This window comes from Massilia sp. METH4 (assembly GCF_037094685.1).
Lineage (GTDB): Bacteria > Pseudomonadota > Gammaproteobacteria > Burkholderiales > Burkholderiaceae_D > Rugamonas.
The window spans coordinates 2,619,308-2,676,978 of the sequence record NZ_CP146614.1 but is presented as its reverse complement, the minus strand read 5'-3'; the positions used below and the strand labels follow the sequence as shown (position 1 = coordinate 2,676,978).

Genomic DNA, 57,671 nt, shown 5'->3' with positions numbered 1-57,671 from the left:
ATGGCGAACAGCCATACCCTTGGGACCGGCTACAGCCCCAGGATGTGATGAGCCGACATCGAGGTGCCAAACTCCCCCGTCGATATGAACTCTTGGGAGGAATCAGCCTGTTATCCCCAGAGTACCTTTTATCCGTTGAGCGATGGCCCTTCCATACAGAACCACCGGATCACTATGTCCTACTTTCGTACCTGCTCGACTTGTCGGTCTCGCAGTTAAGCACGCTTATGCCATTGCACTATTAGCACGATGTCCGACCGTACCTAGCGTACCTTCGAACTCCTCCGTTACACTTTAGGAGGAGACCGCCCCAGTCAAACTGCCTACCATGCACTGTCCCCGATCCGGATAACGGACCAAGGTTAGAACCTCAAACAAACCAGGGTGGTATTTCAAGGTTGGCTCCACGAGAACTGGCGTCCCCGCTTCAAAGCCTCCCACCTATCCTACACAGATTGGTTCAAAGTCCAATGCAAAGCTACAGTAAAGGTTCATGGGGTCTTTCCGTCTAGCCGCGGGTAGATTGCATCATCACAAACACTTCAACTTCGCTGAGCCTCGGGAGGAGACAGTGTGGCCATCGTTACGCCATTCGTGCAGGTCGGAACTTACCCGACAAGGAATTTCGCTACCTTAGGACCGTTATAGTTACGGCCGCCGTTTACTGGGACTTCAATCAAGAGCTTGCACCCCATCATTTAATCTTCCAGCACCGGGCAGGCGTCACACCCTATACGTCCACTTTCGTGTTTGCAGAGTGCTGTGTTTTTATTAAACAGTCGCAGCCACCATTTTATTGCAACCCTTTCACCCTTCTGCAGTAAAGCAGTCAAGCTACCGGGGCGTACCTTTTCCCGAAGTTACGGTACCAATTTGCCGAGTTCCTTCTCCCGAGTTCTCTCAAGCGCCTTAGAATACTCATCTCGCCCACCTGTGTCGGTTTGCGGTACGGTCTCGTATGACTGAAGCTTAGAGGCTTTTCTTGGAACCACTTCCGATTGCTTCAGGGTCAATGACCCTTCGTCCCAGTCCCTTGAATTACGTGCCCGGATTTGCCTAAGCACCTTCTATGAACCAGAAACTGACTATTCCAACAGTCAGACAACCTTCCGCGATCCGTCCCCCCATCGCATCATACGACGGTGCAGGAATATTAACCTGCTTCCCATCAGCTACGCATCTCTGCCTCGCCTTAGGGGCCGACTCACCCTGCTCCGATGAACGTTGAACAGGAAACCTTGGGCTTACGGCGTGCGGGCTTTTCACCCGCATTATCGCTACTCATGTCAGCATTCGCACTTCTGATACCTCCAGCAGCCTTTACAAGCCACCTTCGCAGGCTTACAGAACGCTCTCCTACCATATCCTTACGGATATCCGCAGCTTCGGTGACTGGCTTAGCCCCGTTACATCTTCCGCGCAGGACGACTCGATCAGTGAGCTATTACGCTTTCTTTAAATGATGGCTGCTTCTAAGCCAACATCCTGACTGTTTTAGCCTTCCCACTTCGTTTTCCACTTAGCCAATCTTTGGGACCTTAGCTGGCGGTCTGGGTTGTTTCCCTCTTGACGCCGGACGTTAGCACCCGACGTCTGTCTCCCAAGCTCGCACTCACCGGTATTCGGAGTTTGCAATGGTTTGGTAAGTCGCGATGACCCCCTAGCCATAACAGTGCTCTACCCCCGGTGGTGATACTTGAGGCACTACCTAAATAGTTTTCGGAGAGAACCAGCTATTTCCAAGTTTGTTTAGCCTTTCACCCCTATCCACAGCTCATCCCCTAATTTTTCAACATTAGTGGGTTCGGTCCTCCAGTGCGTGTTACCGCACCTTCAACCTGGCCATGGATAGATCACTTGGTTTCGGGTCTACACCCAGCAACTGACGCCCTGTTCGGACTCGATTTCTCTACGGCTCCCCTATATGGTTAACCTCGCTACTGAATGTAAGTCGCTGACCCATTATACAAAAGGTACGCCGTCACGGAACAAGTCCGCTCCGACTGTTTGTATGCACACGGTTTCAGGATCTATTTCACTCCCCTCCCGGGGTTCTTTTCGCCTTTCCCTCACGGTACTGGTTCACTATCGGTCGATTACGAGTATTTAGCCTTGGAGGATGGTCCCCCCATATTCAGACAGGATTTCTCGTGTCCCGCCCTACTTGTCGTACGCTTAGTACCACCGGCCTGATTTCGTGTACGGGGCTATCACCCACTATGGCGCCTATTTCCAGAGGCTTCCACTATCAGTCCGACTATCACGTACAGGCTCTTCCCATTTCGCTCGCCACTACTTTGGGAATCTCGGTTGATTTCTTTTCCTGCAGCTACTTAGATGTTTCAGTTCGCCGCGTTCGCCTCACACACCTATGTATTCAGTGAGTGATACCCTGAAAGGGTGGGTTTCCCCATTCGGAAATCTTCGGATCAAAGCTCGTTTGTCAGCTCCCCGAAGCTTATCGCAGACTACTACGTCCTTCATCGCCTGTAATCGCCAAGGCATCCGCCATGTGCACTTAGTCACTTGTCCCTATAACCTTGACGGCTATAGCTTCAAATGCATTTACTACTGTGTTTGATGAGTTTTGTATGCGTTCTTTCGAACACTACCCTAAGTGTGAATCTTTCGATCCACGCTTAATAAAACTTTACTTCATCCAGATTGTTAAAGAACGAAACAGCTTAGATCTCTAAAAGATCAAACCTAAACATCTTGTGCTTACGTTTGATATCTTACGCAGATGCGTTGGTGGAGGATGACGGGATCGAACCGACGACCCCCTGCTTGCAAAGCAGGTGCTCTCCCAGCTGAGCTAATCCCCCAGGGATTTCTGTGCAATACGTGGTGGGTCTGGTTGGGCTCGAACCAACGACCCCCGCGTTATCAACACGGTGCTCTAACCAGCTGAGCTACAGACCCGCATGATCTTGCGGTGCTACTGTTTCTTCTTCATTCGACAGTCGATAAGTGTGAGCGTTTGATGCACGACCTTACGGTCAGTGCCTACTCTAGAAAGGAGGTGATCCAGCCGCACCTTCCGATACGGCTACCTTGTTACGACTTCACCCCAGTCACGAATCCTACCGTGGTAAGCGCCCTCCTTGCGGTTAAGCTACCTACTTCTGGTAAAACCCGCTCCCATGGTGTGACGGGCGGTGTGTACAAGACCCGGGAACGTATTCACCGCGACATGCTGATCCGCGATTACTAGCGATTCCAACTTCATGTAGTCGAGTTGCAGACTACAATCCGGACTACGATACACTTTCTGGGATTAGCTCCCCCTCGCGGGTTGGCGGCCCTCTGTATGTACCATTGTATGACGTGTGAAGCCCTACCCATAAGGGCCATGAGGACTTGACGTCATCCCCACCTTCCTCCGGTTTGTCACCGGCAGTCTCATTAGAGTGCCCTTTCGTAGCAACTAATGACAAGGGTTGCGCTCGTTGCGGGACTTAACCCAACATCTCACGACACGAGCTGACGACAGCCATGCAGCACCTGTGTTCAGGTTCCCTTTCGGGCACCCTCCAATCTCTCAGAGGTTCCTGACATGTCAAGGGTAGGTAAGGTTTTTCGCGTTGCATCGAATTAATCCACATCATCCACCGCTTGTGCGGGTCCCCGTCAATTCCTTTGAGTTTTAATCTTGCGACCGTACTCCCCAGGCGGTCTACTTCACGCGTTAGCTGCGTTACTAAGTCAATTAAGACCCAACAACTAGTAGACATCGTTTAGGGCGTGGACTACCAGGGTATCTAATCCTGTTTGCTCCCCACGCTTTCGTGCATGAGCGTCAATCTTAGCCCAGGGGGCTGCCTTCGCCATCGGTGTTCCTCCACATCTCTACGCATTTCACTGCTACACGTGGAATTCTACCCCCCTCTGCCAGATTCCAGCCTTGCAGTCTCCAACGCCATTCCCAGGTTAAGCCCGGGGATTTCACGTCAGACTTACAAAACCGCCTGCGCACGCTTTACGCCCAGTAATTCCGATTAACGCTTGCACCCTACGTATTACCGCGGCTGCTGGCACGTAGTTAGCCGGTGCTTATTCTTCAGGTACCGTCATGAGGTACGGATATTAGCCGTACCCTTTTCTTCCCTGACAAAAGAGCTTTACAACCCGAAGGCCTTCTTCACTCACGCGGCATTGCTGGATCAGGGTTGCCCCCATTGTCCAAAATTCCCCACTGCTGCCTCCCGTAGGAGTCTGGACCGTGTCTCAGTTCCAGTGTGGCTGGTCGTCCTCTCAGACCAGCTACTGATCGTCGCCTTGGTGAGCCTTTACCTCACCAACTAGCTAATCAGATATCGGCCGCTCCAGGAGCACAAGGCCTTGCGGTCCCCTGCTTTCATCCTTGGATCGTATGCGGTATTAGCGTAACTTTCGCTACGTTATCCCCCACTCTTGGGCACGTTCCGATATATTACTCACCCGTTCGCCACTCGCCGCCAGGCCGAAGCCCGCGATGCCGTTCGACTTGCATGTGTAAAGCATGCCGCCAGCGTTCAATCTGAGCCAGGATCAAACTCTTCAGTTTAATCTCTGTTGTCTCGGCATTGCTGCCGAGGGTCACTTACTCAAGAATACTGACGAATCATCCGAAGATGATTACGTTTATTACTTGTGTAAGCGTTTGATGCTATATATTTTGAGCTACGGGACCGAAGTCCCGGGCACATCATCAAACGCCCACACTTATCGACTGTTGATTGTTAAAGAATTCTGCCCTTGAAGGCGTGCTGCCGAACTGCTTGAGCTCGTCGACAAATCGTTGTGTTTGTCAGCAGCAGAGAGATGAGATTATGCGGTGTTTCGTGCAGCTCGTCAACCCCTCGGTTTGTATCGCAATGTTGCTCAAGCGATTCAAACATCCTGTCGCATCGTTTCGTTTTCACGGCTGCGTTGCGGCAGGGACAGAATTATAGCCAGCCCCAAACCGCCTTGCAAGCCCCTTTGAGTTCATGAGGTAAATGGCAAGCACGAGCGCACAGGCAATCCACGCGGACCACAGCGTATGCGTCAGGAAATGCGCACCACGCAATTGCTGAATCCAACCGACAGCTAGCCCGAATATCAACATTGATAACCCAACGGCAATTCCCTTGGCGCGGCTATGCGGCCACCAGAATGCTGCAATCGATATGAGCCAGAGTGCGCTCGACGCATGCCCGCCCGGCATGCAGTGGCCCGCCGCGACGCCGGAAGGCATCCATTCGAGCAGGCGGACGTAAGGTTCGCTGCCGCCATACCGCTGCAAATCCCAAGGGCAATGCGAGGTACTGAATTGCTTGAGCAGGCTGATTACCAACGGCACCGCCACGGCCGATATGGCGACCACGCGCATCCCTACCCGCGTGGCATCGCTCCAACCCGGCCTCGGCCGCACGGCGTCCCACAGCGCCAGTGCAACGGCACTACCGCCCAATGCGGAAAGGAGCGACTTCAGTATCACGTGATTGAAGCGCTCGGCCAGCCAGGCATGCTGCATCGGGAAGTGGTGCGCCGCGTGGTCGAATACGGCATCGGCCAGTGCGAGGTCGATATCGGTGAAGTGACCGATCCACAGGATCAGCAGGCCGGACAGCAACAGGGCTGCACCCGCCGCACGCGCCGGACGCGAAAGCAAGGAGCGCCGCATGTCAATTCCGGCGCGTGCAGGGGTGAATGGCGTCGAGCTTCGGGTTATACACCGCCGTGCTCACGTTCAGCAGCCCCAGCACCGTGTGGAACACGTTATCGTGCGAGAACTGCTGCGTGGCACGCGCAGCGAGGCAACTATTGTCGATCTTGAACCGTTCCCGGAAACCGTCGGAGACCCACAGCATCATGGGCACGCGGCGCTGCTCGGCCGGCGAAATGATATAAGGCGCCCCATGCAGGTACATATTGTGTTCCCCCAGCGATTCGCCGTGATCGGAGAAATACAGCATCGCCGTGTCGACACCGTCTTCCGCCGCGGCGGCGCGCAGCAGGTCGATCGTCCTGCTCAGCACGAAATCCGTGTACAGGATCGTGTTGTCGTAGGCTGCGGCGATCGATTCGCGCGAACAATCTTCCAGCTCGTTCGTGCGGCACACTGGACCGAACTTGCCGAACCCGGCCGGATAGCGCTTGAAATATTCCGGGCCATGGCTGCCCTTCTGGTGCAGCACGATCACCAGGTCCTTGGGTGAAGCGCGAATCATCTCGCGCAAGCCGCCGAGCAGCCGCTCGTCGTAGCACTCTTCGGCGTTGCATAGCGGATCGCCCGGCTTCGGCTGCGAGACGTCTTCATAACGCACGCGGTCGCAGGTCCCCTTGCAACCCGAGTTATTGTCGCGCCACAGCACGTCGAAACCGGCATGCTTCAGCACGTCCAGCAAGCCTTCCTGGCTGGCTGCCTTGTCGGCAGAGTAGCCATCCCTGCCGAGATTGGAGAAAACGCAGGCAACGGACACGGCCGTCGCCGTGCCGCAGGAGCTGACGCTGGCGAAATTGACTAACCCTGCCTGTGCGGCCAGCAAGGGATTGGTGGTGCGGGTGTAGCCGTTGAGCGAAAAACTCATGGCGCGCGCCGTTTCGCCGACGACGATGATCGTCACGGTGCGCTTGCCGGGCTGCGCCGCCCATTGGGACCCGCGGCCCGCATCCGTGCCGAGCGGCGCGATCACGGCCGGCGTGGCCCACTTGCGCTTCAGGTAGCCGTGCGTCGCCTGGAACATATTGGTGGGCGTCAGCAGGAACCGCAGTTCGCGGTGCTCCCGCACGGCCGGCGCCAGCGTCTTGAAGAGCAACATCAGCAGCCCGGCGATCGCCAGCAGCGACAGCGCGACGGTGCCCAGCTTGGCGAGCAGGTCGCGCCGCACAGGCGGGAAGCGCAGCGGCAGCCGCCACACGAGCAGCGACGGCACGATACCCAGCAGCGTCACCGTTTGCAGCATCTGCCAGCTCAACAGTTCGTGCGCTTCCCGTGTATCGGTCTCGACCACGTTCTGCACCATCGCGGCGTCGATCACCACGCCGTACTGGTTCATGAAGTACGAGGCCGCCGAAGCGCCCAGGAACAGCACGATCAGCACCGGCTTGATGACAAAACGGAAATTGACCAGCGTGAGGATTGCGTTGAACAACAGCACCAGCGCGACGAACGCTCCCAGGTACACGGGCAGGTTACCGAGCCGGATGCCGCCCGTCGCGGAAACGAACGTCTTCCAGAAACTGCTGTTATAGGCCAGCACCAGGAAGGTGGAAGCGCCCAGTGTGAGCATGGGCGCGCCAATACGCGGCAGTGTAGCGATCTTCACCGTTGAGACTCCTGAATCGAAGCGTCAACGATACCGATGCGCAAGTAAACGTCGCGTCAAGCACCGGTTAAGCAGGGGTTAAGCGGGGTGCGGTTGCCGGAAAATGAATTTCTATGCAACTGCCTGCGGCGACTTCCCTCAGCACCAGCGATGCGCCGAGGTGGGCGGTAATGCGCTGCACGATGCCCAGCCCCAGCCCGGTGCCGGACGAACCGCGCGCATCGCCGGGGATCGGCTCGTCGCGCAGGCGCGCACGCGCCGCCGGGGGCAAGCCCGGGCCGGTATCCTCGACGATCACGCTGCGCCCTTCCAGCCGCACCTCGACGTGGCCCTGCTGCGTGTACTGGCAGGCATTGCGCACCAGGTTGCCGACGGCAGCCAAGACCAGCTCGCGCACGCCATGCACGGTGAAATCCTCGCCGCCGCCGTAGCGCAGCTCGACGGGACGCCCTGCCACCAGCACCTGGCAACGTGCCACCTCTTCGCGCGCCAGCGCCTCCGCCGACATCGGGGTCCATTCCAGCCGCTCAGGCGAGCGCGCCAGGCGCAGCAGCATCGACGTGACATCGCTTGCGTCGCGCGCGGCCCGATAGATCCGTTCGGCCGGCGCATGCAGCGCGGGATCCTGCGCCGTGCGCGCCAGCAGCACCTCGGCGGCGCCGGCGATCACGGTCAGCGGGGTGCGCAATTCGTGGCTGACGTCTCCGGTGAAGAACCGTTCGCGGTCCAGGAACTGCCTGAGTTCCTGGGTATGGCCGGCGATGGTGCGCGACAGCAGGCCCAGTTCATCCTCCCTTTGCTGCAAGGGCAAGGTGGGTTCGCGTGCCTCCACGGCCCGCGCCAGCTCGACGATCGGATTGACGATGCGGTTGCCGAGGAAGCGCCCCAGCACCACCGCGAAGGCCATGAAGCCGCCGAAGGCCACCGCGAACATCGAGTACACCACCAGCTCGATCCGCTCGTAGGCGCTGTCGTGGTCCACCACGGCAAACTCGCCTTCCGCGTTGCGGCCCTTCAGCACGTGCAGGTCGACACCGTCGACCGTGACTTCATGCACGCCTTCCTCGAGCGCACGCAAGGAGCGCGGTATCCCGTCGCCCATGTGGTAACTGAGCCCTGCCGGCATTTCCACGGGCAGGCCACCTGCATGGCGCGGACCGGCCCAGGCGGCCACTTCCTCCAGTCGCACGTCGACCAGCCGCACCTCGATGCCCTCGACGGCCAGCGCGGCGATGACGGCGAAAAAGACCGACGACACGGTGGCGAACGTAAGATACGCCACCGTGATGCGCCGCCGCAGCGACTCCTTTCCGTTCATTGCCCGGCGTCCGCCGCGTCCACCAGCTTGTAGCCGATCTTCGAGATCGTGCGCAGCATCTGGTGCGGGAAAGGCTTGTCCAGCGCCTGGCGCAGCGCGTGGATGTGCACGCGCAACGCATCGGTATCGGGCGGGTTGTCGCCCCACACCTCGTGTTCGATCTGTTCGCGCGTCACCACTTTCGGCGCCTCCCGCATCAACAGGCGCAGGATCGTGTAACCCGTCTTCGTCAGCGCCAGCGGCCGGCCGGCGCGCTTGGCCTCGAAGGTCTCGGTATCGAACGTCAGGTCGCCGAACGCCAGCACGGCATTGGCGGCATGGGCGCCCTTGGCGCGGCGCACCAGCGCCTTCAGGCGCACTTCCAGCTCGACCAGGGAAAACGGCTTGACCAGGTAATCGTCGGCACCGCTGTCGAAGCCGGCCACCTTGTCTTCCAGCGTGTCGCGCGCCGTCAGCATCAGCACCGGCATGTCCTTGCGCAGCTCGCCGCGCAGCTTGTGGCACAGTTCCAGGCCGTTCATGCCGGGCAGCATGACGTCCAGCACGACGGCGTCGTATTCGTTCTGGGCGGCCAGCGCCAGCCCGCCATAGCCATTGGCCGCCGAATCGAGCACATGGCCTTTCGGCTCGAGAAAGCCGTACAGGTTGGCGACGATGTCGGGATTGTCTTCGATGATGAGGATGCGCATTGCGACATTATAATTCCGGCTTTCGCTACCGTTCCCGTTCCATGAACCTGCCCACCATCGCCGCCACGGCCGACGCCGAGCTGGCCGCGCGCCTCGCGCACGCCATCGACAACAAGACCAAGCCGCCTGGCAGCCTGGGCATGCTGGAAACGCTGGCGCGCCAGGTCGGCCTGATCCAGCGCACCACGGCGCCGGCGATCGACGCGCCGGCCATCCTCGTCTTCGCCGGCGACCACGGCGTGGTCGCCGAAGGCATCTCGGCCTTCCCGCAGGACGTGACGTGGCAGATGGTCGAGAATTTCCTTTCCGGCGGTGCGGCGATCAATGTGTTCGCCGCGCAGAACGGCTGCGCTCTGCAGGTGATCGATGCCGGCGTGGCGCACGACTTCGGCGCCCGCGCCGGCCTCACGGACCGCAAGATCGCCCACGGCACGCGCAACTTCGCAGTCGAGCCGGCGATGACGGCGGAACAATGCACGCAAGCGCTGGCCCACGGCATGGTGCTGGCCGAAGCGCTGCCGGGCAATGTGCTTGGCTTCGGTGAAATGGGCATCGGCAATACCACGGCCGCCGCCGCCCTGATGCACAAGCTGACGGGCATCCCGGCCGCCGCGTGCGTGGGCGCCGGGACCGGCCTGCCGCCGGCGGGCGTGCTGCACAAGGGCCGCGTGATCGAGGCCGCGGCGGCGCGGCACGTTGGCACGACCGAGCCGCTCGACGTGCTGGCCACCTTCGGCGGCTTCGAGATCGCCATGATGGCGGGCGCCATGCTGAAGGCGGCCGAGCGCCGCATGGTGCTGCTGATCGACGGCTTCATCGTCACCAGCGCCCTGCTCGTGGCGGCACGGTTGCAGCCGGCGATCCTCGACTATTGCGTGTTCGCGCACTGCTCCAATGAAAACGGCCACCGGCAGATGCTCGAGGCGCTGGGCGCCAAACCGCTGCTGCAGCTCGACCTGCGGCTCGGCGAAGGCACGGGCAGCGCGCTGGCGTTGCCGCTGCTGCACGCGGCCGTCAATTTCCTGAACCGCATGGCCACCTTCGACTCGGCCCAGGTCAGCGGGAAGAGCTGAACGATGCTGCAGGTGCGGCTGTTCTTCATCGCGCTGCAATTCTTCACGCGCCTGCCGATCCCCCGCTGGGTGGGTTTCGAACCGCACTGGCTGCACCACGCCTCGCGCTACTTCCCGCTCGTCGGCCTCGTTGTCGGCGCCGCCGCGGCGGCCGTCTACTGGGCGGCGGTGCAGGTCTTGCCATCGGCCGTTGCCGTGCTGCTATCCACCGCCGCCGGCATCTATCTCACCGGCGCCTTCCATGAAGATGGGTTTGCCGACACCTGCGATGGCCTGGGCGGCGGCATGACCCGCGAGCGGGCACTGGAAATCATGAAGGATTCACGCATCGGCGCCTACGGTGCGATCGGGATCATCATGCTGCTCGCCGTGAAATGCGCGGCGCTGGCCCACCTGCCGCCGCTCGGCGCAGTCGCCGCGCTGTGCGTCGCACATCCGCTCTCGCGCCTGATGGCGGCAAGCCTGATCTGGAAGATGGACTATGCCCGCTCCGAGGGCAAGGCCAAGCCGATGGCGCAGCAGATGACCGGCGGCGAATTCGCCATCGCCCTGGCCTGTTGCGTGCCGGCCGTGCTGGCGGCCATGCTCCTGGGCTGGCTGGAGTGGCGGAGCATCGCGCTCGGCATTGCGGCGATGGCGCTCGTCACGCTATGGTTTGGCCGCAAGCTGCGGCAACGGCTGGGTGGCTATACGGGCGATGGCCTGGGCGCGGTCCAGCAATTGACGGAAGCGGCGTTTTACCTGTGCGTGCTGGCGCGGTGGAGCTGATCCTCGTCCGCCATCCGCGACCGCTCGCGGCGGACGGCATTTGCTACGGCCGCGCCGACCTCGCGCCCGATCCGGCCGAGCTGGCCCGCGTGCATGCCATGCTGGCCGCGGCGGGATTGCCCGGCGGTGCGCCACTGTTCTCAAGTCCCTTGCGCCGTTGCGCCGACCTGGCCCGGCTCCTGTCGCCCGATGTGCTCCTCGACCCGAACCTGGCCGAGATGGATTTCGGTAATTGGGAAGAACGCAGCTGGCAAGACATCCCGCGCGCGGAAGTCGATGCCTGGGCGGCCGACCTGCTGCACTACCGCCCCGGTGGCGGGGAATCGGTGCTGGCCGTGGCGCGCCGCGTTGCAGCGGCAATGGGCGCGATCCGGCGGCACGGCAGCGAACGCGCCGTCGTCATCTGCCACGCCGGCACCATGCGCCTGGCGGCCACGCTGGCCGGTGGCGCGCCGCTGGAACAGGCGGCGTTGGCCGCCGCGGCCAGCCCGCACCGCATCGCCTACGGAGAAATGCTGCGGCTGACAGCGACTTGATAGCGGCTCGATACCCGCTCGATACCCGCTTGATACTTTATAATTGCACGGTTTTGGTGCCCGCGCCCGAGTCCTCGAGCGCAGTTAAACGGGAAATACGAAGCCGTATCCACGGCCAACGTATGCTGCCCCCGCAACGGTAAGCAGGCAGCCGCGCGAACGCGAATATGTTCACTGCGCGGCAGCAGTCCGCAACAGCCACTGTGCGAATTCGCATGGGAAGGCCGGACCGTGATGCCCGCCAGCCCGGATACCGGCCAGAACAGGTGGAGCCGCGCCGGGCGTGCGCTCTGTTCAATCCGGCCTGCGGGGACGTTGGCCGGTTGCCCACTTTTACCAAGATTTGCCATGACCTCTCCTGTAGCATCCCAGGCGGCGCTCGCCTCGCTGGCGCTGGCCATTGCCGCGCCGGCGGCCCACGCCCAGGCCACCGCCATCGATTCCATCATCGTCACCGCCACCCGCACGCCCACCCTGGCCAGCGAGGTGATCAGCGATACCGTCACCATCTCGGCCGAGGAAATCGCCAACTCCGGCGCCGGTTCCCTCACCGAACTGTTGCAGCGCCAGCGCGGCCTCGAAGTGTCGCGCACCGGCGGCCCTGGCACCCAGTCGAATGTCTTCATCCGCGGCGCCAACGGCAACCAGAGCGTGGTGCTGGTAGATGGCATCCGCATCGCCTCCGCCTCGACCGGCTCGGCCAGCTGGAACGGCATTCCACTGTCGGCCATCGACCGTATCGAGATCGTGTACGGCCCCTTGTCCACGCTGTACGGCGCGGACGCGATCGGCGGCGTGATCCAGCTGTTCACGAAAAAAGGCAGCGGGGCGCCATCGATCGCCGCCTCCATCGGCGGCGGTACGCACGACACCTATGCCGCAGATGCGGCCGTATCCGGCGGCACCGACCGGCTGAGCTACGCCTTCTCCGTCGGCAAGGAGCGCTCCGACGGCTTCTCGTCGACCCGTCGCCCCAGCGCGAACTTCGACCCGGACGACGACGGCTACGACCGCAAGAGCGCGGCGGGCCAGGTGGCGTACAAGCTGTCGCCGGGTCATGAAGTGGGCGCGATGTTCTTCTACACCGATACCGTGTCGGATTACGACAGCAAGGACTTCGCTTCCTACAGTACGCAAACGGTTAGCAATGTCGGGGTGTATGCCCGCAACCAGCTCCTGCCGTTCTGGACGATGCTGGTGCAGGCTTCGCAGTCGCGCGACAAGTCCGGTTCGGTCTACGGCGTGGGCGCGTTCGGCTCCAGCCAGATCGACACCACAACCAGCACCTTCACGTGGCAGAACGATTTGCGCATCGGCGGCGACAACCTGCAGCTGCTGTACGAGCACCGCAAGGAAGACGTGGATGGCTCCACCGCCGCCCTGAACCGCGCGCGCCACACCAACTCGGTCGCAGCCAACTACAGCCTGAAACGCGGCGCCCACCTGGCCAACGTGGGCGTACGCCGCGATGACAACTCGGAATACGGCGCGAAGACCACCGGTTCGGTCGGCTACGGCTACCGCATCACCAGTGCCTTGACTGCCGAGGCAAGCTACGCCACCAGCTTCCGCGCCCCGTCGTTCAACGAGCTGTATTACCCCGGCTACGGCAACAAGAACAACAAGCCGGAAGAAGGCCGCAATGCCGAAGTGGGCCTGCGCTACGACGACGGCACCACGCAGCTGGCCGCCGTGTATTACCACAACAAGCTGGACAACCTGCTGCTCAATACGAGCCCGTGCCCATACCCGAACGACGGAGAGAAGTACGAGTGGGGCTGCGCCTACAACATCAACAAGGCGCTGCTGGAAGGCCTGTCGCTGACGGCCGAGCGCCAGATGGGCAAGCTGCTGCTGACGGCGAACGCCGACTTCGCGGATCCGAAGGACGAGACCACCGGCAAGCGCCTGCAGCGCCGCGCCAAGCGTCACGCGAACATCGCCGCCGAGTACGACATGGGCGCGCTTCGCGGCGGCGTGGAATGGCAACTGTCCTCCAGCCGCTACGACGATGCCGCCAACCGCAATCGCCTGGCCGGCTACGGCGTGGTGAACCTGTTCGCCACCTACCGCTTCAACCAGGACTGGTCGGCGCTGGTGCGCTGGAATAACGTGGGCGACAAGGACTACGAACTGGCCCGCTTCTACCAGACGGGCGGCTCGAACGTGTTCGCCGCCCTTCGATATGGTTTCAAATAAGGGCTTCAGGTAACGCCGGCATCAAGTAGTGCTAAGCTGCCGGGCGCGCCGACGCGCCCGGCGTTTCACCAACAGGCAGAACATGCATCCACTTTCCGCCCACCTGCGCTACCGCACCGGCGTAATCACCGCCGGCCTGCTGCTGGCATCGATCGCCAGCCTGCTGTTCGCGGGCGCTACGGGCTCCGTATCCATTCCGCTCGCCGACCTGCCCGGCGCGCTGCAAGAATTGCTGGACGGCCGCACCGGGTCGCTGGCCGCCACCCTGCTCGACCTGCGCGCGAGCCGCGCGCTCACCGCTTTCGTGACCGGCGCCACGCTGTCGCTGGCTGGCGTGATGATGCAGACGCTGCTGCGCAATCCGCTCGCCGATCCCTATGTGCTGGGGATTTCGGCCGGTTCCGCCGTCGGCGCGCTGGCCGCGCTGATGCTGATGTGCGCCGCCTGGATGGTCGACCTGTCCGCCTTCGCCGGCGCCGTCGCCGTGTCCATGCTGCTGTATTTCCTGGCCCGGCGCGACCTGCGCTGCGGCAGCGCCGCCGAGGGCGGCACCGCCCTGCTGCTGTTGACGGGCACCATCCTTTCCGCCGCCTGCGTGGCGCTGATCACGCTGATGCTGTCGATCGCGCCCGAAAGCCGCCTGCGCACCATGGTGTTCTGGCTCATCGGCGACCTGGCCGGCGCGCCGCTGCGCTGGCTGCCGTGGGTCGTGCTGGCCGGTGGCCTGGTGTTCGCCTTGCGTGCGGCACGTTCGATGAATGTGCTGGCCCTGCATGCGGAAGCGGCGAGTACGCTCGGCATCCGCGTGGGCGCGCTGCGCAAGGGGCTGTTTTTCTGTTCCGGCCTGCTGACGGCCAGCGCCGTCACCACCGCGGGCAGCATCGGTTTCGTGGGCTTGATCGTGCCGCATGCGTGCCGCTTCGCATTCGGCCCCGACCACCGCGTGCTGATCCCGGCCGCCACCCTGGCTGGCGGCGCCTATCTCGTGCTGGCCGATACGCTGGCGCGCACCGTGATCGCGCCGCAGCAACTGCCGGTCGGCGTGGTCACCGCGCTGATCGGCACGCCCGTCTTCCTTTACCAACTGCACCGCTTGCGCAAATGATGCTCGTCACCGAACAGCTGCACCTCACGGCCGGCGCCCGCGTCCTCGTGGACAAGCTGGACTGGCAGGTCGCCGATGGCGAATGCTGGAGCATCATCGGCCGCAATGGCGCCGGCAAGAGCACGCTGATGCGCACGCTGGCCGGGCTGCGCGACCCGGACGGCGGCCAGGTACTGCTGAAGGGCCGCCCGCTCGGCGCCTGGCCGCTCGAAGCGCTGGCGCGCGAGCGCGCCTTCCTCGCGCAGTCCCGCAGCGACGCATTTTCCTACACCGCGCTGGAAACCGTGCTCTCCGCCCGCCATCCCTACCACGACAAGCGCTATTGGGAAGACAGCGACGATCACGCCATCGCGCTGAGCATGCTGGCGGCGATGGAAGTCGAGGATCTGGCGGCACGCGACGTGCGCACACTGTCCGGCGGAGAGCGCCAGCGAGTGGCCATCGCCGCCCTGCTGGCGCAGGACACGCCGCTGCTGCTGCTCGACGAGCCGGCCAATGCGCTCGACCTGGCGCACCAGGTGGGCGTGATGGGCCTGCTCGCGAAGCTGTGCCGCGAGCAAAACAAGACTATCGTGATGATCGGCCACGACCTGAACCTGGCCCACAGTATCTCGACCCATGCTCTCCTGCTGATGGGCGACGGCCGCTGGCTGGCCGGCGCCAAGGGCGACGTGATGCAAGCCGACATCCTTTCCGATTACCTGCACCACCCGATCGAAACGGTGCGCCACGGCGCCCGCACGATCTTCATTCCCAACGAGGCAAACGCATGAGCACTCCCGACGATACCGCGGCACTGAACGAGCGCCACCGCGCGCGCATGGAACGCAAGAAGGCGATCATCGACGCGAAGATCGCCGCCGCCGACAAGGAAATCGGCATCATCGTCGTCAACACGGGCAACGGCAAGGGCAAGAGCTCGAGCGGCTTCGGCATGGCGATCCGTGCGCTGGGCCATGGTATGAAGGTCGGCGTGGTGCAGTTCATCAAGGGCGCCATGTCGACCGGCGAGGAAAAATTCCTGCGCCGCTTCCCCGACGAAGTGAGCTTCCACGCGATGGGCGAAGGTTATACGTGGGAGACCCAGGACCGCGAGCGCGACATCGCCAAGGCCCGCGAAGCGTGGGAACAGGCCAAGCGCTTCCTCGCCGATCCGGCGATCGGCATGGTGGTGCTCGATGAGCTGAACATCGCGCTGAAGTACCGCTACCTGGACGTGCATGCCGTGATCGCCGACCTGCTTGAGCGCCCGCCCATGCAGCACGTGGTCATCACCGGCCGCGGTGCCCCGCCAGAGCTGGTCGAGATCGCCGATACCGTCACGGAAATGAACGTGGTCAAGCACGCATTCAAGGCCGGCATCGCGGCGCAAGCCGGCACGGAGTGGTGATGGGCGCCCGCGCGGTATTGATCGCGGCCGTCGCCTCCGGCCAGGGCAAGACCACGGTCACGGCGGCGCTGGCACGCAAGCTGGCGCGCGCCGGGCGCCGGGTGCGCGTGTTCAAGTGCGGGCCGGACTTCATCGACCCGATGGTGCTGGGCCGCGCCAGCGGCGCGCCGGTGGAATCGCTGGACCTGTGGATGGTGGGGCGCGAGCGTTGCCACCGGCTGCTGGCCCAGGCGGCGCGGGAGGCGGACGATATCCTGATCGAGGGCGTGATGGGGCTGTACGACGGCACGCCCTCGGCGGCCGACCTGGCTCGCGAATTCGGCGTGCCCGTGCTGGCCGTGATCGATGCGGGCGCGATGGCGCAGACCGCCGGCGCGCTGGTGCACGGCTTGCGCGACTACGGCCCGGTGACGATGGCCGGCGTGATCGCCAACCGCGTCGGCAGCCCTGGGCATGCCGCGATGGTGAAGGCTTCGCTGCGCGACATTCCCTTGTTCGGCACGCTGCCGAAGCAAACCCGTTCGCTGCCGGAGCGGCACCTCGGCCTGGTGTTGCCGGACGAAGTCGACGAGGTGGACGCGATCCTCGACGAACTGGCCGGCCAGCTCGTATTCGACGAAGCGGCGTGGAACGCCCTGCCCCCCGTCCCGTTCGAAGAGCCGGTGCCCGAGGCGCCGATGCCGGCCGCGCTGGCCGGCAAGACGGTCGCCATCGCCCGCGATGCCGCGTTCGTCTTCGTCTACGCGGCAAACCTGGACACGCTGCGCAAGCTCGGCGCCGACATCGCCTGGTTCTCGCCGCTGGCGGACGAGCCGGTACCGCGTCAGGCCGATGCCGTCTACCTGCCGGGCGGCTATCCCGAATTGCATGCGCCACGCCTGGCCGAAGCCCAGGCGTGGCGCGCGTCGATCCGCGCCGCGCATGCGACCGGCGTGCCGATCCTGGCCGAATGCGGCGGCATGATGGCGCTGGCGGACACTCTCGACGATGGCGCCGGCCAGTGGCCGATGGCCGGGCTGCTGCCGGGGAACGTCATCGTGCAGCAGCGGCTGGCGGGCCTGGGGCCGCAGGCGATGCCGACGCAGCACGGCACGATGCGCGGGCACACCTTCCATTACTCCCGGCTGGAGACGGCGGCGCCGGTATCGGACTACACGAGCAAGAACCCGTCCGGCGCCCAGGGCGAGGCCGTGTACCGGATCGGATCGCTGACCGCCTCGTACTTCCACGGCTACTTCCCGTCGAATCCTGAAGCGGTGGCGGCCATGCTGTCGAGGAACGCGCCGTGAGCCGCACGCTGGTACTGGGTGGCGCAAGGTCCGGCAAGAGTGCGCATGCCGAGCGGCTGGCCGCGCAGTCGGGCAAGGAAGTGGTCTACGTGGCCACTGCCGGTGCCGGCGATGCCGAAATGGCCAGGCGCATCGCCTTGCACCGCGCAGCGCGGCCGGGCCATTGGCTGACGGTCGAGGAACGGCTCGCGCTGGCGGCAACCCTGGCGCGCTGGCGCGCGCCGCACCGGCTGGTGCTGGTCGATTGCCTGACGCTGTGGCTCACGAACCTGCTGTTCGCGGACGGCACCGAGTACCCCGACGTGGGCGAGATCGCCCTGCCGGCGCGCTTTCACGAAGAGCGTGCCGCATTGCTGGAACAACTGGCCCGCGACGATGGCGATGTGGTCTTCGTATCGAACGAAGTGGGCATGGGCATCGTGCCGTTCGGCGCCGTCACGCGCGCGTTCGCGGACGAAGCGGGCCGCCTGAACCAGGCGGTGGCCGCGGCGTGCGACCGGGTCGTCTTCGTTGCCGCCGGCCTGCCGCTCGTGCTCAAGGGTGCACCATGCTGAGCGGCCTGTCGTGGCCGATGGTGGCGCTGCTGCTGGCGGCCGGCGTGCTGCTCGACCTGCTGCTGGGCGAGGCACGGCGCTTTCACCCGCTGGTCGGCTTCGGTAATCTGGCCGGCGCCATCGAGCGGCGCCTGAACCGCGGCACTGCGCGCATCCTGCGCGGCACGCTCGGCTGGATGCTGGCGGTGCTGCCTTTGACGGTGCTGGCCGTGTGGCTGTGCGGTGCCATTGGCGCGGCCATGCACGCGCTGCTGCTCTACTTCTGCATCGGCCTGCGCAGCCTGCGCGACCATAACCTGCCGATCGCCCAGGCACTGCGCCGAGGCGACCTGCCGGCCGCGCGCGAACTGACCGGGCGCATCGTCAGCCGCGACACCTTCGAGGCGAGCGAAGCCGACCTGGCCAAGGCCAGCGCCGAATCGTTGCTGGAAAACGGCAACGACGCCGTGTTCGGCACGCTGTTCTGGTTCGCCGTGGCCGGCGGGCCCGGCGCACTGCTGTTCCGCCTGGCGAACACGCTCGACGCGATGTGGGGTTACCGCAATGCCCGCTTCCTGCTGTTCGGCCGCGTGGCCGCGCGCATCGACGACGTGCTCAATTACGTGCCGGCGCGGCTGACCGCCCTGTCCTACGTGCTGCTCGCGCCGGGCGCGGCCGGCAAGCGCCTGGCCTGGCGCTGCTGGCGCGAACAGGCGGCGGCGTGGAGCAGCCCGAATGCCGGGCCGGTGATGGCCAGCGGTGCCGGCGCGCTCGGCCTGGCGCTTGGCGGAGCGGCGCAATACGACGGCGAGATCGAACAGCGCCCGCCGCTGGGGCGCGGCGTGCCGGCGACGGCGGCCGACATCGAACGCGCCTGGCGGCTGGTCTGGCGTACCACGCTGCTGTGGCTTGCCGTGGCACTCGTCGTCGCATGGGGAGTACGGCATGCCTGAACATGGCGGCAACCTGCGCGACGCGGCCCGGCTATATGGCCGCGGTGACTGGCTCGACCTGTCGGCCGGTTTGAATCCACACTGGTATCCAGTGCCAGGCTTGCCCGGCAATGCCTGGCACCGGCTGCCGGAACCCGATACGGAGCTGGTGGCGGCGGCCTGCCGGTATTACCGGGCGCCGCGCATGCTGGCGGTGGCCGGCACGCAGGCGGCGATCCAGGCATTGCCGCGCCTGCGCGCGCCATCACGCATCGCCGTATCGTCGCCATCGTATGCGGAACACGCGCATCACTGGTCCCTGCATGGCCATACCGCCCGGCTGGTGCCCTACGAGGAGCTGGCGGCGGCGGTCGACGCCAGCGATGTGGTGGTGGTCTGCAATCCCAACAACCCGACCGGCGCCACGGTGCCTCGCGCGGAGTTAATGCGCTGGGCGGATGCGCTGGCGGCCAGGGGCGGCTGGCTGGTCGTCGACGAAGCATTCGCCGATACGGATGAAACGCACAGCGTGGCCGACCACGCCGGCCGGCCCGGCCTCATCGTGCTGCGCTCGGTCGGCAAGTTCTTCGGCCTGGCTGGGGTGCGCCTCGGCTTCGTTGCGGCACATGCGGACCTGCTGCATGCACTGGATGAAGAGCTGGGCCCCTGGCAGGTCAGCGGCCCCGCCCAACTGATCGGCAAGGCCGCGTTGCTGGACGATGCGTGGCATGCCGAAACCCGCGCACGGCTGCGCGCCGAAGGCGAGCGGCTGGATACGCTGCTTGCCGCGCACGGTATCGCGTCCCGCGGCACGAGCCTGTTCCGCTGGTGGCCGGAGGATGCGCCCGAAGCATTCCACGATCACATGGCCCGGCGCGGTATCTGGGTGCGGCTGTTCCGCGCAGGACCGCGCGGTATCCGCCTCGGCCTGCCGCCGGATGAAGCGGCATGGACGCGCCTTGCGGGCGCCCTCGCACAATGGAAGGAAACCCGATGAAGAAACTGGTATTGCTGGCCGCCCTGCTGGCGGCGCTATCCGCGCAGGCCGCCGTGTCCGTGCGCGACGACGACGGCAAGACGATTACCCTGCCCCGGCCGGCCGAACGCATCATCTCGATGTCGCCGCACGTGACGGAAATGCTGTTCGCGGCCGGTGCCGGCGGCAAGCTCGTCGGCGCGGTCGACTATAGCGATTACCCGGAAGCGGCCAAGGCAGTCCCGCGCGTGGGAAGCAACCGCGAGGTCGACCTGGAGCGGGTGCTGTCCCTGAAGCCAGACCTCATCGTGGTGTGGCGCCATGGCAGCTCGGAGCGGCAGATCGAGCAGCTGCGCAAGCTGGGCATTCCACTCTTCCACAGCGAACCCAGGTCGCTCGACCGGATTCCCGACAACGTGGCGGCGATGGGCAAGCTGGCCGGCACGGAAGCGGCGGCCGAAGCGACGGCGGCGGACTTGCGCAAGCGTCTCGCGGCCGTTCGCGCGAAGTATGCGGGCCGCCCCGCCGTGCGCGCGTTCTACCAGGTGTGGGACAAGCCGCTGTACACGCTGAACGGTGCGCATATCGTCAGCGACGCGCTGCGCTTGTGCGGCGGCGAGAATATCTTCGCATCGCAGAAGGTTACCGCGCCGGTGGTGAGCATCGAGGCGGTGCTGAAGGAAGACCCGGAAGCCGTGTTCAGCACGGCTGAAAAGGAACAGGGCGGCGCGGCAATGTGGCGCCAGTTCCCGAACCTGCTGGCCACGAAGAACGACAACCTGTTCACGATCGACGGCCACCTGCTGAACCGCGCCGGCCCGCGCATGATCCAGGGCACCGAGCAGCTGTGCGAAAAGCTGGAAATCGCCCGCCAGCACCGAAAGCGCTGAGATGCATTTCCCTTTCAGGACGCTGATGGTGCAAGGCACCACCTCGGACGCCGGCAAGAGCACGGTGGTGGCGGCCCTGTGCCGCCTGTTGAAGCGCAACGGGGTGGCGGTGGCGCCGTTCAAGCCGCAGAACATGGCGCTTAACAGCGCTGTTACGGCGGATGGCGGCGAGATCGGCCGCGCCCAGGCCTTGCAGGCACTGGCGGCCGGCATCGCGCCGCACACCGACATGAACCCGGTGCTGCTGAAACCTTCGTCCGACATCGGCGCCCAGGTCATCATCCATGGCAAGGTGCGCGCCGAGATGAATGCGCGCGATTACCACGGCTACAAGACGGTGGCGATGGGAGCGGTGCTGGAATCGCATGCGCGGCTGGCCGCGCAATACGATGCGGTGATCGTCGAAGGCGCCGGCAGCCCGGCGGAGATCAACCTGCGCGACCGCGACATCGCGAACATGGGCTTCGCGGAAGCCGTCGACTGCCCGGTGGTGATCGTGGCCGACATCGACCGCGGCGGCGTGTTCGCCCACCTGGTCGGCACGCTGGCCTGCCTGTCCGAGAGCGAACGCGCGCGCGTGATCGGCTTCGTCATCAACCGCTTCCGCGGCGACATCAGGCTGCTCAAGCCCGGCCTGGAGTGGCTGGAACGGCAGACGGGCAAGCCGGTGCTGGCCGTGCTGCCCTACCTGCACGGCCTGTTCCTCGATGCCGAGGATGCGGTGCAGGCCACGCAGGATCACAAGGGAGACTTCCGCGTGGTGGTGCCGAGCCTGCCCCGCATGAGCAATCACACGGATTTCGATGCGCTGCGCGCACACCCGGACGTTGACCTGCAATTCATTCGCGAAGGCCATGCGATCCCGTCGGCCGACCTGATCGTGCTCCCGGGCAGCAAGAACACGCGGGGGGATCTCGCCTGGCTGCGGGCCCAGGGTTGGCCGCAGCGCATTGCGCACCACCTGCGCTACGGCGGCAAGGTGATCGGCATCTGCGGCGGCTTCCAGATGCTGGGGCGGACCGTGGAGGACCCTTACGGCGTGGAAGGTTCTCCCGGCGATTCGGCCGGCCTCGGCCTGCTCGACATGACCACGGTGATGTCGCGCGAGAAGCGGCTGCAGCAGGTGGGCGGTCATTGCCTGTTCGCGGATTCGCCGGTGGCCGGGTATGAAATCCATATGGGCGTGTCCTCGGGGGCGGCGCTGGCGGCGCCGGCGTTCCAGATCGACGGACGTCCGGAAGGCGCCATTTCTCCGGATGGCCAGGTGCTCGGCACTTATCTTCATGGAGTGTTCGACACGCCGGGGGCCTGTTCCGCGCTGCTGCGCTGGGCGGGACTCGGCAGCGAACGGACCGTGGACCTGGCCGCGCTGCGCGAAGCAAGCCTGGAACGGTTGGCCGATGCGACCACTCCGCTGCTGGAGGCGCTGCTAGCCCATAAGTAGTGTGAAGGCGGCACTGGACTTCGTGCTTTGCCGCTTTGTGCAACAATCGCTGGACCTGCCGTCACTCCCGAAGTGCAATGTCCAGCTCAGAAACCATCACCAAGCGCTATCTCCCCTGGGTCGTCGCCGCGGCCCTCTTCATGGAGCAACTCGACTCCACGATCGTCAACACCGCCATCCCGAGCATGGCGATCAGCCTGATGGTGACACCGCTGAGCCTCAAGGCGGTCGTCACCAGCTATATCCTGAGCCTTGCCGTGGCGATCCCCGTGAGCGGCTGGATGGCCGACCGCTATGGCACGCGGCGCGTGTTCATGACGGCGATCGGCATCTTCACGGTGGCGTCGATTTTGTGCGGCCTGTCGGTGAATTCGCCGATGCTGGTGGCGGCGCGGCTCCTGCAAGGGTTCGGCGCCGCGATGATGATGCCGGTCGGCCGGCTGGCGATCGTGCGCACCTTCCCGAAGGCGGAGCTGCTGACGGCGATGAACTTCGTAATCATTCCGGCGCTGATCGGGCCCTTGCTGGGCCCGACCGTCGGCGGCTTGATCGTGCACTGGATGTCGTGGCGGGAGATCTTCTTCATCAACGTGCCGGTGGGCCTGGCGGCGATCTGGCTCGCCCATAAATACATGCCGGACTACAAGGGCGAGGAAGCGCGGCCGCTCGATGTGATGGGCCTGATCCTGTTCGGCACCGGCGTGGCGCTGCTGTCATGGTTGCTCGAGATCTTCGGCGAGCATCGCCTGGATATCACGTCGTGGGGGGTGCTGTTCGCGATCTCGGTCTGCCTGCTGGCCGCGTATGGCTGGCATGCGACGCGCGAACAGTTCCCGCTGCTGCGGTTGCAACTGTTCAAGATCCGCACGTTCCGCGTCTCGGTGCTGGGCGGCTTCTTCACGCGGCTCGGCGTCGGCGGCCTCCCCTTCCTGCTGCCGCTGCTGTACCAGCTGGGCCTCGGCCTGCCGGCTTGGCAATCGGGCTTGCTGATGATGCCTTCGGCCGCCGCGGCGATGTTCATGAAGTTCTTCTCGGCCCGTCTGCTGGCCCGCTTCGGCTACCGGCAGGTGCTCGTCGTGAACACGGCATTCATCGGCGTGACGATCGCCATGTTCTCCTTCGTGCAGCTGGGCACGCCAATCTGGGTGATCGTGCTGATCTCGCTATGCCAGGGCTTCTTCAACTCCCTGCAATTCTCGAGCATGAACACGATCGCGTATGCCGATGTGAGCCAGAAGGATTCCAGCATGGCGAGCACCATGGCCAGCTCGATGCAGCAGCTGTCGATGAGCTTCGGGCTGGCGTGCGGCTCGCTGATCACCGGTTGGTACCTGGGCGACATGCCGCAGACGGACCGCGTGGTCTTGACGAGCGCCCTGCACCACGCATTCCTGACGCTGGCCGGGCTGACGGTTCTTTCCGCCGGCATGTTCTGGACGTTGAAGAAGAACGATGGCGAGAGCATCAGCAGGGGGACGAAGGCAAAGGAGCCCGAGACGGTGGTGGCGACGGCGGAACAGACGCCGGCGCAGTGAAGCGGCAGCATTGTCCAGCCCGTGTCTCGCGGTGCCAGGCACTGAGAGACACGAACTCAGCATTAGGGATAACGAGCCGAGAAAATAAAAAAGCCGCTGCGGGGACGCAGCGGCTTTTTTCGTATAACTAGTCTGACGATAACCTACTTTCACACTGGTTGCAGCACTATCATCGGCGCATTATCGTTTCACGGTCCTGTTCGGGATGGGAAGGGGTGGTACCGACATGCTATGGTCATCAGACTTGACCGGTTGGCTCGCGCAGGGCGCGGTGCCTAAAATCTTTTATTGCCTGGACTACTCTCACACTTAAAGTAAAAAAACCCGCAGCGATCACGCTACGGGTTTTTTCGGAATAACAGCCTGACGATAACCTACTTTCACACTGGTTGCAGCACTATCATCGGCGCAAAGTCGTTTCACGGTCCTGTTCGGGATGGGAAGGGGTGGGACCGACTTGCTATGGTCATCAGGCATGACTTGTACGGCGCGTTGCTCTCAGTGGAGCAGCAACGAACCTCAATCTGGAATCAGTAAAGTTAGGGTACTCATCAGAGTAAATGCAGATATAACCGTCAAGGTTATAGGGACAAGCCGTACGGGCAATTAGTATCAGTTAGCTTAATGCATTACTGCACTTCCACACCTGACCTATCAACGTCCTGGTCTCGAACGACCCTTCAAGGAGCTCAAGGCTCCGGGAAATCTCATCTTAAGGCAAGTTTCCCGCTTAGATGCTTTCAGCGGTTATCTCTTCCGAACTTAGCTACCCGGCAATGCCACTGGCGTGACAACCGGTACACCAGAGGTTCGTCCACTCCGGTCCTCTCGTACTAGGAGCAGCCCCCTTCAAATTTCCAACGCCCACGGCAGATAGGGACCAAACTGTCTCACGACGTTTTAAACCCAGCTCACGTACCACTTTAAATGGCGAACAGCCATACCCTTGGGACCGGCTACAGCCCCAGGATGTGATGAGCCGACATCGAGGTGCCAAACTCCCCCGTCGATATGAACTCTTGGGAGGAATCAGCCTGTTATCCCCAGAGTACCTTTTATCCGTTGAGCGATGGCCCTTCCATACAGAACCACCGGATCACTATGTCCTACTTTCGTACCTGCTCGACTTGTCGGTCTCGCAGTTAAGCACGCTTATGCCATTGCACTATTAGCACGATGTCCGACCGTACCTAGCGTACCTTCGAACTCCTCCGTTACACTTTAGGAGGAGACCGCCCCAGTCAAACTGCCTACCATGCACTGTCCCCGATCCGGATAACGGACCAAGGTTAGAACCTCAAACAAACCAGGGTGGTATTTCAAGGTTGGCTCCACGAGAACTGGCGTCCCCGCTTCAAAGCCTCCCACCTATCCTACACAGATTGGTTCAAAGTCCAATGCAAAGCTACAGTAAAGGTTCATGGGGTCTTTCCGTCTAGCCGCGGGTAGATTGCATCATCACAAACACTTCAACTTCGCTGAGTCTCGGGAGGAGACAGTGTGGCCATCGTTACGCCATTCGTGCAGGTCGGAACTTACCCGACAAGGAATTTCGCTACCTTAGGACCGTTATAGTTACGGCCGCCGTTTACTGGGACTTCAATCAAGAGCTTGCACCCCATCATTTAATCTTCCAGCACCGGGCAGGCGTCACACCCTATACGTCCACTTTCGTGTTTGCAGAGTGCTGTGTTTTTATTAAACAGTCGCAGCCACCATTTTATTGCAACCCTTTCACCCTTCTGCAGTAAAGCAGTCAAGCTACCGGGGCGTACCTTTTCCCGAAGTTACGGTACCAATTTGCCGAGTTCCTTCTCCCGAGTTCTCTCAAGCGCCTTAGAATACTCATCTCGCCCACCTGTGTCGGTTTGCGGTACGGTCTCGTATGACTGAAGCTTAGAGGCTTTTCTTGGAACCACTTCCGATTGCTTCAGGGTCAATGACCCCTCGTCCCAGTCCCTTGAATTACGTGCCCGGATTTGCCTAAGCACCTTCTATGAACCAGAAACTGACTATTCCAACAGTCAGACAACCTTCCGCGATCCGTCCCCCCATCGCATCATACGACGGTGCAGGAATATTAACCTGCTTCCCATCAGCTACGCATCTCTGCCTCGCCTTAGGGGCCGACTCACCCTGCTCCGATGAACGTTGAACAGGAAACCTTGGGCTTACGGCGTGCGGGCTTTTCACCCGCATTATCGCTACTCATGTCAGCATTCGCACTTCTGATACCTCCAGCAGCCTTTACAAGCCACCTTCGCAGGCTTACAGAACGCTCTCCTACCATATCCTTGCGGATATCCGCAGCTTCGGTGACTGGCTTAGCCCCGTTACATCTTCCGCGCAGGACGACTCGATCAGTGAGCTATTACGCTTTCTTTAAATGATGGCTGCTTCTAAGCCAACATCCTGACTGTTTTAGCCTTCCCACTTCGTTTTCCACTTAGCCAATCTTTGGGACCTTAGCTGGCGGTCTGGGTTGTTTCCCTCTTGACGCCGGACGTTAGCACCCGACGTCTGTCTCCCAAGCTCGCACTCACCGGTATTCGGAGTTTGCAATGGTTTGGTAAGTCGCGATGACCCCCTAGCCATAACAGTGCTCTACCCCCGGTGGTGATACTTGAGGCACTACCTAAATAGTTTTCGGAGAGAACCAGCTATTTCCAAGTTTGTTTAGCCTTTCACCCCTATCCACAGCTCATCCCCTAATTTTTCAACATTAGTGGGTTCGGTCCTCCAGTGCGTGTTACCGCACCTTCAACCTGGCCATGGATAGATCACTTGGTTTCGGGTCTACACCCAGCAACTGACGCCCTGTTCGGACTCGATTTCTCTACGGCTCCCCTATATGGTTAACCTCGCTACTGAATGTAAGTCGCTGACCCATTATACAAAAGGTACGCCGTCACGGAACAAGTCCGCTCCGACTGTTTGTATGCACACGGTTTCAGGATCTATTTCACTCCCCTCCCGGGGTTCTTTTCGCCTTTCCCTCACGGTACTGGTTCACTATCGGTCGATTACGAGTATTTAGCCTTGGAGGATGGTCCCCCCATATTCAGACAGGATTTCTCGTGTCCCGCCCTACTTGTCGTACGCTTAGTACCACCGGTCTGATTTCGTGTACGGGGCTATCACCCGCTATGGCGCCTATTTCCAGAGGCTTCCACTATCAGTCCGACTATCACGTACAGGCTCTTCCCATTTCGCTCGCCACTACTTTGGGAATCTCGGTTGATTTCTTTTCCTGCAGCTACTTAGATGTTTCAGTTCGCCGCGTTCGCCTCACACACCTATGTATTCAGTGAGTGATACCCTAAAAGGGTGGGTTTCCCCATTCGGAAATCTTCGGATCAAAGCTCGTTTGTCAGCTCCCCGAAGCTTATCGCAGACTACTACGTCCTTCATCGCCTGTAATCGCCAAGGCATCCGCCATGTGCACTTAGTCACTTGTCCCTATAACCTTGACGGCTATAGCTTCAAATGCATTTACTACTGTGTTTGATGAGTTTTGTATGCGTTCTTTCGAACACTACCCTAAGTGTGAATCTTTCGATCCACGCTTAATAAACTTTACTTCATCCAGATTGTTAAAGAACGAAACAGCTTAAGTCTCTAAAAGACTAAACATAAATGTGAACTCGTCACGCTTACGTTTAAGCTTTTGGTGGAGGATGACGGGATCGAACCGACGACCCCCTGCTTGCAAAGCAGGTGCTCTCCCAGCTGAGCTAATCCCCCATGGGATGCAGATACTTTGGTGGGTCTGGTTGGGCTCGAACCAACGACCCCCGCGTTATCAACACGGTGCTCTAACCAGCTGAGCTACAGACCCGCATGATCTTGCGGTGCTACTGTTTCTTCTTCATTCGACAGTCGATAAGTGTGAGCGTTTGATGCACGACCTTGCGGTCAGTGCCTACTCTAGAAAGGAGGTGATCCAGCCGCACCTTCCGATACGGCTACCTTGTTACGACTTCACCCCAGTCACGAATCCTACCGTGGTAAGCGCCCTCCTTGCGGTTAAGCTACCTACTTCTGGTAAAACCCGCTCCCATGGTGTGACGGGCGGTGTGTACAAGACCCGGGAACGTATTCACCGCGACATGCTGATCCGCGATTACTAGCGATTCCAACTTCATGTAGTCGAGTTGCAGACTACAATCCGGACTACGATACACTTTCTGGGATTAGCTCCCCCTCGCGGGTTGGCGGCCCTCTGTATGTACCATTGTATGACGTGTGAAGCCCTACCCATAAGGGCCATGAGGACTTGACGTCATCCCCACCTTCCTCCGGTTTGTCACCGGCAGTCTCATTAGAGTGCCCTTTCGTAGCAACTAATGACAAGGGTTGCGCTCGTTGCGGGACTTAACCCAACATCTCACGACACGAGCTGACGACAGCCATGCAGCACCTGTGTTCAGGTTCCCTTTCGGGCACCCTCCAATCTCTCAGAGGTTCCTGACATGTCAAGGGTAGGTAAGGTTTTTCGCGTTGCATCGAATTAATCCACATCATCCACCGCTTGTGCGGGTCCCCGTCAATTCCTTTGAGTTTTAATCTTGCGACCGTACTCCCCAGGCGGTCTACTTCACGCGTTAGCTGCGTTACTAAGTCAATTAAGACCCAACAACTAGTAGACATCGTTTAGGGCGTGGACTACCAGGGTATCTAATCCTGTTTGCTCCCCACGCTTTCGTGCATGAGCGTCAATCTTAGCCCAGGGGGCTGCCTTCGCCATCGGTGTTCCTCCACATCTCTACGCATTTCACTGCTACACGTGGAATTCTACCCCCCTCTGCCAGATTCCAGCCTTGCAGTCTCCAACGCCATTCCCAGGTTAAGCCCGGGGATTTCACGTCAGACTTACAAAACCGCCTGCGCACGCTTTACGCCCAGTAATTCCGATTAACGCTTGCACCCTACGTATTACCGCGGCTGCTGGCACGTAGTTAGCCGGTGCTTATTCTTCAGGTACCGTCATGAGGTACGGATATTAGCCGCACCCTTTTCTTCCCTGACAAAAGAGCTTTACAACCCGAAGGCCTTCTTCACTCACGCGGCATTGCTGGATCAGGGTTGCCCCCATTGTCCAAAATTCCCCACTGCTGCCTCCCGTAGGAGTCTGGACCGTGTCTCAGTTCCAGTGTGGCTGGTCGTCCTCTCAGACCAGCTACTGATCGTCGCCTTGGTGAGCCTTTACCTCACCAACTAGCTAATCAGATATCGGCCGCTCCAGGAGCACAAGGCCTTGCGGTCCCCTGCTTTCATCCTTGGATCGTATGCGGTATTAGCGTAACTTTCGCTACGTTATCCCCCACTCTTGGGCACGTTCCGATATATTACTCACCCGTTCGCCACTCGCCGCCAGGCCGAAGCCCGCGCTGCCGTTCGACTTGCATGTGTAAAGCATGCCGCCAGCGTTCAATCTGAGCCAGGATCAAACTCTTCAGTTTAATCTCTGTTGTCTCGGCATTTCTGCCGAGGGTCATTCACTCAAAATACTGACGAATCATTCGAAGATGATTACGTTTATTTTGCGTGAACGTTTGATGCTATATATTTTGAGCTTCGGGACCAAAGTCCCGGGCACATCATCAAACGCCCACACTTATCGACTGTTGATTGTTAAAGAATTCTTGCCATTCGGCGCTTGCTGCGTTCGTAGACAAATCGTTGTGTTTGTCAGCAGCAGAGAAGCGAGATTATCGAGTGTTTCGTGCGATTCGTCAAGCTTCTCATCTACTCACATCAAGCTGCTTGTTTCACTTTCGTGACAGCTGCGTTGCTGCGAGGGACAGAACTATATCAAAGCCCCTCGAAGTTTGGCAAGCGCTTTTCGAGGAAGGCATGCATGCCTTCGCGCTGCGCCGGCGTGCCGAACGCGGCGTGGAACAGGCGGCGCTCGTAGCGCACGCCTTCCGTGAGCGGCACTTCAAAGGCCACGTTCACTGCTTCCTTGATCTGCATGGCTACCGAGAGCGGCATCGATGCGATCGTGGTGGCCGCCGCCAGCGCTTCTTCGATCAGCTTGTCGGCCGGGACCACACGCGACACCAGGCCAGTGCGCTCCGCTTCCGCCGCGTCGATGGTGCGGGCCGTCAGCAGCATGTCCATCGCCTTGGCCTTGCCGATCGCCCGCGGCAGCCGCTGCGTGGCGCCAGCTCCAGGGGTGACGCCGATCTTGATTTCCGGCTGGCCGAACTTGGCCGTATCTGCCGCGATCACGAAGTCGCACATCATCGCCAGCTCGCAACCGCCACCCAGCGCATAGCCGGCGACGGCGCCGATCACGGGCGTGCGCACCTTCAGGATGTGCTCCCAGTTACGAGTGATGTAATTGTCGCGGTAGGTATCCTGGTACGTGTAGTCGATCATCGCCGGGATATCGGCGCCGGCGGCGAAAGCCTTCTCGCTGCCGGTCAGCACGATGCAACCGATCTGCGGGTCCTTGTCGAAACCGGCAAACGCCTCGCCCAGCTCGTTCATCATGCGGTCGTTCAGCGCATTCAGCGCCTTCGGCCGGTTCAGGCGGATAAGGGCCACCTTGCCGTGGACTTCAACGATCAGGTCTTCATATTGCATGCTGGTCTCCCGGGACGATAGTTCGGGCGATTGTAGCGTCATCGGGATGCCTGTGCCATTGCGGTATGATCGGCCGATTCATGCCGTTTCCCCTTCTTTCTCCGATTGCCGAACGGTGGCGCACCGACGCGCTGCTGTCGAATTCCGACTTCCGCCACTACTGGGCCAGCCTGGTATTGACGAGCTTCGGCTCGCAGATCGGCACGCTCGCGCTGCCGCTCTGCGCCGTGCTGCTGCTGCACGCCACCCCGGCGCAGATGGGCGTGCTCACCGCCTGCCAGGCGATTCCCTTCGCGGTCTTCGCATTGCCGGCGGGCGTGCTGCTGGACCGCAGCCGCAAGCTGCCGATCCTGTTGGCCAGCAAGGCCGCGCAGGGCATTTCGCTGGCATCGATTCCCGTCGCGTGGTGGCTCGACCTGCTGGGCATGCCGTGGCTCTATACGGTGGCGGCGATCCAGGGCACCTGCAACGTCATCGGTGGCGGGGCGGAACAGATCTATCTCACGCTGCTCGTCGGCCGGGAGCGGATGGTCGAGGCGCAGTCCCGCTTCGCCAGCACGGATTCGATCTCGCGGCTGCTGGCTCCGGGCCTGGCCGGCATCCTGATCCAGTGGCTGACGGCGCCGGTGGCCATCCTCGTCAACGCGGCAACATTCTTCATCTCGCTCTGGAATATCGGCCGCGTAAAGATGCGCGAAGCCATCCCGCCGCGCAGCGACCGCCACCCGCTGCACGATGTGCGTGCCGGTTTCGCCTTCATCTGGCGCCAGCCCCTGCTGCGCGCCCTGGCCTGGGTGGCCGGCGCCTGGCACCTGCTGTTCTACGGCTATAACGCACTGCTCGTGCTGTTCGCCACGCGCGAACTGGGCATGAACGCCGGCATGCTGGGGACGGCGCAGATGCTGGGCGGAGCCGGCGTGTTCGCCAGTTCCCTGCTGCTGCGGCCGCTGAACCACCGTTACGGCGCCGGCAACACAATCGTGATCGGCACCGCGTCGATGGCCCTGGGTTTCGTGCTGATGCCGCTGATCCCGCGCGATCTGTTTGGCGACGCCCGCTTCAGCGCGGCGACATATGCGCTCCTGATGTTCTTCTTCGACCTGGGCGCCATGCTGTTCTTCATCCCTTACCAGGCGCTGCGCCAGAAAGTGACGCCGGACGAAATGCTGGGCCGAATGATCTCGACCATGCGCTTCCTGACGGTGGCGGTGGCCCCGCTGGGCGCCCTGGCCGCCGGCTATGCGGGCGACCGCCTGGGCGTGCGCCCTGCCCTCTACTGTATCGCGGCGGGCGGCGTGCTGCTGGCCATGGGCGCCGTCACGTCGCGCCCGATCCGAAGCGTGCGCCCTTGATGCGGCGGTGCCCTTAGACTGGAGCATTGCCAACTTTACAAGGGGACTGTCATGTTCAAGAACATCCTGTTACCCACCGATGGCTCCGACCTGGCCGTGAAAGCCACCGAAACGGCGGTGCGCTTCGCCCAGGTGCATGGCGCCCGCATCGTCGCCATCTGCGTTGCCCAGCCATTCCCGTTCGTGCCGATGGCCGAGGGAGGCGCCGTCGTGCCGGACGCGGAAGTGTTCGAAACGCAGATCACCACCGCGGCCCAGGCCAACATCAACAAGGTGGCCACCGCCTGCGCCGCCGCCGGCGTGCCCTTCGAGGGTATCGTCAGCAATTCCCACACGCCCTACAAGGACATCGTGGACGCTGCGGACAAACACAACTGCGACATCATCCTGATGGCCTCGCACGGCCGCGGCGGCTTGAGCAAACTGCTGCTCGGCAGCGAAACGCAGAAGGTGCTGGCGCATACCACGCTGCCGGTACTGGTTCTGCGGTAAGCAGCCCAGCCAGCCGCTCAGCGGGTCTGGCGGGGCAGCAGCACCCACACCTGGCCGCTCTGCTTCATCCGACCCGCATTCTCCGCCGCCTCGGTACCGAAACCAAAGAAAAAGTCGACGCGGATGGCGCCCCGGATGGCGCCACCGGTGTCCTGCGCCATCACCAGGCGCTGCAGCGGGACCTCGCTGGCAGCCTGCGTGGTGGACAGGTACAGCGGGACGCCTGACGGAATCTGCGTCGTGTCCACCGCCACCGAACGCTGCGGCGTCAAGGGCACGCCCAACGAACCTTTCGGGCCAACGCTGGGGTCCGGCAGTTTTTCTTCGCGGAAGAACACATAGCTGGGATTCACATTCAGCAGTTCCTGCCTGCGCGTCGGGTGCCCGGCGATCCACGCCTTGATCCCTTGCGCCGACGCCTGCTCGGACGTCAATTCGCCCTGCTCGATCAGCCACTTGCCGATGGATTTGTACGGATGGCCGTTCTGGTCCGCGTAGGCCACGCGCACCGTTTCGCCGGAATCGAGCTGCACGCGGCCGGAGCCCTGCACCTCGAGGAAGAAGGCTTCGACCGGATCGTCGACCCACAGCAATTCCTTGCCGGCCAGGCCCGAGCGGGCGATTTCCTCCCGGCTGGCGTACGGCACCACCTTCCTGCCCTGCAGGCGGCCGCGCAGCCGCTTGCCCTTCAGTTCCGGATATACGGCGGCAAGGTCGACGGTCACCATATCGTCCGGCACTTTATATAGAGGAGTCTGGTACGGGCCGCCCTGCTTGCGGGCGCCGCGCAGCAGCGGCTCGTAGTAGCCCGTGACGAGGCCGGTATCCGAACCATCCGGCGCGATCACGCGGTGCGGCACCAGGAACGTTTCAAAGAACAGGCGCACGGCGCGCTCGTCGTTCGCATTCACGGTGCGGGCGATCGAGCACGCTTCCTTCCAGTCCGCGCGCTTGCCGATTACCGAGCAGGACGACTGGAAGGCCGGCCAGGCGGCGCGCAGGTCGTCGCGCGACCAGCCGGGCAGGTCGGCGAATGTGCCCGGCACGAAGGCCGTTTTCGCGGGCGGCGCCGGCGGCTGCCCAGGTTCGGGCCGAGGTGCGGGCTGCGGTACGGGCTGGGGAGCCGGCTGAGGTGCGGGCCGGGGCGGCGCGGGCTGCTGACGGGGTGCGGGCGGTGCCCCGCAACCGGCAAGCAGGACTGCCGATACGGCCGCGCAGGTCAACAGATGGAAATTACGGGGTAGACTACGGCGAACGAAAAACATGGAGGCGGTATGTGGATCCTGATGGTCGAGGCATTGGTGGCGCTGTTCCTGCTGGTGTTCATCGTGTGGTGGACGATGCCCGGCAAGAAAAAGACGCCTCCGGCCAAACGGCCGGACCAGCCTGAATGATGCGACGAAGTTTATAACAACCGGATCAGTGCAGGGTGTGCGGAAGGGACAGTACGAACTCCGGAATCGGCACCTCGAACCGGTGGCCATCCTCGGCCACGCAGAAATACTCGCCCACCATCGAACCCTGCGGGGTCTGCAAGGCCGTGCCGCTCGTATATTCGAACTGCTCGCCCGGCTGCAGCAGGGGCTGGTGCCCCACCACGCCCAGGCCACGCACTTCCTGCTTGTGATTGTTGGCGTCGGTGATGACCCAGTGGCGCGAGATCAGTTGCGCCGCCACCGTGCCCGTGTTCTTGATCGTGATCGAGTAGGTGAACACGAAGTTGGTGCGTTCGGGGTCGGATTGTTCCGGCAGGAACTGCGTCCTGACCGTTACGGCGAATTCATATTGGGCCATCGGTATTCCTTATTGCCGGGCGTGGTGTGCTGTAGGAGCTGCCCGAAAGTCAAGTTTGGCATTTCATTAATGCGGTTCCGCATTGCACCCCATTTCCCTCCGGTGCGCAAGGTGCGCTCCGCACATAACGGGAGAGCGGCGTAAAATAACGCATCTTTTTGCTACCCACCCTGTCATGACTACTTTCCGCATCGCCCCCAGCATCCTGTCCGCCGACTTCGCCCGCCTGGGCGAGGAAGTGAAGAACGTCGTCGCCGCCGGCGCCGACATCATCCACTTCGACGTGATGGACAACCATTATGTGCCGAACCTCACCGTCGGCCCGCTGGTATGCCAGGCGATCCGCCCGCACGTGCAGGTGCCGATCGACGTGCACCTGATGGTCAAGCCCGTCGACCGCATCATCCCCGACTTCGCCAAGGCCGGCGCCAACATCATCACCTTCCACCCCGAGGCTTCCGACCACATCGACCGTTCGCTGCAACTGATCCGCGACCACGGCTGCAAGGCCGGCCTCGTGTTCAACCCGGCCACGCCGCTGTCCTACCTGGAGCACGTGATGGACAAGGTCGACATGATCCTCATCATGTCGGTGAACCCGGGCTTCGGCGGCCAGTCCTTCATCCCGCAGGCGCTAAAGAAGATCGAGCAGGCACGCCGCCTGATCGACGAATCGGGCCGCGACATCATGCTGGAAGTGGATGGCGGCATCAAGATCGACAATATCGCCGCCGCCGCGAAAGCGGGCGCGGACACCTTCGTGGCCGGCTCGGCGATCTTCGGCCAGCCCGACTACAAGGCCGTCATCGACGCGATGCGCACCCAGCTGGCGGCGGTGTAAATGACGGCGGCCGCTCACCCCCTGGCCGGCGTGCGCGCCGCCATCATCGACCTGGACGGCACGATGCTCGACACCGTGCCCGACTTCCACGTGGCCATCAACGCGATGCGCGAGGAACTGAAACTGGAACCGATCACGGCCGAGCAGATCAAGAACATGGTCGGCAAGGGTTCGGAAAACCTGATCCGCAGCGTGCTCTCGCTCGACCATGACGACGCGGCCGTCGAACAGCACTTCGCCGCGGCGATGGATGCCTATCAGCGGCACTACCTGGCCATCAACGGCCACCACAGCACGCTGTACCCGGATGTGGCGGCCGGCCTCACGGAACTGAAGGATGCCGGCATTCGCCTCGCCTGCGTGACGAACAAGCCGCTCGCCTTCGCCCTGCCGCTGTTGAAGCTGAAGGAGCTGGACGGCTACTTCGAAGTGATCTACGGCGGCGATTCGTTCGAGAAGAAGAAGCCCGACCCGCTGCCGCTGGTGCGCGCTTGCGAGTACTTCGGCCTGCCGCCGCACCAGGTGGTGGCGATCGGCGACTCGTCGAACGATGCCCGGGCCGCCCGCGCGGCCGGTTGCCCCGTGCTCACGGTGCCGTATGGTTATAACCACGGGGAATCTATACACGATACGGATTCCGATGGTATAGTTGAAACGCTGCTGCATGCTGCACAGCTCATAAACGCGCACAACGTTCAATGAACTTGGCGCATCAAACTTAAAACCGTACGCTCGTCAAACGATGTTTCTCAACAAAAGACACAACGTTACTCACCAGGGATCGATCGAGGCCTGGCTGTGGCGACGCTGGCAATCCTGGGCAAACTAAGCCGTATTGATTGCTGCCGTCGGAGACTTCGCGCGACCATCCATCCTATCGCTCTCTCCCGGCAGGTTTTTTGAACCTCACCGCCACCACCCGTACACCCGAATTGGGCTTGCGTGGCGGATTGGAGAGAAACATGACCGAACTCGAATTCAAGTCGCTGGCCACGCAAGGCTACAACCGTATTCCCCTGATCGCGGAAGCGTTCGCCGACCTCGAAACCCCGCTGTCGCTGTACCTGAAGCTGGCGCAAAGCCAGAACACAGGCAAGAACACCTTCCTGCTGGAATCGGTGGTCGGCGGCGAGCGCTTCGGCCGCTACTCGTTCATCGGCCTGCCGGCGAAGACGCTGCTGCGCACGCACGGCAGCCGCACCGAGATCGTCAAGGGCGGCGAAGTCATCGAAACGCACGAAGGCAATCCCCTCGAATTCATCGAGCAGTACCAGGCGCGTTTCAAGGTGGCGCTGCGCCCGGGCATGCCCCGCTTCGTGGGCGGCCTGGCCGGTTACTTCGGCTACGACACGGTGCGCCACATCGAGAAGAAGCTTGCTGGCAAGGGGCCGAAGGACGACCTGGGCCTGCCCGACATCCAGCTGATGGTCACGGAAGAACTGGCCGTCATCGACAACCTCTCCGGCAAGCTGTACCTGATCGTCTATGCGGACACCACGCAGCCGGAATCGTACTCGAAGGCGCGCCAGCGCCTGAAGGAATTGAAGGCGCTGCTGCGCCGCGGCGTCGATGCGCCGGTCACCTCGTCGTCCGTGCGCACCGAGGCGATTCGCGAATTCGACAAGGAAGCCTACCTGGCCGCCGTTGCGAAGGCGAAGGAATACATCATGGCCGGCGACCTGATGCAGGTGCAGATCGGCCAGCGCATCAAGAAGCCCTATGTGGATTCGCCACTCACGCTGTACCGCGCGCTGCGTTCGCTGAACCCGTCGCCGTACATGTACTTCTATAACTTCGGCGACATGCAGATCGTGGGCGCGTCGCCGGAAATCCTCGTCCGCAACGAGACCCTGCCGGACGGCGAGAAGAAAGTCACGCTGCGCCCCATTGCCGGCACGCGCCCGCGCGGCGCCACGCCGGAAAAGGATGCGCAGCTGGCCGAGGAACTGCTGGCCGACCCGAAGGAGATCGCCGAGCACGTGATGCTGATCGACCTGGCCCGCAACGACCTGGGCCGCATCTCCGAGATCGGCAGCGTGAAGGTCACCGACAAGATGGTGATCGAAAAGTACTCGCACGTGCAGCACATCGTGTCCAACGTCGAGGGCAAGCTGAAATCGGGCATGTCGAACCTGGACGTGCTGCGCGCCACCTTCCCGGCCGGTACCCTGACGGGCGCGCCGAAGGTGCACGCGATGGAAGTGATCGACGAGCTCGAAATCACCAAGCGCGGCATCTATGGCGGCGCGTGCGGCTACCTGTCGTTCGGCGGCGAGATGGACGTGGCGATCGCGATCCGCACCGGCGTGATCAAGGACGGCATGCTGTACGTGCAGGCGGCAGCAGGCGTGGTGGCCGACTCCATCCCCGAGATGGAATGGCAGGAAACGGAAAACAAGGCGCGCGCCGTGCTGCGCGCGGCGGAACAAGTGCAAGACGGCCTGGATGGGGAGTTCTGACATGCTGCTGATGATCGACAATTACGACTCCTTCACCTACAACATCGTGCAGTACTTCGGCGAGCTCGGTGAGGATGTGCGGGTGCACCGCAACGATGAAATCACGATCGAGCAGATCGAGGCCCTGAACCCGGACCGCATCTGCATCTCGCCGGGCCCGAAGGCGCCGGCGCAGGCCGGCATTTCGGTGGAAGTGCTCAAGCACTTCGCCGGCAAGAAGCCGATCCTGGGCGTGTGCCTGGGCCACCAGGCCATCGGCGAGGCGTTCGGCGGCAAGATCATCCGCGCCAAGGAAGTCATGCACGGCAAGACCTCGCCCATCGCCCACACGGGCGATGGCGTGTTCAAGGACTTGCCGAGCCCCTTCACGGTGATCCGCTACCACTCGCTGGCGATCGAGCGCGCTTCGCTGCCCTCCTGCCTGGAAGTGACGGCATGGACCGACGATGGCGAAATCATGGGCGTGCGCCACAAGGAATTCGATATCGAGGGCGTGCAATTCCACCCCGAATCGATCCTCTCCGAGCATGGCCACGCCATGCTGAAGAATTTCCTCGACCGCCAAGGATAACGCCATGCCGATCACCCACCAGGAAGCCCTGATCCGCTGCATCGAGCACCGCGAGATCTTCCACGACGAAATGCTGCACCTGTTCCGCCAGATCATGAGCGGCGAAATGTCGCCCGTGATGGTGGCCGCGCTGACCATGGGCCTGCGCGTGAAGAAGGAAACCATCGGTGAAATCACCGCCGCCGCGCAGGTGATGCGCGAATTCTCGACCAAGGTGCCGATGGCCGACACCACGAACCTGCTGGACATCGTGGGCACCGGCGGCGATGGCGCGCACACGTTCAATATCAGCAGCGCGGCAATGTTCGTCGCGGCCGCCGCCGGAGCGCGCATCGCCAAGCATGGCGGGCGCAGCGTGTCGTCCTCGTCCGGCAGCGCGGACCTGATCGAATCGCTGGGCGCAAACATCAACCTGAAGCCTGAACAGATCGCCCAATCGATCGCGCAGACGGGCATCGGCTTCATGTTCGCGCCGAATCACCACGCCGCCATGAAGCACGTGGCGCCGGTGCGCCGCGAACTGGGCGTGCGCTCGATCTTCAACATCCTCGGCCCCCTCACCAACCCGGCCGGCGCGCCGAACATCCTGATGGGCGTGTTCCACCCCGACCTGGTGGGCATTCAAGTGCGCGTGCTGCAACGCCTGGGCGCCGAACACGCGATCGTCGTGTATGGCCGCGACAATATGGATGAAGTGTCGCTGGGCGCCGGCACGCTGGTCGGGGAACTGGTCGACGGCGAGATCCGCGAATACGAGATCCACCCGGAAGACTTCGGCCTGCAGATGATCGCCAGCCGCAACCTGAAGGTGGCCAATGCCGAGGAATCGAAAGCCAAGGTGCTGGGCGTGCTCTCCGGCGAAACCGGCGCCGCGACCGATATCGTGGCGCTCAACGCCGGTACCGCGCTGTATGCCGCCGGTGTCGCGCCGTCGATCGAAGTGGGGTTGCTGAAGGCGCGCCAGGCGATCGAATCCGGTGCCGCGCTGGCCAAGCTGAAACAGTTCGTCGAAGTCACGCAGGCGCTCGGCGCCGACAATTGAAGGGAGCTGCCCATGTTCGGCATCCACGACCTGACCTTGTTCATCGTTTCCGGGCTGCTGCTGAACATCATGCCGGGGCCGGATTCGCTGCTGATCATGGCGCGCAGTGCCACGCAGGGCTGGCGGGCCGGCGTGGCCGCTTCGCTGGGCATCGGCGCGGGCACGATGGTGCATGTGCTGGCCGCCGCGCTGGGGTTGTCGGCGCTGCTGGCGACTTCGGCCACCGCGTTCACGGTGGTGAAATGGGTGGGTGCCGCGTATATCGTGTGGTGCGGCATCGGCATGCTGCGGGCAAAGCTGAAAGGTGCCGGCGACGATGCGACAGTCCCGGCGCCGGCGCCCTTGCCGCTCGGCCGCATCTTCGTCCAAGGCTTTCTCACCAACGTCCTGAATCCCAAGGTCGCCCTGTTCTTCCTTGCCTTCGTGCCCCAGTTCATCGACGCCGACGCGCCGAACAAGCCGCTGGCCTTCATTATCCTGGGCTGCATCTTCAACTTCAACGGCATGTTGTGGTGTAACGGCCTCGCGCTGTTCACCGCGTTCGCCAGCGCGAAGCTGAAGGTGAAGCCGCGCGTGGCGCTGTGGCTGAACCGCGTGACCGGCGGCCTGTTCCTCGCGCTGGGCGCCCGCCTCGCCCTCGCCGACCGTCATTAAGAATCGAACCATGTCCGACATCCTGAACAAGATCCTGGCCGTGAAGGCCGAAGAAGTGGCCGCGGCCAAGAAGTACCGCAGCCTCGCCAGCCTGCGCGACGACGTGGAGGCGGACCGCGAGTCGCGCGCCGCCATCCGCGGCTTCGAAGCGAGCCTGCGCGGCAAGATCGCCGCCGGCCAGGCCGGCGTGATCGCCGAAGTGAAGAAAGCCTCTCCCTCCAAAGGCGTGCTGCGCGCCGACTTCCGCCCCGCGGAAATCGCGCAAAGCTATGCCGAAGGCGGTGCCGCCTGCCTGTCCGTGCTGACGGATGAACAATTCTTCCAGGGCTCCACCGAATACCTGAAGCAGGCGCGCGCCGCGTGCTCCTTGCCCGTGATCCGCAAGGATTTTTTGGTCGACATCTACCAGGTCTATGAAGCCCGCGCCATGGGTGCCGACTGCATCCTGCTGATCGTCGCCGGCCTCGATCACGGCCTGATGGCCGAGATGGAAGCCTGCGCCCACGACCTCGGCATGGATGTGCTGGTGGAATCGCACGACGGCGACGAACTGACCGCCGCGATGAAGCTGAAGACGAACCTCATCGGCATCAACAACCGCAACCTGCGCACGTTCGAGGTGTCGCTGGAGAACACCATTGGTCTGCTGCCCCGCATTCCGGCGGAGCGGATGGTCGTGACCGAGTCGGGCATCCTGAATGGCGACGATGTGAGGCGGATGCGGGAGGCGAACGTGAACGCCTTCCTCGTCGGGGAGGCCTTCATGCGTGCCGAGAATCCAGGGGCGGAGTTGAAGCGCTTGTTTGCTTGAGTTGTTCACGCGCGGCCGCAAATGCTGACGCACTGGCGGAAGAAAGCCGTCGGTGGGTGATGGTGTCGGACACAGTGTTCAGCAGAGGCGTCCGATGCCTCATGAGAAAACCGGTCGGTCCGCCGCAGCGACACCGATGCGCGACAGCTACCGGTTGAAGTAGGTGGCACGCAACTGAATCAAGCCGCAGCCTTCCACGTCTCGATCCGATCCCTGCCATTCTCCTTCGCCCGATACAGGGCTTCGTCCGCCCGGCTGACCAGCGCCTCGAGCGACTCTTCCGGGTCCGTCTGCACCGATACCCCGATACTGGCCGTGCACGACGGCAGTTCGCCGGTGCAGGCGTCGCGCAGCAGCCGCTGCACGCGTTGAGCAACGCCGATCGCACGTTTCAGGTCCGTGTCCGGCAGCAGCACGATGAATTCCTCGCCGCCGAAGCGGGCCAGCACGTCGGATTCGCGCAAGGCCGAGCCGATCATCTGCGCCACGCTGACCAGCACACGGTCGCCTTCCGCGTGACCGTATCGGTCGTTGATCTTCTTGAAGTAATCGAGGTCCACGGCCAGCAACGCGAGCGAGCGAGAACGCTGGCGCATGCGCGCCAGCCGGGCCACCTCGCGCGCGTAGGCGTCGCCGAAGCCGCGGCGATTCAGCACCCCGGTCAGCGGATCGCTGGCCGAGCGGCGCTCCAGGATCAGGCGCAGCCGTTCATAGGCCACCATCAGGAAACCCACGGCCAGCAACGCGGGTTCCAGCGCGGTGATCGCCAGGTAGAAGCCGGGGAACAAGCCGGGACGGGTCAGGTCCACCAGTGCCTCGCCGTGCGGCGTGAGCGCTATCGCGCCCCGCAAGGCAACCAGGACCAGGTCCACCGCGATCAGGGATCCGAAGAACCACGTTGCCAGCTTGCGCCGGCCATGCCGCAGCACGAGGAACAGCAGCGAGGCGTTGATGAGCGTGATGGGCAGCGCCATCCAGGCGACGCGCGCCGAATAATCCGGCACCACCAGCAGGAAGTACAGCATGCCCGCGAGCGCGAAGCCGCAGGCGCCGCCCAGCATGCGCCAGCCCGGCGCCACCCCGTAGAAGCGTTGCAGCCCGGTCACGCACAGGCCATTGCCAAGCACGAACAGCACATTGGCGATCGGCAGCACCAGCACATCGGGCAGCGTGCCGCGCAGCGCGAAACAGAAAGCGGCGAACACCTGCACGGCCAGCGCCGTGCCCCAGTGGCTGATACCGCGCAATTCGTCGGGAAAGCCGCGGCGGGCGCCGAACAGCACGGCACTCATGACGGCGCACATCAGCGCCGCCATCAGCACGACGCTGAACGGGTCCAGCAACTTCACCGCGGCATCGTCGGGCGTGCCACCGCGATCTTGCGTGCCGTGTCGATGGCCAGGCCGATGCCGGGTACGCGATCGCCCTGCAACTGAACCGTGAACGCCATCAGTTCGTCGCGCCGGAAGGCGTGTACCTGCACCGTGTCGCCGACGCGGTAGCGCGCCAGCAGCGCTTCCAGGTTGGACGGGTTGCCGGTGACGCGCAGGCCGTCGATCGCCACCAGCAGGTCGCCGGCGGAGAGGCCCGCACGGTGCGCGGCTCCGCCTTCATGGACGGCGGACAGTTTCGCATCGGTCCCTTCGCGGCCGATATTGGCATCGAGGCTGGGCTTGGCGCCCTTGCGCTCGTCCGTGTACTTCACGCCGAACGGTGCCAGCAGCTTCGCCAGCGGCACGTCTTCCGTGCCGCGGATGTATTTTTCGAAGTAGCTCTTCAGCCGCATGCCGCTGATCTCGTCGAACAGCGCTTCCACGTCGGCCGGGGTCACGCCGCGGCGGCCCGCCGGGTAGAAGTCGCGCCCGTAGCGCTGCCACAGCGCCAGCATGATGTCGTCCAGCGAACGCTTGCCACCGGTCTTGGCGCGGATCGTGAGATCCAGGCCCAGGCCGACCAGCGAACCCTTTGCGTAGTAGCTGACGATGGCGTTCGGTGCGTTTTCGTCCTGCCGGTAGTACTTGCTCCAGGCATCGAAGCTGGAATCGGCCACGCTCTGCTTCGTACGGCCGGCGCCGCGCAGCACGCTGCCCACCGTCTTGCCCAGCATCTTGAAGTACGTGGCTTCGTCGATCATGCCGGAGCGAACGAGGAACAGGTCGTCGTAATAGCTCGTGAAACCTTCGAAGAGCCACAGCAGCGGTGTGTAGTTTTCCACCTGCAGGTCGTAGGGCGCGAAGACGGCCGGCTTGATGCGCTTCACGTTCCAGGTGTGGAAGTACTCATGGCTGCACAGGCCGAGGAACCTGATATAGCCTTCGCTGCGTTCCTTGCCCTGGCTGGCCGTCGTCGGCAGATCGGCGCGGGCGCAGATCAGGGCGGTCGAGGCGCGGTGTTCCAGGCCGCCGTAGCCGTCGCCCACGGCGAGGGTCATGAACACGTAGCGGTCCATCGGCGAGCGCTTCGTCTTCGGCTCGAAAAAGGCGATCTGGGTTTCGCAGATGGCTTTCAGGTCGGTGCAAAGCCGTACGAGGTCCAGGTTCGGCACGCGGCCGGTAATCACCACGTCGTGCGGCACGCCGTGGGCGGTGAACGTGGCCAGCGCGAAGTCGCCCATTTCCACCGGGCTGTCGATCAGCTCGTCGTAGTCTGCCGCCACGTAGGTCCCGAAGCCGTAGCGCTTCGCCTTCAGCTCGGGCAGTGCCGTGGCCACGCGCCAGGTGCGCGCGGCTTCCTCGGCCGGGCGCTGGATATCGACCACATGGGGCACATCCTCCTGCCCCGCCACACGCAGGAACACGCTGGTGCCGTTGAAGAAACCGTGCGTCTGGTCCAGGTGCGCGGCGCGCACCGACAGGTCCCAGGCATACACGTCGTACTGCACGACGAGGGGGCCTTCCACTGCCGGCGCGCGCCACGAATGCTTGTCCAGCTTCGTCAGCGGTACCGGCGCACCATTCGACTCGGCGCGGATCTGCACGATGTTGCGGGCAAATTCGCGGATCATGTAGCTGCCCGGAATCCAGGCCGGCAGCGCCAGCACCTGGCCTTCGGCGGCGGGCTGCTGCACGGTCAGCGTTACCTGGAACAGGTGGGCCGCCAGGTCTTTCGGCACGATAGTGTAGGCCACAGCGGAGGCCACGGCGGGGGCCGCGGCGCGTGGGGGCTTGGTCTTCTTGGTCGACGTTTTGTTTTTCATTGCAGGTCGGGCGGCGTATCGATGTCGAGCAGGATGCCCGGGTCATCCACCGCCACTTCATTGACGATATTATCCCTTACGATGCCGCGCGCGCCGCGGTCTCCACTTAGCGCGAGCAGCTGCGGCAGGTGCCGGCGACCGAATGCCACCGGGTTGCCACGCTCGTTTTCATAAACCGGGACCGCGATATCGGCCCCCTCTTCCACGGCGCGCACCAGCGCGGCGATCGTGGTCGGCCGCACATGGGGCATGTCGCCCAGCGCCACGATCCAGCCCTGCGCTTCGGCCGCATGGCGCAGCGCATGGACGAGCGAGGCGGCCATGCCGCAGTCAGCCTCCGCGCAGACGGCGACTTCGCAGCCCAGTGCGGCCAGCCGCGCGGCGACGCCTTCCTCGCCCGGCCGCACAACCGCCACCACCCGCGGCACGGCGGCCAGCAGGTGCCGCGCACTGTGCACCACGACCGCCTCGCCATCGATCGGCTGGAGCAGCTTGTTGCGCTGCCCCAGCGGGTCGAAACGCCGGCCGCGGCCGGCAGCGAGAAGGATCCCGGTGATACGGGCGCGCTCCACCGCTTACGCCAGCTGCGGCGCGGCGGCCGAAGCGAGGTCGAACGGCAGCTTGCGCAGCCGCTTGCCCGTCAGCCGGAACACGGCGTTGGCGAACGCCGGCGCCAGCGGTGGCAGGCCCGGTTCGCCCATGCCGGTCGGCGGCTCGGTCGACGGCACGATGTGCACCTCGACCTGCGGCATATCCGGCATGCGCGCCACGGTGTAGTCGCTCAACTGGCCCTGTTCCACCATACCATTCTTCAAAGTGATGGCGGCGCCCGGCAGCGTGGTGCCAACGGCCATCAGCACGGCACCCTGGACCTGGGCTTCGATGGTGAGAGGGTTGACGGGCTGGTTGCAGTGCACGGCGGCCGTGACCCTGTGCAGCTTCGGCGTGCCATTCTCCACGGAAGCCGTGACGACATAGGCCACCACGGTGCCGAACGACTCATGCACGGCCACGCCGTAGGCCTGCCCTTCCGGCAGCTTGACCGTGTTATAGCCGGACTTGCCGACGGCGAGATCCAGCGCCAGGTGATGGCGCTTGTGCTTCGCCGGGATCAGCTTCTTGCGGTAAGCCACCGGATCGACGCCGGCCGCCGTCGCCGCCTCGTCGATCAGCGTCTCCATCACGAACGCCGTGTGCGTGGACCCGACCGAGCGCCACCACAGCACCGGCACATTGGCCTGCGCATTGTGCACGGAAAGATTCATCGGCACCTTGTACGGTTCGCCCATGCCCTCGACCATCGTGGCATCGACGCCATTCTTGACCATCATCGCCTCGAACGGCGAGCCGGTAACGATCGACTGGCCCACGATCACGTGATCCCAGCCCACGATATTGCCGTTGGCATCGAGGCCCAGTTCCGCGCGGTGCACGTGTGACGGCCGGTAGTAGCCGCCCTTGATATCGTCTTCGCGACTCCAGATCACCTTCACCGGGCCGGATTTGCCGGCCTTCGCATACGCCTTGGCCACATTGACCGCCTCGACGATGTAGTCCGACTTCGGCGTGGCGCGGCGGCCGAAGCCGCCGCCGGCCATCATCGTGTGCAGCGTGACCTGCTCCGGCTTGAGCCCCGCCGCCTTCGCGGCCGCGGCCTGGTCCATCGTCTGGAACTGGCTGCCGGCCCAGATCGTGCAGCCGTTGCTCTTCAGGTCGACCACGCAGTTCAGCGGTTCCATCGGGGCATGCGCCAGGTAGGGGAATTCGTATACGGCCGAGATCTTCTTCGGCGCCGTGGCCAGCTTCGAGGTGTCGCCCTGCTTCGCCACCGTGCCCGGCTTTGCCGCCAGCGCGCGGAAGGCGCTGAACTGCTCTTCCGTGCCGACCTTTTCCACGCCGCCGGTATCCCAGTCGATCGCCAGCGCATCGCGGCCCTGCTTGGCCTGCCAGTAGCCGTCGGCGATCACGGCCACGCCGGTACCGCCGCGGTCCACGTCCACCGGCAGCACGGCAACCACGCCCTTGATCTTCTTCGCATTGGCGGCTTCGAAGTGCTTCACCTTCGCGCCGAACACGGGCGGGCGCGCCACCACGGCCACCTTCGTGCCGGCCGGCTTGAAGTCCATGCCGAACTGCTGGCTGCCGTTCGACTTGGCGCGGGCATCCAGGCGCGGCATCGGCTTGCCGATGTAGCGGAATTTGTCGGCATTCTTCAACACCACGTGCTCGGGTACCGGCTGCTTCATCGCCGCCTCGGCCATCTGGCCATACGTCGCCTTCTTGCCGCCCGGCGCGGTCAAGACGCCCTTCGACGCCTTCACCTTGTTCGCCGGCACCTGCCACTGCTCGGCCGCGGCGGCGACCAGCATGGCGCGCGCCTTGGCGCCGATCTCGCGGTACTGCACCCAGGAGTGGGCCACCGAACCGGAACCGCCCGTGATCTGGATGCCGAACGCCGGGTCCTTGTAGGCCTCGCCGGCCGGCGCCAGCGCGCCGCGGATCTGCGACCAGTCGGCATCGAGTTCTTCGGCGATCAGCATCGGCAGCGCCGTGTGCACGCCCTGGCCGAATTCCAGGCGGTTCACCTGCACGGTGACCGTGTTGTCGGGCGCGATGCGCAGGAAAGCGTTGGGCTGCTGCGAAGGTTTCGGTTCGGCGGCGCGCGCCATGCGCCCGCCGCCCGTGATCGTGAAACTCAGCACCAGGCCGGCGCCGGCCGCCTTCATGAAGCCGCGGCGGGAGATACCTGTGTCTTCGGCGGCCGCTGCCGCCATGTCACCACCATCGAGCCATTCTTTGCGCATGGTTTTCTCCTTCAGGCCAGCGTCTTCGCCGCATCCTTGATGGCGAGGCGAATGCGTTGATAGGTGCCGCAGCGGCAGATATTGCCGGCCATTGCGCCATCGATGTCGGCGTCGCTCGGCTTCCTGTTCGTCTTCAGCAGCGCGGTCGCGCTCATCACCTGCCCGCTCTGGCAGTAGCCGCACTGCGGCACATCGTGCTTCACCCAGGCATCCTGCACGGCCTTGCCCACCTTGTCGTGCTCCATTGCCTCGATGGTGGTGATTTTCTGGCCCACGGCCGCCGAGATCGGCGTCACGCACGAGCGGATCGCCTGCCCGCCCAGGTGCACGGTGCAGGCGCCGCACAGCGCGGCGCCACAGCCGAATTTCGTGCCTGTCATGTTCAGGTTGTCGCGCAACGCCCACAGGATCGGCGTCGACGGATCGGCGTCGACCTGCGTGTCGCGCCCGTTGATGTTCAGGGTGACCATGGTTTTGCTCCTAGTTTGGCGGCTTGTAATGTAAAACGAACTACGAAACGAAAACGGCGCGCCTCGAGGCGCGCCGCGTCAATGCGGGTGCTGCAATATTACTTCACTTGATCGCGGCGAATTTCTCTTCCAATGCCGCGGCATCGATCGCGCCCGGAATGCGGCTGCCGTCGGCGAAGAAGATGGCCGGCGTGCCTTGCAGGCCCAGCTTGTTCCCCAGCGCCAGCACCTGATCGTTCGGCGCCGTGCAACCGGCCGGCGCGGCCGCCGGCACCTTCCCGGCCAGCATCCAGTCGTCCCACGCGCGGTTGCGGTCGGCCGCGCACCAGACATTGCGCGACTTGACCGTGGAATCGGGCGACAGGATGTTGTACATGAAGGTGTAGACGGTCACGTTGTCCACCTTGGCCAGCGTATCGCGGCGGAACTTCTTGCAGTAGCCGCAGTTCGGGTCCTCGAAGATCGCGATCACGCGCTTGCCGTTGCCCTTCACCGTCTTCAGCGCCAGTTCCAGCGGCAGCTCGGAGAACTTGATGCGGCTGATGTCGTCGATGCGCGCCTGCGTGACGTCTTCCCTGGTCTTGAGGTTGAAGACATGGCCGGCGAACAGGTAGGTGCCCGTCTTGTCCGTGTAGCGGATTTCATTGCCGATGCGGATTTCGTACAGCCCGCCGTACGGCGTGGCGCGAATGGAATCGATCTTGACGTTGTCGCCCAGCTTGGGCTCGACGTTCTTGCGGATGGTGGCTTCGACGCCGTCGTCGTCGTCGGCGCCCGCGCACGACATCAGCAACGCCGATGCCAGCACGAGGCCGGTCTTCATGAACTTCATAGACTCTCCGGTGGGACAGGCGCGGCGGTTGCCGCGCCGCGGTGATCAGTGCCGGCCCAGCGCGTGCGACATCAGCGAACGCTTGACGAATGGCAATTTATCCAGCAAGTTTAGCCCGAAATTGCGCACCGCGCGAACCGGTTCGAGATTGGCGCCGAACAAACGCTGCAAGCCGTCGGTGGTGGCTTGCATCAGCAGCACTTCTTCCTTGCGCGAGCGCGCGTAGCGGGCGAGCACCCGTTCGTCACCGATCGAGCGGTGTTCCTCGCGCTCGGTGACAGCGCGCACCAGGTCGCGCACGTCGCCGAAGCCCAGGTTCATGCCGTGTCCGGCCAGTGGATGCACCACGTGGGCCGCGTCGCCGATCAGCGCCACGCGCTGCGCCACGAGCGAATGCGGGCGCACCAGCGACAACGGGAAAGCCTTCACTGCTTCCGGCAGCAGCGGCGTCAGTTTCCCCAACTTGTCAGCGGCGAACTCGGCCAGCCGGTCGGCCAGCGCCTGCGCGCCTTCGCTGCACAGCTGGTCGGCCAGCATGTCCGGCGCCGACCACACGAGCGACACGCGGTTGCCCGGCAGCGGCAGCAGCGCCACGATGCCGCGGTCGCACGTGAACCACTGGAATGCCGCGCCATGGTGCGGCAACTCCGTCTCGAAATTGCTGACGATGCCCTTCTGGCCGTAAGGCTTGTAGTCGAGGCCGATGTCGCACTGGCCGCGCACCCACGACTGGGCGCCATCGGCGCCCACGACCAGCGACGCCTTCACTGCATTGCCGTCCTCGAGCAGAATGGTGGCGCCATCCTCGTTGCACTTGAGGCCCACCGCGCGGCCCGTCACGAAGTGCACGTTCTGCGCGAAGCGCAGCGCGGCATCGAGGGCGCCATTCAGGTTGCTGTCCTCGACGATCCACGCCAGCGTGTCGGTACGGGCGCCGTAGGCATCGAAATTCAGGTGGCCGGGCTGCTCGCCATCGCCCTTGACGACCATCGCGTCGACGGGGGCGATGCGTTGCTGGTCCATCGCGCCCCAGACCTTCAGGTTCGACAGCAGCTCATGCGCCGTATGGTTCAGCGCATAGACCCGCACGTCCCAGCTCGGTTCGAGACCTTCCGGCTTTGGCGCGGCCGGCGGGGCCAGCAGCGTGACACCTTGCCCGGCCTGGGCGAAAGCGAGGGCGGCCGCCTTGGCGATCGCGCCGTTGCCGACGATGCAGATGGCGGTCTGCGCGTGGTGCTTGGAGGAGGATGGCGTGTTCATGCTGCCATTATAACTTTCTCACGCGGCAAGGGCGCGCGAAGCAACCGCTCGCCCGGACTCAGTCCCACTCCGGCGCGATGCCCTCCGGGTTGGCAATCCGGTCGTTCGCTTCGAGCGTGGCGATGGCAGCCATGTCCTCGTCCGACAGCGTGATGCGCGCGGCGCCCAGGTTCGACCCGAGGTTCGCCCGCTTCGTCGACGACGGGATCACGGCATAACCCTGCTGCAGCGACCAGGCCAGGGCGATTTGCGCCGGGTTGGCGCCATGCCGTTCGGCGATGCCGGCGATCACCGGGTCCGTCATCACCTTGCCGTAGGCAAGCGGCATGTAGGCGGTAAGGTGGATGCCGTGTTCGCGGGCGAATGCGACGACGGCGCGGTTTTGCAGGAACGGGTGGATCTCGACCTGGTTGGTGGCGATTTCGGCCGCGCCCACCGCGTCGATCGCCTGCCGCATGTGGCGGATCGTGAAGTTCGAGATGCCGATCATGCGTGCCAGGCCAGCGCGCTTCGCCTCCAGCAGCGCCTGCATGTATTCGGCGACCGGCACCGCATCCTGCGGCGACGGCCAGTGGACCAGCGCGAGGTCCACCCGTTCCAGCCGCAGCTTGTCCAGGCTCGCCTCAAGGCTGGGGATCAGCTTGCCCGCTTCCAGGTTCGACGTCCAGACCTTGGTCGTTACGAACAGTTCCGTGCGCGGTACGCCGCTCTGGGCAATGGCCGTGCCCACATCGGCTTCGTTGCCGTAGATCTGCGCGGTGTCGATGTGTCGATAGCCCAGCTCCAGCCCGGCGCGCACGGAATCGATGACCACCTGCCCTTGCAGGCGGAACGTGCCGAGGCCGATGGCGGGGATCTTGTCTTGCATGGTGTTCTCCTTCAGTTCGATAGGCACAATGATGCCGGCTTTCTTTGTTGAGAAAAACCAGTAGCCCGGCAATTGATCCTTGATCCTGGCGCAAGGGTGGGGGAGCGGCTTGAAGATTTCCCGCAAAGTCTATTGCAACCCTGCATTGACCTGCTATAATGCGGCCTCTTGGCCTGGTAGCTCAGTTGGTAGAGCAGAGGACTGAAAATCCTTGTGTCGGTGGTTCGATTCCGCCCCGGGCCACCAAGAACAAAGAAAACGCCACCCTCGGGTGGCGTTTTTGTTTTCGTGCCGCATTTCTCGCGCTCGCCCACAGCGCAACATCCCTTCGAGAATCTTCACCGCCCCTCGGAGAGGCAGGCTGGCTGTCGCCCCGCCACGACAATACGTGTTAACCACCTGACCGCCGGCCCGGTCGGGCCACTATAATGTTGCGCTGCACAAACGAACAGTTCCCAACGGCACGAAATGAAACTTCTATCGAACATGCGGATCGGGCGTCGCCTTGCGCTCGGCTTTGCCCTTGTCCTCTTCCTCACGATCCTTTCCACCATCATCGGCGTCGTCAAGCTGAACGCCGTCGCGGATGCCGCCGAGCAGATGCTCGACGAGCCGGTCAGGAAAGAACGGCTGATCACGGACTGGAGCAGCAATATCGCCGTCGCGGTCATCCGTACGTCCGCCATCATCCGGAGCAGCGACACCTCCCTCAACGAATTCTTCGCGAAGCACACGAAGGACACCAACGAGAAGGCCGCGGTCTATATGAAGCAGGCCGAGCAGATGCTGACCACCCCCGAGGAAAAACAGGCCTTTGCCAGGATGATGGAAGTGCGCAGCGGCTACGTCAACGGGCGCAACGAGACGATCCGCCTCAAGAATGAAGGAAAGCTGGACGAGGCAAGGGCAGTGTACGAACGGGTATATGTTCCCGCTTCCGATGCCTACCAGGAAAGCATGGCCGCGCTGGTCAAGATCCAGCGCGACCGGATCGATACCCTCCGACACCAGATTCAGGACATCAAGACGGACAGCAGCCGCATGGTCCTGTTGCTGGGCGCGCTGTGCGTCGCCCTCGGCATTCTCTGCGCATGGTGGCTGACCCGGAGCATTACCCGTCCTGTTACCGCTGCCGTCGAGTTGGCGCGGCGCGTGGCTGCCGGCGACCTGACCTCGGCTCCGCAAGCCGGCTCGAAAGACGAGATTGGGGACTTGCAGAATGCGTTGAAGCACATGAACGATCAACTGCTCGGCATGGTGGGCGAGATTCGCGGCGGTTCCGATGCGATCGCCAGCGCATCGGCCGATATTGCAGCAGGCAATGCCGACCTCTCGAAGCGTACCGAAGAACAGGCCGGATCGCTCGAGGAAACCGCCTCCTCGATGGAAGAGCTTACCTCGACCGTTGCGCAGAACGCCGCGAATGCCCGCCAGGCCGCCACGCTGGCCACGTCTGCCAGCGAGGTGGCCAGCCGCGGTGGCGCCGTGGTGTCGCAAGTCGTCGAGACGATGGCATCGATCAACGATTCCTCCAGGAAGGTCGCCGACATCATCGCCGTCATCGACAGCATTGCTTTCCAGACCAATATCCTGGCGCTCAATGCCGCAGTCGAGGCGGCCCGGGCGGGCGAACAGGGCCGCGGCTTCGCCGTCGTGGCCACCGAAGTGCGCAGCCTTGCCCATCGTTCGGCGGCGGCGGCCAAGGAAATCAAGCTGCTGATCACCGACTCGGTATCGCGGGTCGACACCGGCGCGAAGCTGGTCGACCAGGCTGGCTCCACGATGAACGACATCGTCGACAGCGTGCGGCGTGTTGCCGACATCATCGGCGAGATCACCGCGGCGACCGAAGAGCAGACTGCCGGCATCGGACAGATCAATGGCGCGGTCGCCCAGATGGACAAGGTGACCCAGCAGAATGCTGCGCTGGTGGAGCAGGCGGCCGCCGCCTCGGAAGGCATGCAGCAGCAAGCGATCCACCTGACCGGCATCGTCAGCGTCTTCAAGCTCGATGCGGCGCGACAAGCAGCGCCGCGGCCAAGGCTGGCCTGACGCTTTCAAGCCATGACAAGACGCCCACTCGAGAGTGGGCGTTGTCGTTTCTGGCAATCATGATGAGGGTCGAGCAGCTTTTGCCCACTTTTATTCTGCCTCACCGCCTATTACCGAAGTATCTTTATTTGTTACTATCCCAAGGCGATGCACGATTTTGGTGCATGACATTCGCCGTCTCTCACGCAGCGACGCCTTTCGTTCTTTGGGATATCTATGAAATACGCCTCCGTACACCAGTTCTTGCAGCACGTTGCCGACCGCAATCCCGGCCAGCCTGAATTCCTGCAGGCCGTTACCGAAGTGATGGAAAGCCTGTGGCCCTTCATCGAACAACATCCGAAATACGCCGAGCAGGGTTTGCTGGATCGCCTGGTCGAGCCCGAGCGCGTGGTGATGTTCCGCGTTTCGTGGGTTGACGACCACGGCCAGGTGCAGGTCAACCGCGGCTACCGCATCCAGCACAGCATGGCCATCGGCCCGTACAAGGGCGGCTTGCGTTTCCATCCTTCCGTGAACCTTTCCGTGCTGAAATTCCTCGCATTCGAGCAGACGTTCAAGAACGCGCTGACGACACTGCCGATGGGCGGTGGCAAGGGCGGCTCCGACTTCGATCCGAAAGGCAAGAGCCAGGGCGAGATCATGCGCTTCTGCCAAGCGTTCGTGAGCGAACTATTCCGTCACGTGGGTGCCGATACCGATGTGCCCGCCGGTGACATTGGCGTGGGCGGCCGCGAAGTGGGCTACATGGCCGGCATGATGAAAAAGCTCAGCAATCGCGCCGATTGCGTATTCACGGGCAAGGGCTTGAGCTTCGGCGGTTCGCTGATCCGCCCCGAGGCCACCGGCTACGGCACCGTGTATTTCGCCGATGAGATGCTCAAGACGCGCGGCCGTTCGTTCGAAGGCTTGCGCGTCAGCGTGTCTGGCTCCGGCAATGTGGCCCAATACGCGGTCGAGAAAGCGATGGCGCTGGGTGCCCGCGTCATCACGGTGTCGGACTCCAGCGGTACAGTGATCGACATGGATGGCTTCACGCCGGAGAAGCTGGCCATCCTGATGGAGGTGAAAAACCACCACTATGGCCGCGTCAGCGATTACGCCGAGCGCACGGGCAGCCGCTTCGAAGCCGGCGTGCGCCCATGGCACCTCCCCGTCGACGTGGCCCTGCCCTGCGCAACGCAGAACGAGCTGGATGCGAACGATGCCGCCACCCTGATCAGGAACGGCGTACTGTGCGTGGCCGAGGGTGCCAACATGCCGTCCACCATCGAGGCGGCCAAGGCGTTCGAGGCGGCCGGCGTGCTGTACGCGCCCGGCAAGGCCAGCAATGCGGGCGGCGTGGCCACGTCGGGCCTGGAGATGAGCCAGAATGCCGAGCGCATGAGCTGGCCGCGCGAGGAAGTCGATGCCCGCCTGCTGCAGATCATGCAGGGCATCCATGCCGCCTGCCTGAAATACGGCAAGCGGCCGGATGGCAGCGTCAGCTACGTGGACGGGGCGAATATCGCCGGCTTCGTGAAAGTGGCCGATGCGATGCTGGCGCAGGGTGTGATCTGACGGAAGCGCGAAACGAACGCCACCTTCGGGTGGCGTTTTCTTTTCAGGTCTGTTTGCCGCCCCCGGCCAGCGAGGTGCCATGGCCGGACGAGGTCCCCGTGCCGGTACGGGTATCGTCGGCCGTCGCCGCCTCGCCCAGGCCCGTGCCGCCCGCAACGGATGCGTCGGCTGCCGGGCGCATCTGGTCGGCCGACATCGTGCCGCCGCCCGGCGTGCCCGGCGTGCCGGTCGCGTCGACGTCCGAACCGCGCAGCCCTTCGCCGCCGGGGCCGGAATTGCCCGACTGCTTTGCCGCCGCGGATGCATCGGTGCCGCCGGCCGCCCCCACGGCCTGCGCGCCGGGCTGGGCCGGCGTGCCCCCCGGCTCAACCGGCCGGGCCCCCTGCTCGGCCAGCGTGTCCTGGTTCGTCGCCGGGTGAGACTGGGTGCCGGATACGCCGCCGGACTGGTTCTGCACGCCCTTCTGTTCGTTTGCCATCACGTCCTCCTGTTGATCTTGAATCGACCCATTGTGCGCAACTCGCGCGCCGGCGCGCGCACGGCAGGCGCGGTCACGCCGGGAAGTTCGCAGGCTCGGCTGTTCGGCGGCGCATGTTCGGGGGCGCATGTTCGGCGGCGCTGTTCGGCGGCGCATGTTCGGCGGCGCATGTTCGGCGGCGCATGCGCCGCCCCCCCGCCGCGTTGGTGCGCCGGGGTTCCGGCACCGGGGCTATACTGGGTTCGCCATGACCGGCATGCGGATGGCGGCCGGCGTTCCTGGCCCGCGCGGCGGGCATGCGGACTTCATGGCATTGCGCCTGTTTCCGGCGGCTGCGTCGGCGCGGAAACTCCCATTCACGATCACAGACTGACAGGGATAGCATGAAACCAACCTGGATTATCACGGCCAATGCTGGCCGGGCGCGATTCTTCGAAGAATCCGCCCTGACCGAACCTCTGCAAGAAATCGAAGACATGGTCAATGCCGGTGCCCGGCAAAGCATCTCCGACCTCGTGACGGACCAGATCGGTCCCACGGCCGCTGCCGGCAGCGGCCACAATATCGGCGGCACCCAGGGTGTCGGCCTTTCCCACAATGCCAATGTCGGCGCGCCGAACAAGGCTTACCAGCCGGCCGTCACTCCGGTCGAGGCTGAAGCCGTCAAATTCGCCAAGGATATTTCAGCCTACCTGACGAAGGCGCACCAGGAAGGACGCTTTGGCCAGTTGGTCATTTCCGCGTCGCCCCAGTTCCTCGGCACCTTGCGCTCCGTTATCGATCCGCAGTTGAAGGACGTGATTAAGACCGAGTTCAACAAGGACTACACGCACTTCAACGGCCCGCAACTGCGCGAGCAGCTGCAGGCGCTGAAGGACAAGCAGGAATAAGCCGACCTGCTTCCACCGGGCCGCCCGTGCGCCGGGCGTGCCCTGCATTTGTCCTTCCGGTTGCCTCGGCGGCAGCCGAAGCGTTATATGTTCCTTCCCATACTGCCTGGAAGCAATCCCCGCCACAAGCGTTCTCATTGCGCTATATACTCATGTATATAACGTTTATCGGGACACTCCATGCACAAGAAATTCCTTGCCGCGGCGCTCCTGGCGGCATTGCCCATACTGGCCAGCGGGGCAGACATCACCGTTTCCGCGGCCGCCAGCCTCACCAATGCGTTCAAGGAACTGGCCCAGTCGTTCGAAGCGGCTCACAAGGGCGACAAGGTATTGCTGAACTTCGCCGCCTCCGATTCCCTCGTGCAGCAGATCGCCAAGGGCGCGCCGGTCGACGTGTTTGCTTCCGCCGACCAGGAAGCCATGGACAAGGCCGAGAGACTGAAGCTGCTGGCGCCGGGCACGCGGCGTGACTTCGCGAGCAACACCGTGGTGCTGGTCGTGCCGGCCGCAAGCAGGATCGCCTCGCTGGCCGACCTGGCCAATGCCCAGCGGCTGACGACCGGCAACCCGGCCAGCGTGCCGATCGGCCGCTACACGCAGGAAGCGTTGACGAAAGCGGGCCTGTGGGCCGGCTTGCAGGGCAAGTTCGTATTCGGCACCTCGGTGCGCCAGAGCCTCGACTACGTGGCGCGCGGCGAAGCCGACGCCGGCTTCGTCTACGCGACCGACGTGCAGGCCCAGAAGGACAAAGTGAAGGCCGTTGCCACCGTTCCCACCGCCACGCCCGTGCGCTACCCCATCGCCGTGATCGCCAACGCCCCGCAACCGAAGCTGGCGCGCCGGTTCGCCGACTATGCCGCGTCCAGCACCGGCCAGGCGATCCTGGTAAAGCATGGCTTCGGCAAGCCCTGAGCGATCCCCTGCCGTACGCATGGTTGTTCGCTGCCGTTTTCGAAGGCACTGCTATAATCGGCGGCTTCAAGGACCCCGCCGTGCGCCACCTGCTCTGTATCCTGTTAATGCTGTGCCTGCCGCTGCAAAGCTTCGCGCTGCAGTGGGAACACGTGCTGGCCGGCGACATGACGCTGGCGCACGAGATCGAGCACGACGAGCAAGTGTCCCACCATCACGAGGACGACGGCTCGGTGCATTACGACCACTCCGACGAGTCGCAAAACCACCTCCAGGATCACACCTGCTCGCCGCAGCCGGCCGCCTTCGCGCCGCCGGCGCAAGCGCTGCTGCCGGCCCGGCTGATCTCGATCGTGCGGCCGGACGGCCCGGCGCCGATGCCGGATCCCTTGCTGGACTGCCCACACCGCCCGCCTGCATCCCCCCTCGGCTGAGCTGCCGGGGGAACCACCGCACACGATCCCACACCGATCCTTCCGGCGCGGCTTGACCGCGCCCGTGCGTGCGCCCTCGGCGATGACCCACATCACCGAAGGAAGATCATGCGTTTTTCACGCCTGCCCATCTATCTGGCGGCGGCCGCCTGCTTGCTGCCGCCGGCATCGAGCGCACAGGAGGCGCCCACCCTGGCCGCGCTGGTCGAAGCCGCGTGGCAGCGCTCACCCGTGGCGCACACGCTGGCGGCGCGCCGCGAAGAAACGGCCGCCGCGCGCGACGTTGCCGCGTCCTGGCTGGCCGCCGCGCCCACCCTCGGCATTTCGGACCGCTCCGACCGCTGGACCGATCAGCGCAAGCAGCGGGAAACCGAGCTGTCGCTATCCGCGCCGATCGTGCTGCCCGGCCAGCATGGCGCGCGCCGTCAACTGGCCACGCGTGCCGGCGAAGAGCTCGACGCCCAGCTGGCACAGGCCCGCCTCGCCATCGCCGGCGAGGTGCGTACCCGGCTGTGGGAAGCGGCCGCCGCGCGCGAAGTACTCGCCGAGAAGAGCGACCACCTGCACCACCTGGAAGAACTGGCCGCCGACGTCGACCGGCGCGTGAAGGCGGGCGACCTCGCCCGCAGCGACAGCCTCCTGGCCCGGCAGGAAGTGCTGGCGGCCACGGCGGACGTCGCGCTGGCACGCGGCCGGGCCGGCGAAGCACTCGCGCGTTTACGCCTGCTTACCGGCACCGCCGCGCTGCCCGACGTCGAACCCGAACCGTTGCCGCCCGAGAGCGGCAGCGCCGACCACGTGCGGCTACGCGCGGCGCAGGCGGCCGAAACGCGTGCGCGTGCCGCGGTCGATCTTGCGTCGGCCAGCCGACAGGCCCCGCCAACCGTCGCGTTGTCGATGCGGCGCGAGCGCGAAGGCGGCATGCCCGGCGCGGACCGCAGCATCGGCATCGCCTTGCAGATCCCGCTGTCCGGCAAGCTGCGCAATCGCCCGGCCGAAGCGCTGGCAGGCACGCAACTGGCCACGGCAGCCGCCGAGCGCGCACAAACGCAGGCGGCTGTCGATATGGATCTTGCGCTGGCGCGCGACCAGCTCGCCAATGCCCGTGCCGGGCTGGAGGCCGTCACGTCGCGTGCCGCCGTGCTGCGCGAGCACACCGCGCTGTTCGAGCACGCCTTCCGCCAGGGCGAAAAGCCGCTGGCCGACCTGCTGCGTTCGCGCGCCCTGACCCACGAAGCCGAAGTGGCAGTCCGCCAGCAGCGTATCGCGCTGGCGCTTGCCCACGCTCACATGAATCAAGCCTCTGGAATCCTGCCATGAAACCCCTCATTCCTCT

At 63.5% G+C, this 57,671-nt stretch carries 46 protein-coding genes, 5 tRNA genes, 6 rRNA genes and 1 riboswitch (2 of these 58 running past the window's edge); of the genes, 31 read left to right on the top strand and 26 right to left on the bottom strand.

Features of this window, described 5'->3' with window-relative positions:
- From V6Z91_RS11830 to V6Z91_RS11795, 8 genes are all read right to left on the bottom strand, one after another.
- Positions 1–2,532, bottom strand: a 23S ribosomal RNA gene (locus V6Z91_RS11830); it reaches 342 nt to the left of the window's first position.
- 217 nt (positions 2,533–2,749) lie between these two features.
- Positions 2,750–2,825, bottom strand: a tRNA-Ala gene (locus V6Z91_RS11825).
- 20 nt (positions 2,826–2,845) lie between these two features.
- Positions 2,846–2,922 (bottom strand) — tRNA-Ile (locus V6Z91_RS11820).
- A gap of 93 nt (positions 2,923–3,015) precedes the next feature.
- Positions 3,016–4,546: ribosomal RNA gene (locus tag V6Z91_RS11815) — 16S ribosomal RNA — on the bottom strand.
- Together the 16S and 23S rRNA genes with 2 tRNA genes alongside form the textbook arrangement of a ribosomal RNA operon.
- 354 nt (positions 4,547–4,900) lie before the next feature.
- The gene (locus V6Z91_RS11810) at positions 4,901–5,647 is read right to left on the bottom strand and encodes a phosphatase PAP2 family protein (RefSeq protein WP_338770567.1); all 747 of its coding nucleotides are present in this window, start codon (positions 5,645–5,647) and stop codon (positions 4,901–4,903) included.
- A 1-nt stretch (position 5,648) separates the two neighbouring features.
- Positions 5,649–7,292, bottom strand: coding sequence for a phosphoethanolamine--lipid A transferase (locus V6Z91_RS11805; RefSeq protein ID WP_338770566.1), 1,644 nt, complete (start codon positions 7,290–7,292; stop codon positions 5,649–5,651).
- Positions 7,293–7,359: 67 nt separating this feature from the next.
- Positions 7,360–8,610: a HAMP domain-containing sensor histidine kinase gene (locus V6Z91_RS11800; RefSeq protein WP_338770565.1), complete on the bottom strand. Its 1,251-nt coding sequence runs from the start codon at positions 8,608–8,610 to the stop codon at positions 7,360–7,362.
- A complete protein-coding gene (locus V6Z91_RS11795; RefSeq protein WP_338770564.1) occupies positions 8,607–9,299 on the bottom strand; it encodes a response regulator transcription factor in 693 nt (230 codons plus the stop codon). The genes V6Z91_RS11800 and V6Z91_RS11795 overlap by 4 nt, the downstream gene beginning before the upstream one ends.
- A gap of 41 nt (positions 9,300–9,340) precedes the next feature.
- On the opposite strand from V6Z91_RS11795, the gene cobT reads away from it, so the two are divergent.
- The 14 genes from cobT (at position 9,341) to V6Z91_RS11725 (ending at position 23,969) form a co-directional block, all read left to right on the top strand.
- Positions 9,341–10,372, top strand: coding sequence for a nicotinate-nucleotide--dimethylbenzimidazole phosphoribosyltransferase (cobT, locus tag V6Z91_RS11790; protein ID WP_338771810.1), 1,032 nt, complete (start codon positions 9,341–9,343; stop codon positions 10,370–10,372).
- 3 nt (positions 10,373–10,375) lie between these two features.
- Positions 10,376–11,140, top strand: coding sequence for an adenosylcobinamide-GDP ribazoletransferase (locus tag V6Z91_RS11785; protein ID WP_338770563.1), 765 nt, complete (start codon positions 10,376–10,378; stop codon positions 11,138–11,140).
- Positions 11,116–11,676, top strand: coding sequence for a histidine phosphatase family protein (locus V6Z91_RS11780; RefSeq protein ID WP_338770562.1), 561 nt, complete (start codon positions 11,116–11,118; stop codon positions 11,674–11,676). The genes V6Z91_RS11785 and V6Z91_RS11780 overlap by 25 nt, the downstream gene beginning before the upstream one ends.
- Before the next feature lie 37 nt (positions 11,677–11,713).
- A riboswitch (cobalamin riboswitch) is annotated at positions 11,714–11,953 on the top strand.
- Between the two features lie 71 nt (positions 11,954–12,024).
- Positions 12,025–13,875, top strand: coding sequence for a TonB-dependent receptor (locus V6Z91_RS11775; RefSeq protein WP_338770561.1), 1,851 nt, complete (start codon positions 12,025–12,027; stop codon positions 13,873–13,875).
- A gap of 82 nt (positions 13,876–13,957) precedes the next feature.
- Complete coding sequence (locus V6Z91_RS11770; RefSeq protein WP_338770560.1) at positions 13,958–14,980, top strand: iron ABC transporter permease; 1,023 nt, start codon at positions 13,958–13,960, stop codon at positions 14,978–14,980.
- The gene (locus tag V6Z91_RS11765; protein ID WP_338771807.1) at positions 14,980–15,753 is read left to right on the top strand and encodes an ABC transporter ATP-binding protein; all 774 of its coding nucleotides are present in this window, start codon (positions 14,980–14,982) and stop codon (positions 15,751–15,753) included. Before V6Z91_RS11770 ends, V6Z91_RS11765 begins: the two co-directional genes overlap by 1 nt.
- On the top strand, positions 15,750–16,370 hold the full coding sequence (cobO, locus tag V6Z91_RS11760; RefSeq protein ID WP_338770558.1) for a cob(I)yrinic acid a,c-diamide adenosyltransferase: 621 nt from the start codon (positions 15,750–15,752) through the stop codon (positions 16,368–16,370). The genes V6Z91_RS11765 and cobO overlap by 4 nt, the downstream gene beginning before the upstream one ends.
- Positions 16,370–17,659, top strand: a complete 1,290-nt coding sequence (locus V6Z91_RS11755) for a cobyrinate a,c-diamide synthase (protein ID WP_338770556.1) — start codon at positions 16,370–16,372, stop codon at positions 17,657–17,659. The genes cobO and V6Z91_RS11755 overlap by 1 nt, the downstream gene beginning before the upstream one ends.
- On the top strand, positions 17,656–18,213 hold the full coding sequence (gene cobU, locus V6Z91_RS11750; RefSeq protein WP_338770555.1) for a bifunctional adenosylcobinamide kinase/adenosylcobinamide-phosphate guanylyltransferase: 558 nt from the start codon (positions 17,656–17,658) through the stop codon (positions 18,211–18,213). Before V6Z91_RS11755 ends, cobU begins: the two co-directional genes overlap by 4 nt.
- Positions 18,207–19,145 (top strand): adenosylcobinamide-phosphate synthase CbiB, encoded by a 939-nt coding sequence (cbiB, locus tag V6Z91_RS11745; RefSeq protein WP_338770553.1) that lies wholly within the window; start codon positions 18,207–18,209, stop codon positions 19,143–19,145. The genes cobU and cbiB overlap by 7 nt, the downstream gene beginning before the upstream one ends.
- A complete protein-coding gene (gene cobD, locus V6Z91_RS11740; protein WP_338770551.1) occupies positions 19,138–20,121 on the top strand; it encodes a threonine-phosphate decarboxylase CobD in 984 nt (327 codons plus the stop codon). The genes cbiB and cobD overlap by 8 nt, the downstream gene beginning before the upstream one ends.
- Positions 20,118–20,990: a cobalamin-binding protein gene (locus V6Z91_RS11735; protein ID WP_338770550.1), complete on the top strand. Its 873-nt coding sequence runs from the start codon at positions 20,118–20,120 to the stop codon at positions 20,988–20,990. The genes cobD and V6Z91_RS11735 overlap by 4 nt, the downstream gene beginning before the upstream one ends.
- 1 nt (position 20,991) lies before the next feature.
- On the top strand, positions 20,992–22,434 hold the full coding sequence (locus V6Z91_RS11730; RefSeq protein WP_338770549.1) for a cobyric acid synthase: 1,443 nt from the start codon (positions 20,992–20,994) through the stop codon (positions 22,432–22,434).
- A gap of 77 nt (positions 22,435–22,511) precedes the next feature.
- Positions 22,512–23,969, top strand: a complete 1,458-nt coding sequence (locus V6Z91_RS11725; RefSeq protein WP_338770548.1) for a DHA2 family efflux MFS transporter permease subunit — start codon at positions 22,512–22,514, stop codon at positions 23,967–23,969.
- A gap of 130 nt (positions 23,970–24,099) precedes the next feature.
- Here the strand turns inward: V6Z91_RS11725 and rrf (V6Z91_RS11720) are convergent.
- The 7 genes from rrf (V6Z91_RS11720) to V6Z91_RS11690 all read right to left on the bottom strand — a co-directional run bounded on the left by rrf (V6Z91_RS11720) (position 24,100) and on the right by V6Z91_RS11690 (position 30,560).
- Positions 24,100–24,212 (bottom strand): 5S ribosomal RNA (gene rrf, locus V6Z91_RS11720).
- Between the two features lie 118 nt (positions 24,213–24,330).
- Positions 24,331–24,443 (bottom strand): 5S ribosomal RNA (gene rrf, locus V6Z91_RS11715).
- 111 nt (positions 24,444–24,554) lie between these two features.
- A 23S ribosomal RNA gene (locus tag V6Z91_RS11710) occupies positions 24,555–27,428 on the bottom strand.
- Positions 27,429–27,637: 209 nt separating this feature from the next.
- Positions 27,638–27,713 (bottom strand) — tRNA-Ala (locus V6Z91_RS11705).
- Between the two features lie 17 nt (positions 27,714–27,730).
- Positions 27,731–27,807, bottom strand: a tRNA-Ile gene (locus tag V6Z91_RS11700).
- 93 nt (positions 27,808–27,900) lie between these two features.
- Positions 27,901–29,431, bottom strand: a 16S ribosomal RNA gene (locus tag V6Z91_RS11695).
- 352 nt (positions 29,432–29,783) lie between these two features.
- Positions 29,784–30,560, bottom strand: coding sequence for an enoyl-CoA hydratase (locus V6Z91_RS11690; RefSeq protein WP_338770547.1), 777 nt, complete (start codon positions 30,558–30,560; stop codon positions 29,784–29,786).
- Positions 30,561–30,640: 80 nt separating this feature from the next.
- On the opposite strand from V6Z91_RS11690, the gene V6Z91_RS11685 reads away from it, so the two are divergent.
- Complete coding sequence (locus V6Z91_RS11685) at positions 30,641–31,912, top strand: MFS transporter (protein ID WP_338770545.1); 1,272 nt, start codon at positions 30,641–30,643, stop codon at positions 31,910–31,912.
- A 51-nt stretch (positions 31,913–31,963) separates the two neighbouring features.
- Positions 31,964–32,404, top strand: coding sequence for a universal stress protein (locus tag V6Z91_RS11680; protein ID WP_338770543.1), 441 nt, complete (start codon positions 31,964–31,966; stop codon positions 32,402–32,404).
- 17 nt (positions 32,405–32,421) lie between these two features.
- On the opposite strand, the gene V6Z91_RS11675 is transcribed toward V6Z91_RS11680, so the two are convergent.
- Together V6Z91_RS11675 and apaG are read right to left on the bottom strand one after the other, a co-directional pair.
- Positions 32,422–33,450 (bottom strand): murein transglycosylase A, encoded by a 1,029-nt coding sequence (locus V6Z91_RS11675; RefSeq protein WP_338770541.1) that lies wholly within the window; start codon positions 33,448–33,450, stop codon positions 32,422–32,424.
- A gap of 373 nt (positions 33,451–33,823) precedes the next feature.
- Complete coding sequence (gene apaG / locus V6Z91_RS11670; RefSeq protein WP_338770539.1) at positions 33,824–34,198, bottom strand: Co2+/Mg2+ efflux protein ApaG; 375 nt, start codon at positions 34,196–34,198, stop codon at positions 33,824–33,826.
- 175 nt (positions 34,199–34,373) lie between these two features.
- Here apaG and rpe point away from each other — a divergent pair, with 175 nt between their 5' ends.
- The 7 genes from rpe to trpC all read left to right on the top strand — a co-directional run bounded on the left by rpe (position 34,374) and on the right by trpC (position 40,576).
- Positions 34,374–35,039, top strand: coding sequence for a ribulose-phosphate 3-epimerase (rpe, locus tag V6Z91_RS11665; protein ID WP_338770537.1), 666 nt, complete (start codon positions 34,374–34,376; stop codon positions 35,037–35,039).
- On the top strand, positions 35,040–35,741 hold the full coding sequence (locus V6Z91_RS11660) for a phosphoglycolate phosphatase (protein WP_338770536.1): 702 nt from the start codon (positions 35,040–35,042) through the stop codon (positions 35,739–35,741).
- A 260-nt stretch (positions 35,742–36,001) separates the two neighbouring features.
- A complete protein-coding gene (gene trpE, locus V6Z91_RS11655) occupies positions 36,002–37,498 on the top strand; it encodes an anthranilate synthase component I (RefSeq protein WP_338770535.1) in 1,497 nt (498 codons plus the stop codon).
- Position 37,499: 1 nt separating this feature from the next.
- Positions 37,500–38,069, top strand: coding sequence for an aminodeoxychorismate/anthranilate synthase component II (locus tag V6Z91_RS11650; protein ID WP_338770534.1), 570 nt, complete (start codon positions 37,500–37,502; stop codon positions 38,067–38,069).
- A 4-nt stretch (positions 38,070–38,073) separates the two neighbouring features.
- Complete coding sequence (trpD, locus tag V6Z91_RS11645; RefSeq protein ID WP_338770533.1) at positions 38,074–39,111, top strand: anthranilate phosphoribosyltransferase; 1,038 nt, start codon at positions 38,074–38,076, stop codon at positions 39,109–39,111.
- A gap of 12 nt (positions 39,112–39,123) precedes the next feature.
- A complete protein-coding gene (locus tag V6Z91_RS11640) occupies positions 39,124–39,765 on the top strand; it encodes a LysE family translocator (protein ID WP_338770531.1) in 642 nt (213 codons plus the stop codon).
- 10 nt (positions 39,766–39,775) lie between these two features.
- Positions 39,776–40,576: an indole-3-glycerol phosphate synthase TrpC gene (gene trpC, locus V6Z91_RS11635; protein WP_338770529.1), complete on the top strand. Its 801-nt coding sequence runs from the start codon at positions 39,776–39,778 to the stop codon at positions 40,574–40,576.
- Positions 40,577–40,755: 179 nt separating this feature from the next.
- On the opposite strand, the gene V6Z91_RS11630 is transcribed toward trpC, so the two are convergent.
- From V6Z91_RS11630 to dkgB, 8 genes are all read right to left on the bottom strand, one after another.
- Positions 40,756–41,925, bottom strand: a complete 1,170-nt coding sequence (locus V6Z91_RS11630; protein ID WP_338770527.1) for a GGDEF domain-containing protein — start codon at positions 41,923–41,925, stop codon at positions 40,756–40,758.
- A complete protein-coding gene (locus V6Z91_RS11625; RefSeq protein ID WP_338770525.1) occupies positions 41,922–43,772 on the bottom strand; it encodes a M61 family metallopeptidase in 1,851 nt (616 codons plus the stop codon). The genes V6Z91_RS11630 and V6Z91_RS11625 overlap by 4 nt, the downstream gene beginning before the upstream one ends.
- Positions 43,769–44,344 (bottom strand): nucleotidyltransferase family protein, encoded by a 576-nt coding sequence (locus V6Z91_RS11620; protein WP_338770523.1) that lies wholly within the window; start codon positions 44,342–44,344, stop codon positions 43,769–43,771. The genes V6Z91_RS11625 and V6Z91_RS11620 overlap by 4 nt, the downstream gene beginning before the upstream one ends.
- Before the next feature lie 3 nt (positions 44,345–44,347).
- The gene (locus V6Z91_RS11615) at positions 44,348–46,576 is read right to left on the bottom strand and encodes a xanthine dehydrogenase family protein molybdopterin-binding subunit (RefSeq protein WP_338770521.1); all 2,229 of its coding nucleotides are present in this window, start codon (positions 46,574–46,576) and stop codon (positions 44,348–44,350) included.
- A gap of 11 nt (positions 46,577–46,587) precedes the next feature.
- Positions 46,588–47,046 (bottom strand): (2Fe-2S)-binding protein, encoded by a 459-nt coding sequence (locus V6Z91_RS11610; RefSeq protein WP_338770520.1) that lies wholly within the window; start codon positions 47,044–47,046, stop codon positions 46,588–46,590.
- 103 nt (positions 47,047–47,149) lie between these two features.
- Positions 47,150–47,878: a DsbC family protein gene (locus V6Z91_RS11605; RefSeq protein WP_338770518.1), complete on the bottom strand. Its 729-nt coding sequence runs from the start codon at positions 47,876–47,878 to the stop codon at positions 47,150–47,152.
- Positions 47,879–47,923: 45 nt separating this feature from the next.
- The gene (locus tag V6Z91_RS11600; protein WP_338770516.1) at positions 47,924–49,138 is read right to left on the bottom strand and encodes an FAD-dependent monooxygenase; all 1,215 of its coding nucleotides are present in this window, start codon (positions 49,136–49,138) and stop codon (positions 47,924–47,926) included.
- A 58-nt stretch (positions 49,139–49,196) separates the two neighbouring features.
- Complete coding sequence (gene dkgB / locus V6Z91_RS11595; RefSeq protein WP_338770515.1) at positions 49,197–50,006, bottom strand: 2,5-didehydrogluconate reductase DkgB; 810 nt, start codon at positions 50,004–50,006, stop codon at positions 49,197–49,199.
- A gap of 170 nt (positions 50,007–50,176) precedes the next feature.
- Between dkgB and V6Z91_RS11590 the strand changes: the two genes are divergently transcribed.
- The 3 genes from V6Z91_RS11590 to gdhA all read left to right on the top strand — a co-directional run bounded on the left by V6Z91_RS11590 (position 50,177) and on the right by gdhA (position 53,618).
- Positions 50,177–50,252 (top strand) — tRNA-Phe (locus V6Z91_RS11590).
- Positions 50,253–50,474: 222 nt separating this feature from the next.
- Positions 50,475–52,058 (top strand): methyl-accepting chemotaxis protein, encoded by a 1,584-nt coding sequence (locus V6Z91_RS11585; RefSeq protein ID WP_338770513.1) that lies wholly within the window; start codon positions 50,475–50,477, stop codon positions 52,056–52,058.
- A gap of 216 nt (positions 52,059–52,274) precedes the next feature.
- On the top strand, positions 52,275–53,618 hold the full coding sequence (gdhA, locus tag V6Z91_RS11580) for an NADP-specific glutamate dehydrogenase (protein WP_338770512.1): 1,344 nt from the start codon (positions 52,275–52,277) through the stop codon (positions 53,616–53,618).
- Positions 53,619–53,661: 43 nt separating this feature from the next.
- On the opposite strand, the gene V6Z91_RS11575 is transcribed toward gdhA, so the two are convergent.
- On the bottom strand, positions 53,662–54,096 hold the full coding sequence (locus V6Z91_RS11575; protein ID WP_338770511.1) for a hypothetical protein: 435 nt from the start codon (positions 54,094–54,096) through the stop codon (positions 53,662–53,664).
- 383 nt (positions 54,097–54,479) lie between these two features.
- Between V6Z91_RS11575 and V6Z91_RS11570 the strand changes: the two genes are divergently transcribed.
- From V6Z91_RS11570 to V6Z91_RS11550, 5 genes are all read left to right on the top strand, one after another.
- Positions 54,480–54,986 (top strand): host attachment protein, encoded by a 507-nt coding sequence (locus V6Z91_RS11570; protein WP_338770510.1) that lies wholly within the window; start codon positions 54,480–54,482, stop codon positions 54,984–54,986.
- A 180-nt stretch (positions 54,987–55,166) separates the two neighbouring features.
- Positions 55,167–55,901, top strand: coding sequence for a molybdate ABC transporter substrate-binding protein (gene modA, locus V6Z91_RS11565; RefSeq protein WP_338770508.1), 735 nt, complete (start codon positions 55,167–55,169; stop codon positions 55,899–55,901).
- Positions 55,902–55,981: 80 nt separating this feature from the next.
- Positions 55,982–56,335 (top strand): hypothetical protein, encoded by a 354-nt coding sequence (locus V6Z91_RS11560; protein ID WP_338770506.1) that lies wholly within the window; start codon positions 55,982–55,984, stop codon positions 56,333–56,335.
- Between the two features lie 108 nt (positions 56,336–56,443).
- Positions 56,444–57,655, top strand: a complete 1,212-nt coding sequence (locus V6Z91_RS11555; RefSeq protein ID WP_338770505.1) for a TolC family protein — start codon at positions 56,444–56,446, stop codon at positions 57,653–57,655.
- Positions 57,652–57,671, top strand: partial view of a hypothetical protein gene (locus V6Z91_RS11550; protein ID WP_338770503.1) — the beginning only. It continues 532 nt past the right edge of the window; only the first 20 of its 552 coding nucleotides appear in the window; its start codon is at positions 57,652–57,654; the stop codon falls past the right edge of the window. The genes V6Z91_RS11555 and V6Z91_RS11550 overlap by 4 nt, the downstream gene beginning before the upstream one ends.

Coding starts and splice junctions, on each gene's coding strand:
- V6Z91_RS11680 (WP_338770543.1), top strand. CDS start 31,964: ATGTTCAAGAACATCCTGTTACCCACCGATGGCTCCGACCTGGCCGTG.
- V6Z91_RS11605 (WP_338770518.1), bottom strand. CDS start 47,878: ATGAAGTTCATGAAGACCGGCCTCGTGCTGGCATCGGCGTTGCTGATG.
- cobD (WP_338770551.1), top strand. CDS start 19,138: ATGCCTGAACATGGCGGCAACCTGCGCGACGCGGCCCGGCTATATGGC.
- V6Z91_RS11785 (WP_338770563.1), top strand. CDS start 10,376: ATGCTGCAGGTGCGGCTGTTCTTCATCGCGCTGCAATTCTTCACGCGC.
- V6Z91_RS11690 (WP_338770547.1), bottom strand. CDS start 30,560: ATGCAATATGAAGACCTGATCGTTGAAGTCCACGGCAAGGTGGCCCTT.
- dkgB (WP_338770515.1), bottom strand. CDS start 50,006: ATGCAAGACAAGATCCCCGCCATCGGCCTCGGCACGTTCCGCCTGCAA.
- modA (WP_338770508.1), top strand. CDS start 55,167: ATGCACAAGAAATTCCTTGCCGCGGCGCTCCTGGCGGCATTGCCCATA.
- gdhA (WP_338770512.1), top strand. CDS start 52,275: ATGAAATACGCCTCCGTACACCAGTTCTTGCAGCACGTTGCCGACCGC.
- cbiB (WP_338770553.1), top strand. CDS start 18,207: ATGCTGAGCGGCCTGTCGTGGCCGATGGTGGCGCTGCTGCTGGCGGCC.
- V6Z91_RS11685 (WP_338770545.1), top strand. CDS start 30,641: ATGCCGTTTCCCCTTCTTTCTCCGATTGCCGAACGGTGGCGCACCGAC.
- V6Z91_RS11755 (WP_338770556.1), top strand. CDS start 16,370: ATGGGCGCCCGCGCGGTATTGATCGCGGCCGTCGCCTCCGGCCAGGGC.
- V6Z91_RS11570 (WP_338770510.1), top strand. CDS start 54,480: ATGAAACCAACCTGGATTATCACGGCCAATGCTGGCCGGGCGCGATTC.
- V6Z91_RS11650 (WP_338770534.1), top strand. CDS start 37,500: ATGCTGCTGATGATCGACAATTACGACTCCTTCACCTACAACATCGTG.
- rpe (WP_338770537.1), top strand. CDS start 34,374: ATGACTACTTTCCGCATCGCCCCCAGCATCCTGTCCGCCGACTTCGCC.
- trpE (WP_338770535.1), top strand. CDS start 36,002: ATGACCGAACTCGAATTCAAGTCGCTGGCCACGCAAGGCTACAACCGT.
- V6Z91_RS11600 (WP_338770516.1), bottom strand. CDS start 49,138: ATGAACACGCCATCCTCCTCCAAGCACCACGCGCAGACCGCCATCTGC.
- V6Z91_RS11735 (WP_338770550.1), top strand. CDS start 20,118: ATGAAGAAACTGGTATTGCTGGCCGCCCTGCTGGCGGCGCTATCCGCG.
- V6Z91_RS11730 (WP_338770549.1), top strand. CDS start 20,992: ATGCATTTCCCTTTCAGGACGCTGATGGTGCAAGGCACCACCTCGGAC.
- V6Z91_RS11795 (WP_338770564.1), bottom strand. CDS start 9,299: ATGCGCATCCTCATCATCGAAGACAATCCCGACATCGTCGCCAACCTG.
- apaG (WP_338770539.1), bottom strand. CDS start 34,198: ATGGCCCAATATGAATTCGCCGTAACGGTCAGGACGCAGTTCCTGCCG.
- V6Z91_RS11775 (WP_338770561.1), top strand. CDS start 12,025: ATGACCTCTCCTGTAGCATCCCAGGCGGCGCTCGCCTCGCTGGCGCTG.
- V6Z91_RS11575 (WP_338770511.1), bottom strand. CDS start 54,096: ATGGCAAACGAACAGAAGGGCGTGCAGAACCAGTCCGGCGGCGTATCC.
- V6Z91_RS11555 (WP_338770505.1), top strand. CDS start 56,444: ATGCGTTTTTCACGCCTGCCCATCTATCTGGCGGCGGCCGCCTGCTTG.
- V6Z91_RS11640 (WP_338770531.1), top strand. CDS start 39,124: ATGTTCGGCATCCACGACCTGACCTTGTTCATCGTTTCCGGGCTGCTG.
- V6Z91_RS11800 (WP_338770565.1), bottom strand. CDS start 8,610: ATGAACGGAAAGGAGTCGCTGCGGCGGCGCATCACGGTGGCGTATCTT.
- V6Z91_RS11585 (WP_338770513.1), top strand. CDS start 50,475: ATGAAACTTCTATCGAACATGCGGATCGGGCGTCGCCTTGCGCTCGGC.
- V6Z91_RS11810 (WP_338770567.1), bottom strand. CDS start 5,647: ATGCGGCGCTCCTTGCTTTCGCGTCCGGCGCGTGCGGCGGGTGCAGCC.
- V6Z91_RS11725 (WP_338770548.1), top strand. CDS start 22,512: ATGTCCAGCTCAGAAACCATCACCAAGCGCTATCTCCCCTGGGTCGTC.
- V6Z91_RS11765 (WP_338771807.1), top strand. CDS start 14,980: ATGCTCGTCACCGAACAGCTGCACCTCACGGCCGGCGCCCGCGTCCTC.
- V6Z91_RS11625 (WP_338770525.1), bottom strand. CDS start 43,772: ATGAAAAACAAAACGTCGACCAAGAAGACCAAGCCCCCACGCGCCGCG.
- V6Z91_RS11615 (WP_338770521.1), bottom strand. CDS start 46,576: ATGCGCAAAGAATGGCTCGATGGTGGTGACATGGCGGCAGCGGCCGCC.
- V6Z91_RS11610 (WP_338770520.1), bottom strand. CDS start 47,046: ATGGTCACCCTGAACATCAACGGGCGCGACACGCAGGTCGACGCCGAT.
- trpD (WP_338770533.1), top strand. CDS start 38,074: ATGCCGATCACCCACCAGGAAGCCCTGATCCGCTGCATCGAGCACCGC.
- V6Z91_RS11770 (WP_338770560.1), top strand. CDS start 13,958: ATGCATCCACTTTCCGCCCACCTGCGCTACCGCACCGGCGTAATCACC.
- cobT (WP_338771810.1), top strand. CDS start 9,341: ATGAACCTGCCCACCATCGCCGCCACGGCCGACGCCGAGCTGGCCGCG.
- trpC (WP_338770529.1), top strand. CDS start 39,776: ATGTCCGACATCCTGAACAAGATCCTGGCCGTGAAGGCCGAAGAAGTG.
- V6Z91_RS11660 (WP_338770536.1), top strand. CDS start 35,040: ATGACGGCGGCCGCTCACCCCCTGGCCGGCGTGCGCGCCGCCATCATC.
- cobO (WP_338770558.1), top strand. CDS start 15,750: ATGAGCACTCCCGACGATACCGCGGCACTGAACGAGCGCCACCGCGCG.